We start from the raw sequence: 56,464 nt of genomic DNA on the forward strand, positions 1-56,464 counted from the left end.
CCTCGCGGTTGGCGCGGTGCGTGGCGGTGCGCTTAAAGCCGTGCAACTCGTAGAACTTCCACGAGCAGTTGGAGTCGGTGTACAGGTGTGCGCTGGTCGCCCCGCGCGAGGAAAGATACGAGACCGCGGCATCGAGCAAAACCGAGCCAACGCCCAGGCCATGGACGTCGCGATCCACGGCAAGCAGCGTTACCTCGTTGTCGTGCGGTAACGGGCTGCTCTCGAGCAGGCGGTTGTTGGTTCGGATGGTTGCGCGCACAAACGAGAGATACTCGGCGCACGCATCGGGCTCCAGCTCGCGCATCTGCGACAGCAGTGCACGCTCAGTATCCATCCAATGTTCGTTGATAGTGACGCCGGAGCTCTGTCCTGCGCGTGCAAGCGCAATGCCGCGCGCCTGACCGTCGATTACGGCAACCTGTGAAAACGTCGATGAAGAAAGGCAGTAGGCAAGATCGCACGCGGCTTCGAGGCGGTTGTACTCATCGTTATCCGAGTTGTTGTGCCAAAGCTGCTGCAAGATCAGCGCGATGGCGTCGAAATCTTCGGTATCAAACGGTCGGTAGAGAACCCGCGAGACCATGGTGCCTCTTTCTATTGCGGATGCATATCGAGCACAGTTCTACCACGCCGTTGGCATCTAATTATGGTGCCGCTGTGTTCCATGAACTCACCGCGCCCGGTGCCACGCCCATACCCCCGCTCGAAGCTTTTTCTGCACAGCCGTGCGTTGCGGGGTGCATCGTCGCGCTCGATGCGCTACATTGAATCAGTATTTTCAATGCCGCTGCGCGAGCGCTGCAGATCGACGTATCACCGACTCACAGAGCACGGCGGCGTACCAGACAGGAGGACTGCATGGGATCTGATGTGAAGATCGCACGCGCGTTGATCTCGGTTACCGATAAGACGGGCGTCGTCGATTTCGCACGGACGCTGGTTGACGACTTTGGCGTCGAGATCATCTCTACGGGCGGCACGGCTCGTGCCATCGAGGACGCGGGCGTTCCCGTAACCCCCATCGAGGAGTTCACGGGCTATCCCGAGATGATGGACGGCCGCGTCAAGACGCTGCACCCCAAGGTCCACGGCGCGCTGCTGGCCCGCCGCGATTCCGAGCAGCACATGCAGGAGGCCGCTCAGCACGGCATTAAGCTGATCGACCTGGTCGTCGTCAACCTGTACGAGTTCGAGAAGACCGTCGCCAACCCCGAGGTCACCTTCGCGGATGCCATCGAGCACATCGACATCGGTGGCCCCTCCATGCTGCGCTCTGCCGCTAAGAACGCCGCGAGCGTTACCGTCATTTCCGACCCGGCCGACTACGACGCCGTCCTGGCCGAGATGCGCGAGACCGGTGGCTGTACCACGCTCTCCACCCGTCGTCGCCTGCAGGTGAAGGTCTACCAGACCACCGCCGCCTACGACACGGCTATCTCCCGTTGGCTTGCTGCCCAGGCAAGCGACGTGGCGGACACCTCTGCCAAGCTCGAGATCTCGCTGGAGAAGGTCGACGACCTGCGCTATGGCGAGAATCCTCAGCAGAAGGCTACGGTCTACCGCTTTGCCGAGGGCTGCGAGAACACCGCGAGCTCGCAGTTCCCGCTCGTGGGCTCCGAGCAGATCCAGGGCAAGCCGCTCAGCTACAACAACTATCTGGACGCCGACGCCGCTTGGAACCTGGTCCGCGAGTTCGACGAGCCGGCCTGCGTGATCCTCAAGCACCAGAACCCCTGCGGCTCTGCCGTTGCCGAGGACATCACGGCCGCCTACGACCGCGCCTTCGCCTGCGATCCCAAGAGCGCCTTTGGCGGCATCATCGCCTGCAACCGCGAGGTTCCCTTTGATCTGGTTGAGCACTTCGCCGATCAGAACAAGCAGTTCGTCGAGGTCATCATCGCCCCGAGCTACACCGCCGAGGCACTCGAACGCATGGCTAAGCGCCCCAACCTGCGCGTGCTGGCTACCGGCGGCGTGGACCACGGCGCCCAGGTGGAGCTGCGCTCCGTCGACGGCGGCATGCTGGTGCAGGAAGTCGACCACGTGACCGAGGATCCCGCGACCTTTACATTCCCTACCGACCGCAAGCCCACCGACGCCGAGATGGCCGAGCTCGAGTTTGCCTGGAAGGTCTGCAAGGGCGTTAAGTCCAACGCCATCCTGGTCTCCAAGGGCAAGGCCGGCGTTGGCATGGGCCCGGGTCAGCCCAACCGCGTGGATTCTGCGCTGCTGGCCTGCGAACGTGCCGAAGACTTCTGCGAGCGCGAGGGTGTGGAGAAGGGCGGCTTTGCCTGCGCAAGCGACGCGTTCTTCCCGTTCCGCGACAACGTCGACGTGCTTGCCGCGCACGGCGTGACCTGCATCATCCAGCCCGGCGGCTCCAAGCGCGACGACGAGAGCATTCAGGCCTGCAATGAGCACAATATTGCTATGGTGTTTACGGGCGCCCGCCACTTCCGCCACTAAGCAAGGTGCGGTGGCTGGGCAAGCCTCGCCGACCTGTTAGGTTGACTGGGGAGGATGGGATGTTATCTCGTCCCTTGGACTGGCCTCGCTCCTAAAATAATCTTCGCAAAAGACGGCTGCTCCGTTTGGAGGGCCGTCTTTTTGGTATAAGAGGACGGAATGACTAACACGAAAGGTACAACCATGCCCCAGATTGATGATGACGAGCTGTTTGGCAATACCGAGGATCAGCGTGCGTACGAGGACTTTTGCGCCAATCAGGAGGCGGTCGAGAAGTTCACGCTCGACAAGCCCGCGCTCATCTGCCGTTGGCGCATGTCCAACAAAAAGGTGCCCATGCTCAACCGTCACATCCGCGCGCTGTCCGAGCGCCTGGTGCAGGGCGAGCCGCTTACCCATAACATGCTCAGCTGGGCAAAGCAGCACGTTGAGTGGTCACTTGCCGAGGGCGACTACACCGCACGCGACGGCGTGCTCATGCTGGTGATCGACGTTAACGGCAATGCCGCCATGACGGTGGGGGAGTACGAGCCGCTGGCCGACACGTCGGCCAAGGCGCTGCGTGCCCGTTCTGCCGAGGCTCGCTCCGAAGCCGACGAGACCGGCGTGGCGCCCGAGCTGCTCGCCGCCGTCAACAACGGCGAGCTTGCCTTTGTGGCGCCGGCGGACGAGTGCCTGTGCGGCACGGCAACGCTCATCGAACAATTGGCCCAGACCAAGGGCATCCCAGTCACGCGCGTAGACATTCCCGCGCAGCTCAAGGGTGCCTTGTTCCTGGTGAGCGACGAGCACGGCGTGGTCCCCGCAACCGAGACGGACGCCGCGGAGGCCGACGCCGCCACGGTCGCCTTCTTTGCCGACGGCTACGAAAAGCTCCGTGCCCGCCGCTAAATGATGTTTCTGGGACGGGGATTAAAAACTCATTTAATTCCCGTGCCCGTTGCGAGCGAGGGGCAAGCCCCTGCCGCTCGCGAACAGTTCTGTCACCTTGGTGACGCGCAAGGCGCGCACCTGCGGCTCCGCAGCCATAATGGTGGCAAGACAACCAAGGGGGGAGCGGAATCCATGGCGCTGATCTATATCGTTGAGGACGACGAGCCCATTCGTCGCGAGCTTGCCGATATCCTTGCCCGTGCGGGTTTTGAGGTCGAGGCATGCGAATCATTCGAGCACGTTTCGCGCGATATTCTCGCCGCCGCGCCCGACCTGGTGCTGCTCGACCTCACGCTTCCCGTTAAGGACGGCCAGCATATCTGCCACGAGGTTCGCCGCGAATCCGAGGTTCCCATCATCGTCCTCACGTCGCGCACGACCGAGATCGACGAGGTCATGGCCATGACGCTCGGCGCGGACGACTTTGTTCCCAAGCCCTACAGCGCCCGTGTGCTCGTGGCGCGCATCAATGCCTTGCTGCGTCGCACCGCGGCGGCAGGCGAGCGCAGCACGCTCGTCCACAAGGGGCTGGAGCTCGACCTCGCCCGCTCCATGGTCACCAATACGGCAACCGGCGACAGTACCGAGCTCACCAAAAACGAGCTGCGTATCCTCTCGCTGCTCTTGGGTCGCGCGGGCAAGATCGTCTCGCGTCCGGCCATCATGCAGGACCTGTGGGACTCCGATGCCTTCGTGGACGACAATACACTCACCGTCAACATCAACCGCCTGCGCACCACGCTCGAAAAAATCGGCATCAAGGGGTATTTGACGACGCACCGCGGCCAAGGCTATTCGGTCTAGGGGCCGGCTATGTCGTTTGCCAAGTTCTTTAAAGACGCGCTGCTTCCCGTCGCCGTGTGGACCTGCGGCGTGCTGCTGAGCTGCTTTGTGCTGACGGTCGCCGGCGCACCCGTTTCTATCGTGGCCGTGGCGGTCGGCGTGTCCTTTATCTTCGGTATGCTCGGCATCGTGATCGAGTACGCGCGTCGTCGTCGTTTTCTGCGCCAGCTGGAGCGTGCAGCAGAGGAGCTCGAGAGTCCCGCATGGGTGCAGGAGATGGTGCAATGCCCGACCTATGCCGAGGGCGAGCTCGAGTACGAGGTCTTGCGCCGGGTGGGCAAAGCTGCCTGCGACGAGGTTGCCGAAGGCCGTCGTCAGACCGATGACTATCGCGACTATATCGAGAGCTGGGTCCACGAGGCCAAACTGCCCCTGGCGGCGGCCCATCTAATTTTGGAAAACTTGGACGGCAGCGAAGACGACCTGTCGCGCGTGGATGACCTGGGCCGTGAGTTGGCTCGCGTGGAGCGCTATATCGACCAGGCGCTGTACTACGCGCGCTCGGAAGTCGTGGAGCGCGACTACCTGATTCGCCGCTGGGATCTTAAGACCTTGGTGACGGGCGCGATTAAGGCCAACGCGCGCGAGCTCATCGCGGCGCACGTGGCGCCGGTGTGCGAGAACCTCGACTTTGAGGTCTTTACCGACGAGAAGTGGCTCGAGTTTATTCTGGGCCAGCTCATTCAGAACAGCATTAAATATGCGCGTGAGGATGGCGCAAAGATCGTGTTTTCGGGCGCGTTGCTGGACGAGGGCCTGTCAAGCGAGCGCATCGAGCTTACCGTCGCGGACAACGGCTGCGGCGTGTGTGCGGCAGACCTGCCGCGCGTGTTCGAGAAGGGCTTTACCGGCGACAACGGCCGCACCACCAAGCGCGCAACAGGCATCGGCCTCTACCTGGTGGCGCGTCTGTGCTCCAAGATGGGCATCGACGTCACCGCAGCGTCCGAGCCCAGCGAAGGCTTCGTCGTCACGTTTGCCTTCTCAACCAACAAGTTCCAATACTTTGAGTAGTTAGCCCGTATGGCGTAGCCGTTCAGGATTTTCCCATTTAAGAAGAAATCAGGCTTTTCGGCAGCTATATTCCTGAACGGGAACATTGCTAATGTAGTCAACGCTATATTCCCGTACATGAACATATTGCTACAGGTTTATACTATGTTCACGAACAGGAATATAGCTGGAGGCGTCATGAGAACGGTGACAACGATTAAAAAGCTGGATGGGCGCATCAAGCTCAAACCGTCGGAAGTCGCTTTCTCGGAGCGCACGGTTTTCGATCCCGCCGAGATAGGGAAGGCCCTTAGGCTCAGAAGGCGTGAGCTCGGCTTGACTCAACGTGACGTCGCGACTATGACGGGTCGCAGCCTTCGTGTGATCGGTGATATCGAACGGGGGCGGACAACGGTCGGAATTGGTGTCATTTTCGATTACGCCTCCATCGTGGATATTGATTTTATTCTGAAGGTGAGGGGGAAGTAATGGATGGCACGCTGTTCGTTCACCGTGAGTTTAATGGGTCTTACCAGCTGGTTGGCATACGCACCGGCGAAGGTCGGTCTCTACCATACGGGCGATGACCCATGTGGCGGATGGTACCTGCCTCATGGAGCGGCCCCATCTACGCACATTCTCAAAGCGGGGTCGAAAACGTTCCCAGGCGAGACGGTGTGTGAAGCGATGTGCGTGAGAGCCGCCTCCCTGATGGACCTGTCGGCCGAAGAGTGTTTTCTTATCCGAGTTGAGGATGCCGAGCCAATTATCGCCGTGAGACGATTTGACCGAGTAACGCCTGATGCCGGATGCTCGGTTGACGGATTGCCAATTCCATACCGTTTGCACCAGGAAGATGTTTGTCAGGCCAAGGGCATTTCGCGTGAGCTTAAATATGAGCCCACGGGCGTCAATTACCTGGGGCTTATCGTCGATGCGGTGCGAAGGGCGTCGACGAATCAAATGGAGGACAGGTTCCTTGTCGGCTATAACCAGCTGTTCGACTATGCCGTAGGTAACTGCGATAACCATCTAAAGAACTGGTCGCTCGTATGGGGCGAAAGTTGGAAGCAGGTGAGGTTGGCGCCGCTCTATGACGTGCTGTGCACAACGGTTTACCCCAGTCTCGTTCGTGAGATGGGCGTCTCGTTTGGTGGGAGCCGCAAGATTAACGACGTAACGCGCGGGTCGGTGATGAGCCAAATGATTGGGGCGGGTTTGCCCGGGGGAATTGTCGCCGGAATGATTGCTGATACCTGCAATGAGGTTCCAGACGCGCTAAGAGACGCCGCGCGCGGTCTCAAAGAAGAGGGTTTTCCCGAGGCGGAGGTAATGTTCGAGAAGATCATTCCAGAAGTGCAAGCTCGTCTAAGCAGGATCGCCTTATAACAAAAACGTGCCGCCCCAAACAAAAACGTGCCGCCCCAACCGGGGCGGCACGCTATCTTTTATCAGCCAACTCGTTGAAGTACGGTGACGAAGGCGCAAGGCCGGGAGGGGTTATCTAAGCCGACATCCCGCAGCCGCGAAGCGGCGAGGACGTCGGCGTGATAACCCCGCAGGCCTTGCGCCGACGGGAAGGAACCTACTTCACGACCAGAATGTCGCAGTCCGTATTGCGCAGCAGGAACGTCGAAATCGAGCCCAGTAGCGCGTACTTAATTGAGGACAGGCCGCGTGCGCCGCAGAGCACCAGATCGGGCTTGACCACGTCGAGCATCTCATCCTTGAGCGTCTCACGAATGCGGCCGGTGCGAATCATGACCTCGACCTCGGGAATGTCGGGATTGGCCTTGGCCTCCTCGAGTTGCTTGGCGATGGAGTTGTTAAAGGCCTCCTCCAAGCCGTTGACCAGGTCGACCGGATAGGAACCGGCGCTCTCGAGCGCGGTGGAGTCGATAACGTGGCCGATGATCAGCTTAGCGCCGTTGTTCGCGGCGACCTTGATGGCGCGTGCGAGCACAAAATCCTGCTGCTCAGTACCGTCGAGTGAAACAAATACCTTGGTATAGCCCTCGTTCATGGTTTCCTCCTTGGTCTATCGCACGGGCGCGGGGCTCGTGCGTCGGGCGGGCGCGGGCGCGTTGGCCGCCGGACACTTTATCTTGTTGCAGTTATACCCAAGGATTTCGGTTTGACCGCTCGCAATTCTGTGAACGGGCGAGTTTTTTGGTAAGGGTAGGCACAGGCGTGCCGCCAACGGTTGATAATGGGACATCGCCCGCACCGTCCGCAGAACATCTACCGGCGGGTGTCTAATGAGGGGGTCCCTTTGGATATCATCGAGCTTCTAAAATCTGCCTTCATGGGCCTGGTCGAGGGCATCACCGAATGGCTGCCTGTTTCGTCGACCGGTCACATGATCTTGGTGGACGAGTTCGTCAAGATGAACGTGAGCGAGACGTTCTGGAATATGTTCCTGGTTGTGATTCAGCTTGGTGCCATTTTGGCCGTCTGCGTCCTGTTCTTCCATGAGCTCGACCCGTTCTCGCCCAGCAAGGGCAAGGAGGGCCGTCGCGACACCTGGGTGCTGTGGGGCAAGATTGTGCTCGGCTGCATTCCCGCCGCGGCGATCGGTCTGCCGCTCAACGACTGGATGGAGGAGCATTTCTACAATGCTCCCGTCGTGGCGCTGGCGCTCATTGTGTACGGCGTACTGTTTATCGTGATTGAGAACTGGCGCGCGAGCAAGCGCGAGGAAATGGCCGTTGCCGGTTCGTTTGGTTCGCGTGCTGTGGTGGCGGGCGGACGTCCCGCCGGTGCGCACTTTGCGGCGCCCGCCGCGGCTACCGCTGAGGATGAGGACGATGACGAGAATTTGGACTTTGGCTCCATCGCCACGCTCGAGGACCTGAGTTGGAAGACTGCGCTGGGTATCGGCTGCTTCCAGGTGCTTTCGCTGGTGCCTGGTACGTCTCGTTCCGGTTCTACCATCATCGGTGGCCTGCTTTTGGGCTGCACGCGTTCGGTGGCGTCCAAGTTTACGTTCTTCCTGGCCATCCCTGTCATGTTTGGCGCGAGTGCGCTCAAACTGGTCAAGTACTTCATCAAGGGCGGTACGTTCGGCGCCAACGAGGTCGCAATCTTGGGCGTGGGCTGTGTTGTGGCCTTTGTGGTTTCGCTCATCGCCATCAAGTGGCTCATGGGCTTCGTCCGTCGTCACGACTTTAAGTGCTTCGGTGTTTACCGCATCATCCTGGGCATCGTAGTGCTCGCGTACTTCTTTGTCCTGGAGCCGATGCTCGGCCTCTAACTTAGTAGTCGCTCTGGCAGCCGCTCGCTGTCGTATTCGAATACGCGATATCTATCGGAGTTGCGGTGAAATAGGGATTAAAAGGCCTTGTTGAAGGCTCCAACAGTCCCTATTTCACCGCAACTTTTTTGGTGCATTGGGGTCAAGTTACTTTGCACCAACTTGGTACAGACAAACCCGACCTCTTTGCACTTATTATTCGGCCACGGTGTGCTTGGGCTTGCGGTTAAAGACGAGCTTGTCTACTACGGCCTGTAGCGACATGCGACGGACGGTGTCGTAGGCTTCCTGCGTGCTGTAGGCGCAATGGGGTGTGACGATGCAGCGCGGATGCGCGATCAGGGCCTGGTTGGGCGCGGTCTCGTCGGCGAGTACGTCGAGCGCGGCGCCGCAGATGCCGCGCGTGCCACCGCTGGCGATGCCCTCGTTCAACGCGGCGACCAGGGCATCCTCATCCACGATGGGCCCGCGGGCCGTGTTAATCAAAAATGCCGTGGGCTTCATGAGTGCAAGCTCGCGCTTGCCGATGAGTTTTTCGGTCTCTGGAATCAGGGGACAGTGCAGACTGACGATATCCGATGTGCCGAGTAACTCATCGAGCGTTTGTGCTTTGGCACAGCCTGCCGCAGCGAGCTCTTCTGCACTCTTGGTCGGCGCCCACACCAGCACCTTCATGCCAAGCGCTTGTGCGATGGGCGCCACGGCACGCGCGATGCTGCCAAAAAAGACAAGCCCCAGTGTGCGACCCTGCGTGCGGTGCATGGTATAACCGGCAAGTGGATTCCAAACGCCGTCACGCACATCGCGGTTAAGAAACGTAACTTGGCGCATCAGGTCAAGCATCAAAGCGATGGTGTGTTGAGCGACGTCGTCTGAGCAGTACCCAGGGCAGTTGGTGACGGTGATGCCATGAGAGGCTAGGAGTTCGACGGCAACGTGGTTAAGGCCGATAGACATGTTCGAGACAATGCGCATCCCCGTGGCGGCCATGGCGTCGGCACATGCATCATCGACGGGGCCGAACTCGCCGACAAAGCCCTCGCAGCCTGCCAGCTGCTCGACGGTGGGGCAGACATTGGGCTCGTGCGCGCAGCCCACCAGCTCAATCTGATCGCCACCTTCGATTGTGCCGAGCGCCGCCTGACCCGCCTCGGTCGAACCATCGACCATGTAATAGAGCACCCTATGCTTCACGGCAACCCTCCTGCCATGTGGGGACGGGGTAGAAATGGTAGACATTCTATCCCTCCGAGCCAATCGAAGTTGCGGTGGAATAGTTCCTGTTTGGGGGCCAGAAGGCTGGTTTCAGGAACTATTTCACCGCAACTTATTTGGTGATGCTTGGGTGGTGGTGGCGCACGGAGTCGTGGTGTGATTTGCGTCGGTGTCCGCGCGGCTCGGTATACTGGTACGGCTCAAACTATGGCGCCGCCCGCAGGCGCGCCGTCCGTCAGATGAGGAGTCGCCCATGACCCAGCCCCTGCCCTGGGAAAAGAACGCCGCGGTGCCCGTGCCGCCCGCGCCGGAACCCGTGCCGCTCGATGCATATGTTGCCCCTGCAGTGCCGGAGCCCGAGCTCGTCCCGCTTGACATCTATGACGCTCCCGCGCCGGCACCCAAACCCGCCAAGCCGCTCGTCGACATCGACAGCCTTAATCCCGCCCAGCGCGAGGCGGTCCTGACCACCGAGGGCCCGCTGCTGGTGCTCGCCGGCGCCGGCTCGGGCAAGACCCGCGTCTTGACCTTCCGCATCGCCCATATGCTCGGCGACCTGGGCGTTAAGCCCTGGCAGATTCTTGCCATCACGTTTACCAACAAGGCCGCGGCCGAGATGCGTGAGCGTCTGGCGGCACTCATCCCCAGCGGTACCCGCGGCATGTGGGTGTGCACCTTCCATGCCATGTGCGTTCGCATGCTGCGCGAGGACGCCGACCTGCTGGGCTACACCGGTCAGTTCACCATCTACGATGACGATGACTCAAAGCGCATGGTGCGTGACATTATGCAGGCGCTCGGTATCGAGCAAAAGCAGTTCCCCATCAACATGATCCGCAGCAAGATCAGCTCGGCCAAAAACGCCATGATCGGCCCCGGGGACATGCTCAAATCCGCCGATAGCCCCAACGACAAAAAGGCCGCGCAGGTCTACCTGGAGCTGGAACGCCGCCTGCGCGCCGCCAACGCGATGGACTTCGACGACCTGCTCGTGCGCACGCTCGAGCTGCTGCGCACCCGCCCTGAGGTGCTCGATAAGTACCAAGAGCGTTTCCGCTACATTAGCGTCGACGAGTATCAGGACACCAACCACGTCCAGTACGAGATCGCCAATCTATTGGCCGCCAAGTACCAAAATCTCATGGTCGTAGGCGACGATGATCAGTCCATTTATAGCTGGCGCGGCGCCGACATCACCAACATCCTGGACTTTGAGAAGGACTTTAAAAACTGCAAGACCGTCAAGCTGGAGCAGAACTACCGCTCCACGGGCCATATCCTGAGCGCCGCCAACGCCGTGGTTCGCCACAACTCGCAGCGCAAGGATAAGCGCCTGTTTACGGCCGAGGGCGATGGCGAGAAGATCCAGGCCTTCCAGGCGAGCGACGAGCGCGACGAGGGCCGCTGGATTGCCGGCGAGATCGAGAAACTGCATGCCAAAGGCACGAGCTACGACGACATCGCCGTGTTCTATCGCACCAACGCCCAGTCGCGTATTCTCGAAGATATGTTCCTGCGTGCGGGCGTGCCCTACAAAATCGTGGGTGGCACGCGATTCTTCGACCGTGCCGAGATCCGCGATGTCATGGCCTACCTCAAGATGATCGTGAACCCGGCCGACGAGATGAGCGTCAAGCGCGTCATCAACACGCCGCGCCGCGGCATCGGCTCCACCTCGATTCAAAAGATTGAGCAGCTGGCACGCGACAACCGCTGCTCGTTCTTTCAGGCCTGCGAGATCGCAACAGCCGAGACAGGCATGTTTAGCGCCAAGGTGCGTAACGGCCTGTCGAGCTTTGTGTCGCTGGTGCGCGAGGGTCGTCGCATGGACGGCGAGCTCAAGGACGTCGTCGAGATGATTGTCGACAAGACGGGCCTGCTGCAGGCCTTCCGCGCCGAGGGCACCATGGAGTCCGAGAGCCGCGCCGAGAACATCCAGGAATTCCTGGGCGTCGCCGCCGAATTTGAGGAGACGCACGAGGATATCGAGGGTACGCTCGAGAGCCTAGAAGAGCTGCGCGCTGCCGGTGTTGCCGATGTGCCTGTCAGCGCCGAGCCCGAGCCCGTCGTGGTGAGTGCGCCCGCGCCCGAGCCGGGACCGTCCGCCCCGGCATCCTCGTTTGAGGCGCTGGTCGGCGCTCGCGACGCCGCTGGTTCCAACCCGCTCGATAGCCTAGCCGCTCCGGCGCTGTCTCCGCAGGATGCCCTGGCCGCCGCCATCGCGGGTAACGCCTATGCCGCGCCGACGGAGATGCCGGCGGGTGCCGTGCATGCCGACGAGATCGAGCGCACCTACGGTCCGCTTACCTGCAAGGCACTGCCGGCTCTCATGGAGTGGCTTGCCCTGCGCTCCGACTTGGATTCTTTGGCAGGCGAGACGCATGCCATCACCATGATGACCATCCACTCAGCCAAGGGCCTGGAGTTCCCGGCGGTGTTCGTGGCCGGCATGGAGGAGGGCATCTTCCCGCACGTGCACGACTTTGGCGGCAGCGATGATCCGGGCAAGCTCGAGGAGGAGCGTCGCCTGGCCTACGTCGCCATCACGCGCGCCCGTAAACGCCTGTTCTTGACCTATGCTGCCACGCGTCGCACCTACGGCTCGACTTCTGCCAACCCGCGCTCGCGCTTCCTCAACGAGATTCCGTTTGAGGATATCGAGTTTAGCGGCATCGGTTCTGCCGGTTTTGAGGGCACGGGCTGGGAGAAACGCGGCGACCGTCACGGCACCTTTGGCTCGGGTATGGGCTCGGATATGTACGGCGGCAAGGTGTTCGGTTCGCATACGCGCTCGACCGGCGGTTCCGGTTCGCGCGGCGGATCGAGCTTTGACGACTTCTTTGGTGGCAGCAGCTATGGGACCGAGCGCCATCGTGGAGTCTCGCCCGACGCCGGCCGTGTTGCCTCGACCTTTGGCTCGGGTGCGCCGCGAGCCAAAAAGCCGTCATCTAAGGTGTCGCCGACAGTGGAGCGCAAGGTCGATCGCGCTAGCGCGTCGCAGGACTTTGCCGCAGGCGATACCGTGAGCCACAAGACCTTTGGCACGGGCACCGTGATCTCGGTCGCCGGAGACATGATCGAGGTTCAATTTGAAAAGACCGGCCAGACCAAAAAGCTAATGAAAGGTTTTGCACCGATCGTCAAGCTGTCGTGATCCCGGCGGACCTGGGCGGGCGTATGGGGCAACATCGCCTGCTCGGGCAGTCCTGCGCAAGACGGAGAGCACATTAAGTGCTCTCCTTTGCGTGCGGAACTCGCGATCGATGTTGCCCCATACGCCCGCCCAGGTCCTTGGGTAACGTTGCTTGCGAACGTCGCTCTGCTCGTCCGCTTTTTTGATCTGGAGAGCCGGGTGGGCTGATATATATGGATAAGGGGCCCTCCGCTGGTGGACGGGGGAGCCCCTTGTTGCGTTTTGGTTGTTGTTGCGACCTAGAGGTGGCTGATGATCAGTTCCATCTTGCCTTCGAGGTCGATGGAGCTGACGGTGTTCGGGGCCAGCAGGTGGCTTCCCTTGTGGACGGGGTCGCCGCAGACGGTGCCTTCGCCGTCGATGACCGACAGGCACATGAAGGGCCAGCGCTGGTCGAGGGTCTTGCTGCCGTTGACGCGCACGCGATCGACGGTGTAGCAGGGGTTGGACTCGAGCTCGGTCACGCCGTCCACCTCGGGCGCGGTCACCGTGCCGTCGGTCGGAGCCTGAGCATCAAAGTCGATGCAGTCGAGGCTCTGCTCAATGTGCAGCGGGCGCAGCTTTCCGTCGGTGCCGGGACGGTCGTAGTCGTACAGGCGATACGTCACGTCGCTCGACTGCTGCGTCTCCAAAATGAGCGTGCCGGTCTTGATGGCATGCACGGTACCGGAGTCGATCTGGAAAAAGTCTCCCTTGTGAATCGGCAGCACGTTGAGCATCTCGTCCCAACGGCCCTCCTCGATCATCTGTGCAGCCTCGGCGCGGTCATGCGCGCGCTGGCCGACGATGATCGTGGCACCGGGCTCGCAGTCCAGTACATACCAGCACTCGGTTTTGCCCAGGCTGCCGTTCTCGTGCTCGGCGGCGTACTCGTCGTTGGGATGAATCTGGATTGAAAGGTCGTCCTTGGCATCCAGAATCTTAATGAGCAGCGGGAACTCCTTGCCCTCGCAATTGCCAAAGAGCTCGCGGTGCTCGGCCCACAGCCATGAAAGCGTGTGGCCTGCATACGGGCCCTCCGCAATCTGGCAGTCACCGTTGGGATGGGCCGAGATGGCCCAGCACTCACCGATGGGACCTTCGGGAATGTCGTAACCAAATACGGTTTCGAGCTGGCGGCCACCCCAGATTTTCTCGTGGAAGATCGGCGTCAGTTTAATCAAATCGGACATATTCATACCCCCATCATGTTGCGCGGGCGTTGCACAAAACAGCTCAAAACGAGCGCCCGCGTGACTACAAAAACCTATGCCAACGTTACGTTGTGCAGCTCAAAGCGGTCGCCAACGTTGCGCGAGACCGAATACTCAAAGGCGGCGCCGCTGTCCAAAAAACCAATCTGGGTGAGCTCGAGCAGGGGAGAGCCAAGTTTGGTGTCCAGACGCTCGGCTTCTTCCTCGGTTGCTGCCACGGCGCGAATGGTACGGTGGAAGCTCGAAATCTTTAGCCCGCATTGCTCGCGGATGAAGCGGTAGACCGATCCGTACAGGTCCTTCTTTTTAAGGCCTGGAATCAGCTCGAGGGGCATGTAGGTGTACTCGATAACGATGGGCTTCTCATCGGCCTGACGCACGCGCACGACGTGATAGGCAAAGTCATCCTCGGCAATTCCCAGCTGGGCTGCGATGTCCGCCGGTGGATTAACGATCGAGAAATCGTAGACCACCGAGGTCACCTTCTCCCCGCGATGCTCATACGAAAAACCCTGGGCACGGTCGTTTTTGCCCTGGAAAAACGCCTGGCCGGGAAGTCCCGCCGTGTCCTTAACGTAGGTACCCGATCCGCGTCGGCTGGTAATAAGACCTTCCTCGGTGATTTGTTCAATAGCTCGTTTGACGGTGATTTTTGAAACGCTATAGAGCTCGCAGAACTCAACGACGGTGGGAAGCTTGTCGCCCGGTTTAAGAGCGCCATCCCCAATACTTCGACGAATATCTGCAGCTATCGCCTCGTATTTGGGAATCAAGGAACCTCCTTTCCGACATATATCAATACGCAAGTAAGTATAACCCTTAACAAGGCACCCATATAACCTTTATCTAAGAAGCTCGAGAAAGAAAAAAGAAAAAGACGCTTTACTTTTAGAATTAGAGCGCTATAGTTTAAGCAACGAACGGAATCTTTCCGCAGAACAGGATCGACCGTTTGGGGACGGTTTTGTTTTGGCGGGTTGGATATCGGTATGACCGGTGCGCGCCCGCGCCGGATAACCTGCCAAAGCAAACCCGTCTCCAACCGGAAGCTCTAGAACACGAAAGCGAGGACTTTGATGGCACAGTATCAGCTGCCCAACGACTTCTTCTTTGGTGCTGCTATGTCCGGCCCGCAGACTGAGGGTCAGTGGAACCAGGGCGGCAAGCTCGAGAACCTGTGGGACACCTGGTCCATCCAGGATCTGGGCTCGTTCTACAACTGCGTTGGCTCTTACGCCGGCAATGACTTTATGGCCAAGTACCAGGAAGACCTTCGCATTTTGAAGGACTTGGGCCTGGATACCTATCGCACTTCCATCCAGTGGAGCCGTCTGCTCGATGCCGACGGCAACCTCAACGAGGAAGGCGCCGCGTGGTATCACGAGTTGTTCCGCGCCTCTCGCGAAGCCGGCCTGGAGCCGTTTGTCAACTTGTACCACTTTGACATGCCCACCTACCTTTTTAACCGTGGCGGCTGGGAGAGCCGTGAGGTTGTCGAGGCTTACGCACATTACGCCGACGTCGCCTTCCACGAGTTTGGCCAGGAGATTAAGTACTGGTTCACCTTTAACGAGCCCATCGTCGAGCCCGAGCAGCGCTATCAGGAGGGCGTGTGGTTCCCGCAGCTCCACGACTTCAACCGCGCCCGCACCGTGCAGTATCACATCTCGCTGGCGCACGCGCTGGCCGTGGCCAACTATCGTCGCGCCTATGACGAGGGCGCTATTCGCGCCGATGCCAAGATCGGCATGATCAACTGCTTTACCCCGGTCTACACCAAGGAGAACCCCAGCGAGGCGGACCTCGAGGCCGTGCGCATGACCAGCGGCATCAACAACCGCTGGTGGCTCGACCTCATCACCAAGGGCGAGCTTCCTGCCGACGTGCTCGACAGCCTGGCCGAGGGCGGCGTTAAGCTCCCGTTCCGCGCCGGCGACCAAGAGATCCTCAAGCAGGGTGTTGTCGACTGGCTCGGCTGCAACTACTACCACCCCACGCGTGTTCAGGCGCCGGCGAGCAAGGTCGACCAGTACGGCCTGCCGCACTTTGCCGACGAGTACGTATGGCCCGACGCCGTTATGAACGAGAGCCGCGGCTGGGAGATCTACCCGCAGGGCCTCTACGACTTTGGCATGGACTGCGCTAAGAACTACCCCGATCTTGAGTGGTTCGTTTCCGAGAACGGCATCGGCATCATGGACGAATACAAGAACCGTGACGCCGAAGGAACCATCCAGGATGACTACCGCGTCGACTTTGTACGTCAGCACCTGGAGTGGGTGGCCAAGGCCATCGACGAGGGCGCCAAGTGCCGGGGCTATCACTACTGGGCCGTCATCGATAACTGGTCTTGGGCCAATGCCTTTAAGAATCGTTACGGCTTTGTCGAGGTCGATCTCATGGACGGCTATAAGCGCCGTCTTAAGAAGTCGGCGGCCTGGCTCAAACAGGTCGCCACGACCCACGTGGTTGATTAGCGACCGGGCGAACGCCCAGACCGCGCGCCGCCGCGCGCAACACATGGCACATCTGGTGGCAGAGGGCGACAGACCACCGTGCGCATAGGAAAAGGCCGGATTTGAAAGTTAGGAGCAATCATGGCCAGTGACAACGGAAAGAGCTTCCTCGACAAGTTTGCCGAGGTCTCTGCGAAGGTGGGAAACCAGGTTCACCTGCGTTCCCTGCGTGACGCCTTCGCGACCATCACGCCGCTCTATATCCTTGCGGGTATCGCGGTTCTTATTAACAACGTCGTGTTCCCTCTGTTCCCGCTCGATGCGGCGGGCCTTGCCAACCTTCAGACGTGGGGCTCGGCAATTACGCTGGGCACCCTCAACGTCTCTGCCATTATCTTGGCCGGATTGATTGGCTACAGCCTCGCCAAGAACAAGCGTTTCGATAACCCGCTCGCTTGCGTGGTCGTCGCCATCTCTGCCTTCGTCATCATGATGCCGCAGCAGATCACCGCCTCGCTTGCCGCCACGAGCCCACTGCTCACCGACAAGATCACCTCCACCGAGGTCACGGGCGCCCTTTCGACTGCCAACACCGGCACCAACGGTCTGTTCTCGGCTATTATCATCGCCCTGCTTTCCGTCTCGCTCTTCATCAAGATTTCTGGCGTCGAGAAGCTCAAGGTTAAGCTGGGCGAGGGCGTGCCTCCCGCGGTCTCCAACTCCTTCAACGTCATGATTCCGATGCTGCTTAACCTCGCGGTCTTCGCTCTTGCCGCAGCCCTGCTCGCCGTGTGCGCCGGCACCGATCTGTGCACCATCATCTCCACGTGCATCTCCAACCCGCTCAAGAGCATCATGAACGCCGGTCCGTGGGCTGTTATCCTCATCTACACCCTTGCTAACCTGCTGTTCTGCGTCGGTATTCACCAGTCCACCATCTCTGGCGCTACCGTCGAGCCGATCCTGACCATGCTCATCGTCGACAACATGGCTACCTTTGCCGCCGGTGGCACCATCCAGCCCGATCACTACATGAACATGCAGATCGTTAACAGCTTCGCCCTCATCGGCGGCTCGGGCTGCACCCTCATGCTCCTGCTCGACACGCTCCTGTTCTCCAAGAACAAGGCTTCCGAGACCGTTTCCAAGATGGCTATCCTGCCTGGTCTGTTCAACATCAACGAGCCGGTTATCTACGGTTACCCCATCGTGTACAACCTGCCGCTCATGATCCCGTTCGTTCTTCTTCCCGATCTGTTCATCGGCATCACCTATGGCCTTACCTGCGCAGGCATCATCAGCCCCTGCATCGCCCAGGTGCCCTGGACCATGCCTCCCGTCATCAATGCCCTGCTCGCTACGGGCTTTGACTGGCGCGCCGGCGTGTGGCAGGCTATCGAGATTGTCATTGGCATGGCCGTCTACCTGCCCTTTATGAAGATTTCCGAGAAGGCAATCGCCAAGCAGGAGGCTTTCGCCGAGTAGAACGCCTAACGTTCGTCCCTTTCACCTTTGCGGGCGCCGGTACGCGGTGCCGGTGCCCGCAGCTCTCTCCCTTGTGTAAAGATGCAGGGGGGTGGGCACAATAGCCGCAAGGAATAAAACCAGTTGTCGTCTGCGCGCCGCGCAGTTATAAGGAGGAAACCATGAAGAAGATCATGCTCTGCTGCAATGCCGGTATGTCCACGAGCCTGCTGGTCCAGAAGATGCAGGCCGAGGTTGCAAACCGTGGTCTGGATATTGAGGTCGAGGCTCGTCCCATGAACGAGGCCCACGATCACCTGGACGAGTGCGACATGTTGCTGCTTGGTCCGCAGATCGGCTACACCAAGGGCGATTTTGAGAAGGAGGCCGCCGGCCGCTTCCCGGTCGAGGTTATCAACATGGTCGACTACGGCCGCATGAACGCTGCCGGCATCATCGACCACTGCGTCAGCGTGATGGGCTAGGTGCTCTGCATGGAGGATATGAACGAACTGCAGATGACCTGCTTTGAGATCATCAGCTACGTCGGTACCGCCAAGAGCATGTACATCAATGCCGTGCAAAAGGCCAAGGAGGGCGATTTTGACGCCGCCGAGGAGCTTATCAAGCAGGGCGACGAGGCCTATAACGGTGGCCACGATGTTCACATGGGGCTTCTGAAGAAGGAGGCCAACGGCGAGCGTAACGGCGAGGCCCCGTTGATTTTGCTGCATGCCGAGGACCAGATGGCCGGCACCGAGACCATGCGCGTCATGGCGACGGAGCTCATCGAGGTTCACAAGCAGCTGCAGGCACTTCAGGCCTAGTCGGCGTTATCGCCGCGACGGACCGTGCGGTCCAACAGACAACATAGTCCCTTTGACGGGCGCCGGGAGCCTCCGCCTCCCGGCGCCTTTATTTTTGGGGATGGTCTTGCGCGGCCTGTTGGGCAGCCAATTGCGTTACCCCAGATAAAACCTGCCAAAACAAACCTGTCTCTTTTTGGTAGGTTTTTGCCTTGGGAGCGGTACCATACAGGCAATGTTTAAACGAGAAAGGTGGGCTCTCATGGAACCTAAGCAGTACTACATCGGCATTGACGTCGGCGGCACTTCGGTTAAGGAGGGTCTGTTCGACGAGGACGGTAACCTGCTGGCCAAGGCCAGTGTGCCCACGCCTCCCATCGTTGACGCCGCAGGCTTTGCCGCGGTGACCGAGGCTATCGACCAGGTGGTCGCCAAGGCGCAGATTCCGCGCGCCTTTGTGGCAGGCATTGGCCTGGCCGTTCCGTGCCCCATCCCGGCGTCGGGCGATGCCAAAGTCAAGGCCAACATTGCCATTAACCTGCCCGAGCTGAGGATCGCCATTCAAAAGCACTGCCCCGATGCGGTCGTTAAGTATGAGAACGATGCCAACGCCGCTGCCATGGGCGAGGCCTGGCTCGGCTCTGCCAAGGGCGTACAGAACGTGGTGATGGTCACCATCGGTACCGGTGTGGGCGGCGGCGTTATCGTTAACGGCGACGTGGTATCGGGCGTTGTGGGTGCTGGCGGTGAGATTGGCCACATGTGCCTGAACCCGGCTGAGGAGCGCACCTGCGGCTGTGGCGGCCATGGCCATCTGGAGCAGTATTCCAGCGCCACTGGCGTGGTGAGCGACTACCTTGCTGAGTGCAAGAAGGCGGGCGTCGAGCCCATCGAGCTCACCGGGCCTTCTGATTCCAAGGACGTGTTCCAGGCCTGCCGCGAGGGTGACAAGCTCGCGCTGGCAGCTGCCGATACCATGGCCGACTATCTCGGCCGTGCCCTGGCGCTTATTGCTAACGTGGTTGACCCCGAGATGTTCCTGATCGGTGGCGGCGCGTCCGCTTCGGCCGATGTCTACCTCGACAAGGTCCGCGAGCACTTCCAGCGCTACGCGCTTTCCGCCTCGCGCGAGACGCCCATCAAGGTCGCTTCGCTCGGCAACGACGCCGGCATCATCGGCGCCGCCTACGTAGCCCTGCGCGCCGCCGGTAAATAGCTGGTGCAAGGGGGTCAGGTTACTTTGCACCAACACGGTGCAAAAGGGACAGTCTTGGCCCCCATGCCTGCCCCAAAATATGCCGTGACCCTTCCGTCTGCGAAGGCTCGGCATCGGCGTGCTACCATAGCTACGTCCAAGTACACATATCAAGTGGAGGATATCCATGGCAAACGTTCTTGTCTTTGGTCACCAGAACCCCGATAACGACGCCATCATGAGCGCCGTCGTCCTGTCCCAGCTGCTCAACCAGGTTGAGTATGCCGGCAACACCTACGAGGCCTGCGCCCTTGGTCAGCTTCCGGCCGAGTCCGCCAAGCTGCTCGCCGACGCCGGCATCGCCGAGCCCCGCGTGATCGAGTCCGTCGAGGCCGGTCAGCTCGTCGTCCTCACCGACCACAACGAGTCTGCCCAGTCCGTCGCCGGCCTTAAGGACGCCACGGTCTTTGGCGTTGTCGATCATCACCGCATCGGCGACTTCGAGACCGCCGGCCCGCTGCACTACATCTGCCTGCCCTGGGGCTCCAGCTGCACCATCGTCACCAAGCTCGCCGGCGTGCTCGGCGTTGAGCTTTCCGACGTCCAGGCTAAGCTGCTGCTCTCGGCCATGATGACCGACACGCTCATGCTCAAGAGCCCCACCACCACCGATGTCGACCGTGCCGTCGCCGCCAAGCTCGGCGAGCAGGTGGGCGTCGACCCGGTCAAGTTTGGCATGGAGGTCTTCCTCACCCGTCCGTCCGGCTCCTTCACCGCAGCCGAGATGGTCGGCAACGACATCAAGATGTTTGAGCCCGCCGGCAAGAAGCTGCTCATCGGCCAGTACGAGACCGTCGACAAGACCCGTGCGCTCGGCATGATCGACGAGATTCGCGAGGCCATGCGCGCCTACGCCGCCGAGAAGGGTGCCGACGGCATTGTCCTGTGCATCACCGACATCATGGAGGAGGGCTCGCAGGTCCTGCTCGAGGGCGAGACCGAGGCCGCTCAGAAGGGCCTGGGCATTGCCGACGAGCACGACGGCGTCTGGATGCCGGGCGTCCTCTCCCGTAAGAAGCAGGTCGCTGCCCCCATCATGGCCGCCTGCTAGGTTTAGTTGACCAAACGCCACGACCGGATCGCGGACGCCCCGCGCTCCGGTCGTTTTTTGTGCACGGCTCCGCGTCGTCTCTTGGACAGGCGTGCCCGCGCCGTTGAGCAAATAATGTTCAACCTGTGGTTCCGCTTTTCGGCCACGCCTGCGTGCTTGTCGTGCAGGGTAGGCTAGATGCAAGCGTAATACGTTAGAGCGCGGCGCCGCCACTTGGGCGGGCCGTGCTTTTTTAAGACGGGAACCTTCCCGTGAAAGGAGCCGCCCATGGCAGCACCCGAGCAGCTGTTCAACGTTCGTGAGCGCAAGCGTTTTGAGCGCCACGACATTTGGGAGCGCATCGCCGAGAACGGCACGATTTCCGCCGCCGTCATGGTCTTCGCCGCCATCGCCGCCGTCATTTGCGCCAACACCGATGCCTACGAGGCTATCCATCACTTTTTGGAGACCCCGCTGTATGTGGGTCTGGGCAACCTGACGGCCGGTCTCACCGTCGAGCTTTTCGTCAACGACTTCCTCATGGCGATCTTCTTTTTACTCGTGGGCATTGAGCTTAAGTACGAGATGACAGTTGGCGAGCTCAAGAACCCGCGCCAGGCCATGCTTCCCATGCTGGCGGCCGTGGGCGGCGTCGTCGTTCCCGCCTGCATCTACCTGATCTTTAACCATGCCGGCGCCCGCAACGGTTGGGCCATCCCCATGGCAACCGATATTGCCTTTGCGCTGGGCGTGCTGTCGCTTTTGGGCAATCGCGTGCCCAACGGCGTGCGCGTGTTCTTCTCGACGCTTGCCATCGCCGACGACCTCATCTCCATCGCCGCCATCGCCATTTTCTACGGTCAGAGCCCCAATCCGTTTTGGTTGGGCGCCGCCGCGCTTGTGACCTGCGCGCTCGTGTGGCTCAACAAGACGCAGCATTACCGCCTTGCCCCGTATTCGGTACTGGGCCTGCTGCTGTGGTTCTGCATGTTCAAGAGCGGCGTGCACGCTACGCTCGCCGGCGTCATCCTGGCCTTCACCATTCCGGCCAAGTGCGGCGTTAAGCTCGATAGCCTCACCGATTGGTTGGGCGAGTGCCTGCCGCTGCTCGATGACCGCTACGACGACGAGGCACACATCCTGGGCCAGCATGACTTTACCGTCTCGACCACCAAGGTCGAGCGCGTCATGCACCGCGTGACCCCGCCGCTCATCCGCATGGAGCGTCTGATCTCCACGCCGGTCAACTTTGTGATCCTGCCGATCTTTGCGTTCGTGAACGCGCAGGTTCGCCTAGTGGGCGTGGATATGAGCACGTTGCTCACCGACCCGGTGACGCTCGGCGTGTACTTTGGCATGCTGCTGGGCAAGCCGATCGGCATCTTTGGCATGACGTTTGCCCTGGTTAAGTTTAGGGTCTGTGAGCTGCCGCACAATGTCAACTGGCACATGATTGCCGGTGTGGGCATTCTGGGCGGTATCGGCTTTACCATGTCGATCCTCATCAGTGGCCTTGCCTTCCCGACGGCTCAGTTTGAGGTTCTGGCTGCCAAGGCCGCTATTCTTGCCGGTTCGGTCACCGCGGCCGTGCTCGGCATGATCTACATGAGCGTGGTCCGCAAGCATCCCGCGCCCAAGGGCGAGTAAAAGCACATACAAGTTTGAAAACGCCGCCTGTGAACACCATCGCAAGCGGCGTTTTAGTCATTGGGGACGTTCTTAAATGACTAGGGCTATTCCACGGTGCCGTAGACGGCGCCCCAGCCGTGGGCGGCCAAGGCGGAGTTGAGCTGGTCGCAAAGCGATTGGCGGTCGTAGTAGCCGGGCGGCAAAAGGTTGACGATTTCCATGAGGTCGGGCGCGAGGTCCAAGATCTCGGCCTGCACGATCAGATCCAGGCGGTCGATGGCGTGGCGGTCGTAAAATAGTCCGTCGACCAGGCGCTGCAGGTCGCCGAATTCTTCGGCCTGGAACGATCCGTACTCCATAGTGCCTCCTTGGGCGCCCCACGCCGGCATGCGCGGCGATTCGTAATTTATTGCGATGTACTTAATCTATCACGGCTTCATAACGTTGCGGCGGTGGCGGTCTATACTTAGACGAACTGCAACGTACCGCTTCGCGAAAGGTCGCACCCCATGCAGACGATCTACCAGAAGATGGAAACCACCGAACTCGATGCCGCCATCGAGGCGCTCAAAGCCGAGGTCGCCGAGGTCAAGGCCAAGGGCCTGGCGCTCGACATGGCGCGCGGCAAGCCGTCGCCCTCCCAGGTGGACATCTCGCGCCCCATGCTCGATATCCTCAATGCCGACGCCGATCTGCACGACGGCAACGTCGATTGTTCCAACTACGGCTGTTTTGAGGGCATTCCCTCGGCACGCAAGTTGGCAGGGGAGTTCCTGGGCTGTCCCGCCGAGCAGACGCTCGTACTGGGTTCGTCGAGCCTGCTGATTGAGCACGACATCGCCGGCATGTTCTGGCGTTGCGGCTCGTGCGGCAGCGAGCCTTGGGAGGCTTACGAGGCCGCGCACGACGGCAAGAAGGTCAAGTTCCTGTGTCCCGTTCCCGGCTACGATCGCCACTTTGGCATCACCGCCGACTTGGGCATCGAGAACGTCCCCGTCGCGATGACCGACAACGGCCCCGACATGGACGAGGTCGAGCGCCTCGTTGCCGCCGACGATTCCATCAAGGGTATCTGGTGCGTGCCCAAGTATTCCAACCCCACGGGCATCACCTTTAGCGAGGACACTGTGCGCCGTCTGGTCGAGATGCCCACGGCCGCGCCCGATTTCCGCATCTTCTGGGACAACGCCTACTGCGTGCACGACCTGTACGACGAGACCGACGAGCTCGCAAACATCTTTGACCTCGCTCGCGCGGCGGGCACCGAGGACCGCGTGGTGGCCTTTGCCTCGACGTCCAAGATCACCTTCCCGGGCGCCGGCATCGGCTTTATCGGTGCGAGCCCCGCGGTCATCGCCGAGTTCTCCAAGCGCCTGAAGGCCGGCCTCATCAGCGCCGACAAGCTCAACCAGCTGCGTCACGTGCGCTTCCTTCCCACCATCGAGGCGGTCAAGGAGCACATGAAAAAGCATGCCGAGTTCCTGCGTCCGCGCTTTGAGGCCGTCGAGCGCAAGCTCACCGAGGGCTTGGGCGACACGGGCTGTGCTACCTGGACGCACCCCCGCGGCGGCTACTTTGTAAGCTTCGATGGTCCCGAGGGCTCGGCCCAGAAGGTCGCCGCGCTTTGTGCCGACCTGGGCGTCAAGCTCACGCCGGCCGGTGCCACCTGGCCCTATGGCAAGGACCCGCGCGACACCAACATCCGCATCGCGCCGAGCTATCCCACGGTCGAGGACCTGGAGGCCGCGCTCGATGTGCTGGTGCTGGCCGTTAAGCTCGTCGCTGCCGAGCTTGCGCGTGCCGAGCGCGCCTAACGCGCGGCTTCCCGTACTATCCGCACTTTCGATACGTAAAGGAGCATATACATGGATTTGGGTATTTCCACCAACCCCACGCCAGAGCTCTACACCATTAAGGTAACCGGCGAGATCGATATCTCTAACGCCGATAGCCTGCGTAATGCTATCGACCTGGCGCTCGAGCAGCCCACCGAGGCCGTTGAGCTCGATTTTGCCCAGGTGAGCTACATTGATTCGACGGGCATTGGCGTGCTCGTGGGCGCCGCACACCACGCGGTCGACCACGGCAAGCGCTTTAGCTGCACCAATGTGCAGCCCCCGGTGATGCGCGTGGTTCAGCTGTTGGGTGTCGACCAGGAGATTTCGATCACCGCGGCATAGTCTTTGCTCCCAAAAGGGCGTGCCGTTTGGCATATGTTTGTGATGCGCTCGGACGTTTTGGCGTCCGGGCGCTATACTTGACCGAATGAATAGACGAGTTCCGGCCGAATGGCGCGGTGCGGGCTCGACTCACATCGAGCCTTGGAGGTATGTGTGTTTGGTATTGGAGAGGGTGAGCTCGCGATCATCGTGGTCTTCGGCTTTTTGCTGTTTGGCCCGGATAAGCTCCCGCAGATGGGCCGCACGATCGGCCGTGCCATCCGTCAGTTCCGCGAGACGCAGGAAAAGATGACGGCCGTTGTTCAGTCCGAGATTATCGATCCGGTGAGCGAGGCCGCGTCGGCTCCGGTCAAGCCCAAGAAGGCTGCCGTCGACGACGATTCCGATGCGGACGAGGATGCCGCCGAGACGGCAGCGCCCGCCAAGAAGGAGACCTTTGCCGAGCGTCGCGCCCGCCTTGCCGCCGAGAAGGCTGCAAGCGAGGGTGCTGCTGAGGGCGAGGGCGCCGAGCCTGCCGCTGCTGCCGATACCGCCGTCGAGCCCGAGCCCGAGCCTGCTGCAGAGCCCGAGCCGGAGCCGGCAGAGCCCACGACGGCTGATCTCTATGCCCGTCGCCCCCGCAAGCGCAAGGCCGTCGTCGACCAGCTCGCCCGCGAGCTCGAGGCCGAGGACGACGCCGCTGCCGCCGCTGCCCCGAAGGGAGGCGATGAGTAATGCCTATCGGACCTGCGCGTATGCCGCTCTTCGATCACCTGGGAGAGCTCCGTCGCCGCCTGACCATCGTGGTCGTCTCGGTGTTTGCCGCAGCTATCGTGTTGTATTTCGCCACGCCCGTGGTGCTCGACATCCTGGAAGACCCCATCCGCTCCTTTGTGCCGGATGGCAAGTTCTACATCACCACCACACTCGGCGGCTTTGGCTTGCGCTTCTCGCTGGCCATCAAGATGGCCGTGGTCATGTGCACGCCCATGATTATCTGGCAGATTCTGGCGTTTTTCCTGCCGGCGCTTCGCCCCAACGAGCGCAAGTGGGTCGTGCCCACGGTGCTCGCCTCGACGGTGCTGTTCTTCCTGGGCGCAATCTTTTGCTACTTCATCATCATTCCCGCGGGCTTTGAGTGGCTCATCGGCGAGACCTCGGCCGTCGCTACGGCGCTGCCCGACCTGGAGAACTACGTCAACATGGAGCTGCTCTTTATGATCGGCTTTGGTGTGGCGTTTGAGCTGCCGCTCATCATCTTCTACCTGTCCGTTTTCCACATCGTGTCCTACGCGGCCTTCCGCAGCGCCTGGCGCTACGTGTACGTAGGCCTGCTCGTGGGTTCGGCTGTGATCACGCCCGACGGCTCGCCCGTCACCCTGGGCCTTATGTACGGCGCCCTGCTCTCGCTCTACGAGATTTCGCTTGCCATTGCCCGTGTGGTCATTACCGCGCGCGAGGGCAAGGAGGGCCTGTTTGTGAGCCGTCTGGACCTGTTCTCGGACGATGAGGACGACGAGGAGTAAATCGGTATGCACGAGGTTGGCATTGTCAACGGCATACTCGATACAGTGATTCGCGCGGCGCGTGGGGCGGGGGCCTCGCGCGCCGTTTTGGTAACGCTGCGTATCGGGGATATGACCGAGGTCGTGCGCGAGGCGCTCGACTTTGCCTGGGAGACGTTTCGCGACGAGGACCCGCTCACGCGCGGCTGCGAGCTTGCCGTGGAGGAGGTCCATCCACAAAGCGAGTGCCTGGACTGCGGCGAGGTCTTTGATCACGACCGTTTCCATTGTCGCTGTCCCCAGTGTGGCGGCTCCAACGTGCGTCTGCTGCACGGCCGCGAACTCGACATCGCAAGTATCGAGATCGAGACCCCCGACGATTAGCCCGCCAGCAACCTGGGGACGGGGTATAAATGGTAGAAGTAAGGAGCGCCGAGTATGGCCGAGAAAACGATTGATATCGCGTCGCCGATCCTGTCGCGCAACGAGCGCCTGGCAGATCAGCTGCGTCAGCGATTTAATGAGACAAACACCTACGTGATCAACGTCTTGTCGAGCCCCGGCTCGGGTAAGACAACAACGATTCTGGGCACCAACGAGCGCCTGCGCGACAAGGCCGGCTTGCGCTGCGCCGTCATCGAGGGCGACATCGCCTCGGACGTCGACGCCATCACCATGAAGGAAGCCGGCATGCCTGCCATCCAGATCAACACGGACGGCCTGTGCCACCTCGAGGGCAACATGATCATGGAGGCCGTTGACGCGTTCGACCAGGCCGTGGGTCTGGAAAACATCGACGTCATCTTTATCGAAAACGTGGGTAACCTGGTCTGCCCAGTCGACTTTGACCTGGGCGAAAACCTGTCCATCATGATTCTCTCGGTGCCCGAGGGCGACGACAAGCCCATCAAGTACCCGGGCATCTTTCAGCACGCCGGCGCGCAGCTGCTCAACAAGGTCGATGTGGCCCCGGCTTTCGATTTTGACATGGATAGGTATACTAAGACACTCGATGACCTCAATCCGCAGGCGCCGCGGTTTGCCGTGAGCGCGCGCAAGGGCGAGGGCATGGATGCCTGGTGCGATTGGCTCATCGGGCAGATTGAGCAAGCAAGGGCGTAAGTCGGCCGCCATACGGGCGGGCGTAGCCGCAGAGATACGAGATAGGAGCCTCTTTTGAAGCTCATCATCGCCGAGAAAAACGACGCCGCGCGTCAGATTGCCGAGCGTCTGTCCACGGGCAAGCCCAAAAAGGACAAGGTGTACAACACCGCCATCTACCGTTTTGAGTGGAAGGGCGAGGAGTGCGTGACCATCGGCCTTGCCGGTCACATCCTAGCGCCCGATTTTTGCGACAGCGTGCTGTTCGATAAAAAGCTGGGCTGGTATTCGGTCACCGAGGACGGCGAGATGCTGCCGGCCGACATACCCGATGGCCTGGCGCGTCCGCCCTACGACACCAAGCGCAAGCCGTTTCTTGCCGATGGCATCTCAATCAAGGGCTGGAAACTCGAGAGCCTGCCTTACCTCACCTGGGCGCCCGTCATTAAGCTACCGGCCGAGAAGGAACTCATTCGTTCGCTCAAGAACCTCGCCAAGAAGTCCGACAGTGTCATCATCGCCACGGACTTCGATCGCGAGGGCGAGCTGATCGGTTCGGACGCCCTCAACAAGGTGCGCGAGGTTGCGCCCGACCTGCCGGTCGCCCGCGCCCAGTATTCTTCGTTTACCAAGGCCGAGATCACGCAGGCCTTCGATAATCTCGTCTCGCTCGACCAGAATCTGGCCGACGCCGGCGAGAGCCGCCAGCACATCGACCTCATTTGGGGTGCGGTGCTCACGCGCTACCTGACGCTCGCCAAGTTTGGCGGCTTTGGTAACGTGCGCTCTGCCGGCCGTGTGCAGACGCCGACGCTTGCCCTGGTGGTCGAGCGCGAGCGCGAGCGCATGGCGTTTGTGCCCGAGGACTATTGGCAGATCCGCGGCATGGGCGCCGCACAGGGTGCTGCCGAGGACGACCGCTTTAAGATTGCGCACAAGACGGCGCGCTTTACCGACAAGGATGCTGCTGAGGCGGCGTACGGCCACGTTGACGGCGTTGCGACGGCAACCGTCGCCGCGGTGACCAAGCGTTCGCGCAAGCAGCAGCCGCCCACGCCGTTTGCGACCACCTCGCTGCAGGCTGCCGCCGCAGCCGAGGGCATCTCACCTGCGCGTACCATGCGCATCGCCGAGTCCCTCTACATGGCCGGTCTCATCAGCTACCCGCGTGTCGACAATACCGTGTACCCTGCGACGCTCGATCTGGGCGCCGTGGTGAGCGACCTTGCAAAGATCAACCCGGCGCTGGCGCCCGTGTGCAAAAAGGTGCTCGCCGGCCCCATGAAGCCCACGCGCGGCAAAGTCGAAACCACCGACCACCCGCCTATCTATCCCACGGGCGAGGGCGATCCGTCCGCGCTCGACGGTGGCCAGCGCAAGCTCTACGACCTCATCGCTCGTCGCTTCCTGGCAACGCTCATGGGTCCCGCGACCATCGAGAACACCAAGCTCGAGCTCGACGTCAATGGTGAGCCGTTCGTGGCTTCGGGCGATGTGCTCGTGACCCCGGGTTTCCGTGAGGCGTATCCGTATGGACTCAAGCGCGACGAGCAGATGCCGCCGCTGGAGCAGGGCGATGCGGTCGACGTGTTCGACATTAAGCTCGAGGCCAAGCAGACCGAGCCGCCCGCACGCTACAGCCAGGGCAAGCTCGTGCAGGAGATGGAAAAGCGCGGCCTGGGCACCAAGTCCACGCGCGCGAGCATCATCGAGCGCCTGTACGCCGTGCGCTATCTCAAAAACGATCCCGTGGAGCCGAGCCAGCTGGGCATCGCCATCATCGATGCACTGTCGCAGTTTGCCCCGCGCATCACGAGCCCCGATATGACCAGCGAGCTCGACGGCGACATGACCCGCGTGGAGCGCGGCGAGGACACCGAAGAGCATGTCGTGACGCACTCGCGCGCGCTGCTGGCCGGTGTGCTCGACGAGCTGCTCAAGCATACGCAGGAACTGGGCGATGCTATCAGCGACGCCGTCACGGCCGATGCGCGCGTGGGCGCCTGCCCCAAGTGCGGCAAGGACTTGGTTATGAAGACGAGCGCCAAGACCCGCGGCAGCTTTATCGGCTGCATGGGCTGGCCCGACTGCGATGTGACCTATCCGGTGCCGAGCGGCGTCAAGGTGAGCCCGCTCGAGGGCGAGGCTGCTGTGTGCCCCGAATGCGGTGCGCCGCGCATTAAGTGCCAGCCGTTCCGCCAAAAGGCTTTCGAGATTTGCGTGAACCCCACATGCCCCACCAACTACGAGCCCGACCTTAAGGTGGGCGAGTGCAAGGTGTGCGCCGAGGCAGGACGCCATGGCGACCTGATCGCACACAAGAGCGAGAAGAGCGGCAAGCGCTTTATCCGCTGCACCAACTATGACGACTGCGGCGTGAGCTATCCGCTGCCGGCGCGTGGCAAGCTCGAGGCGACGGGCGAGACCTGCCCCGAGTGCGGCGCCCCCATCGTGGTGGTCAACACCGCGCGCGGCCCGTGGCGCATCTGCGTGAACATGGACTGCCCGACCAAGGAGAAGAAGCCCGCCCGCGGCCGCAAGACTACGACCAAGGCGAGCACGGCCAAGAAGGCGACGGCGGCCAAGAAGACGACGGCCAAGAAAGCAACTGCCGCCAAGAAGACGACCGCGAAGAAGTCGACTACCAAGAAAGCAGCCGCCGACAAGTAACGGCGCAGTCGAAACATTGCCCAAAAAAACGAGCGAGGACCCCACGATCCTCGCTCGTTTTTTGACCGGCAGTTAGGGACGTTCCTTTTCTGCCGGCAGTTTAGGAACGTCCCTAACTGCCGGCTCGGGAACGACAAAGCGCTAGTTCACTTCGACGGGTTTGGCGCCGGGATAGCGCTCCTCAAAGTCTAGGCGGTACTTATTGTCATTGGTGCCCGCCACGTTGTCGCGCGACAGCGGCGCCACGATCTCATTCTTGTGGTCCGCAGGCTTGGCGTATTTCAGGCTGATCTCCCAAGCATCACAGATTGCGTCAATGCGGTGATCCAGGTCGTCATACAGGGCAACGATGTCTTTCCAGGAACTGTAGTTCTTAGAGCTCGTCGGGACGTCCAGGTCCTCGACGATGTCGTAATACTGCTCGATGGTGTCCTCTGTGCGCTCGGCGACGTCGGCGAGATTTTGACGGGTGGTGCGATCTTCTTCCAGATAGCTGCCGTTGAAGTTCTGCGCGCAGCCACGGACGTAGTTGTCGAGGTCTTCGAGCAAGTCGTAGTATTCGCTCAGTCGGCGGTAGAGGTTCTGCTCGGAGAGCGTTGCTTCGCCGCCATCCTCGTCGTCATCGTCATCATCGTCGTACAGGCTGTTGGGATCGCCGAGAGGCTTTAGGTCATCTTCGTCGACGTCATGGTGCAGCTTAGCTACCTCGGCAGCCGTCTGCGTGGCGGCGTTGTCGAAAGGTCTGATTGCAAAGAAGATGACCAGGGCGATGATGATCGCCACCAGCACAACGATAACGGCGATAAGCGGCCCGGTGCCGCTCTTTTTGGGAGCGGGGGTCTGTGGCGAAGCGGGCGCGTATGCGGGAGCCGGCTGCTGTTGGGGCGAGCCGCTCGCGACGGGTATGCGCTGCGTGGTCTCGACGGCCGCGGGGCTTGCGGCGGGGTCGGGTCGATAGGCGAGGGGGTCGTCCGCCTTGGCTTGCGGCGTATCGAGGGAACCGGTCTGCTCAAAAGCGGGCTGGCTATCGCTCGCGACTGTTTGCTCAACGGGTGCACCGCACGAGGTGCAGAACTTGGCATTATCTGCAAGAAGCTTGCCGCACGAGGCGCAATACCGAGACATTGCCACTCCTTTCACCGCAACTTTGGAAAGGCACCTTTAGCCATTGGGGACGCACCGAGCACTGGGGTATCATGGCTTGGTTGATATATCTGCATTTACGCGCCTTGTAGGAAGGGGCTGCGCCCATGGCTTTTGAGCCCGCTCAACATAGCTTTATCACGCTCGAGGGCGTCGACGGCGCCGGCAAGTCCACGCAGGCGCGCCTGCTTGCCCGTGCGCTCGAGCTCGCTGGCTACCAGGTTGTGAGCCTGCGCGAGCCGGGCGGCACTGCCATCAGCGAAAAGATTCGTGCCCTGCTGCTCGACCCCGCCAATACGGCGATGGGCGACACCTGCGAGCTGCTGCTCTACGAGGCCGCGCGTGCCCAGCTGGTGCACGAGGTCATAGCTCCCGCCCTCGCTGCCGGCAAGGTGGTTCTGTGCGACCGTTTCTACGATTCCACGACCTGCTACCAGGCGTTTGCCGACGGCCTCGACCGCCAGATGGTGCGCGATGCCAACAACCTGGCTGTCGCCGGTACGCATCCGGCGCTCACGCTCGTCTATCACATCACGCCCGAGCAGGCGGCGCTGCGCATGGCGGCCCGCGGTGCGGCCGATCGTATGGAGGCAAAGGGCATGGCCTTCCAGGAGCGCGTTTATCAGGGATTTTGTGCCATTGCTGCCGAGGAGCCAGACCGCGTAAAGCTCGTCGACGCCACCGCGACCATCGAGGAAGTCTTCGCGCAGACGGTCGAGCTGGTTCGTGAGTACGGTCTCGACATCCCCCAGGATGCCGTCGCCGCCGCGCTTGCCCAGGAGGCCGAGTAGCATGGCCCCCGCTCAGGCAAGTCTGCTGGCCAAGCTAGACACCCAACAGCGCGTGCGCGACTTTTTGACCAATGCCGTCACCAGCGGTCGCGCATCGCACGCCTACCTGTTTTTGGGCGCGCCCGGCGCCGGTAAGCTCGACGCCGCATGGGCGCTTGCCCAGGCATTCCTGTGCGAGCAGGACGGCTGTGGCTCGTGCGACAGCTGCGTACGCGTCGCCCGCCATACGCATCCCGACGTGCACTATTACACGCCCGAGAGCGCTACGGGCTACCTCATCGCGCAGACCCGCGAGCTGCTCGACGACGTGCCCCTGGCCCCCATCCGCGCCAAGGCAAAGGTCTACATCATCGACCGTGCCGAGCAGCTGCGCGCCAACACCGCCAACGCGCTGCTCAAAACGCTCGAGGAACCGCCCGAGGGCGTCATGTTCATTCTGTTGGGCACCTCGGCCGACGTGATGCTGCCCACCATCGTGAGCCGCTGTCAGTGCGTACCGTTTCGGCTGGTTTCGCCCACTGTGGCTGCGCAGGCCGTGAGCCGCGCCACCGGTCAGGACCCTGCGCGTTGCCGCATGGCCGTCGCTGTGGCGGGAAGCCCCACGCGTGGCATCGAGTTTCTCAAGAGCGCCGAGCGCCAGGACGCCCGTCGCCAGATGGTCCGTGCCATCGACTCGCTCATCGCCGCCGACGAGGCCGATGTGCTCAGTCGCGCCAAGTCGCTCATCGTCGCCGTCAAGGCGCCGCTCGCCGAGGTCAAGTCCACGCAGGAAAAGGTGCTCGAGCAAAACGCCGACTACCTGTCGCGTGGAGCATTGAAGCAGCTTGAGGACCGCAACAAGCGCGAACTCAACGCGCGCGAGCGTTCGGGTATTATGGAAGCGCTGGCGAGCGCGCGGACGCTCATGCGCGACGTGCTGCTGACACTTCAGGATGAGGCGGCAGACGTTGTGAACGAGGACGTGCGCGACACGATCGGGCGGCTTGCCGCGGCGACGAATGTTGCGGGTGCCACCCGGGCGCTTGAGGCAGTCGCGACCGCTGAGCGCAACATCGCCAGAAACGTTACTCCCCAGCTGGCCATCGAGGTCATGCTGTTCGATATCAGGAAGGCACTGAAATGCCGTTAGTCGTACCCGTTAAGTTTACCTACGCCTCGCGCGACCTGTGGTTCGACCCGCAGGATCTGGATATCCTCGAGGCCGATTATGCCATTTGCTCCACCGAGCGCGGAACCGAGATCGGCCTGGTCACGGCCGATCCCTTCGAGGTGCCGCAAGACGAGATTGGCCAGCCGCTCAAGCCCGTGTTGCGCGTAGCGAGCGACATCGACCTGCAGCTTGCCGACGACCTGGCTATCCAGGGTGACGAGGCCATGGTCGACTTCCGCCGTCTGGTCAAGGAGCTCGACCTCGAGATGAAGCCGGTCGGCGTCGAGTACCTGTTTGGCGGCGAGAAAGCTGTGTTCTACTTTGCTGCCGAGGAGCGCGTCGATTTCCGTCAGCTCGTCAAGGACCTGTCCTCGACGCTGCACATTCGCGTCGACATGCGCCAGATCGGCGTGCGTGACGAGACCCGCCTGGTGGGCGGCTATGCCCAGTGCGGCCAGGAGCTCTGCTGCACGCGCTTTGGCGGACAGTTTGAGCCGGTTTCGATTCGCATGGCAAAAGAGCAGGACCTGCCGCTCAACTCGTCCAAGATTAGCGGCGTCTGCGGCCGCTTGATGTGCTGCCTGCGCTACGAGTTCGAGGCGTACAAGGACTTTAAGAGCCGCGCGCCCAAAAAGAAGACGCTTATCGATACGCCGCTTGGCAAGGCGCGTATCCAGGAATATGACACGCCGCGTGAGCAGCTGGTGTTGCGCCTGGAGAACGGCAAAGTCTTTAAGGTCAACTTGGCCGACATGACCTGCTCCGAGGGCTGCAAAAAGAAGGCCGCCGAGCAGGGCTGCAACTGCCGCCCCGACTGCGTGACGCGCGATGTGCTCGAGCGTATCGAGTCGCCCGAGATGCGCCTGGCGCTTATGGAGCTCGACCGCGAGAACGGCGTCGACGTGGGCGATGGCCTGTCGAGCGCCGACCGTCTGGCCGGCACGTCGATGCCCAAGCGCCGCCGTCGCGATGCGGACGCCGATACCCGTGCCGGTCAGAGCCAGGGCGAGGGTCGCGGCCGCGGTAAGGGTCGCGGCAAGGCCGAGGCACCCGAGGCCGAGGAGGCTGCCGGTGGACGTCGTCGCCGCAAGCGCTCGGGTTCGGGCGATGCCGGCGAGGCCGCTCCCGCAGGCAAGAATTCCCCCCGCGAGCGCGAGGCTCAGCAGCCCCAACAGCAAAACCGCGGCGGTGGCATGAATCCCACGCGCCGTCGCCGCCGCCATTTGTCGAGCGAGGAGCGCGAGGACGCCTTCCGCGCCGCAGCCGCTCGCGAAGCCGGTGCCGGCCCCAAGGGTGGTTCGGGTTCCGATGCGCCTGCCGACAAGGGTGGCAAGCAGCGCAACGATGACGAGCGCACCCCGCGTCCGCGTCGTCGCCATTCCTCGGGCACGCAGCAAAAGCCCTCGGTGCCCTCCGTGGCCGATCAGGTCTCGGATGGCGAGGTCAAGGTCACACGTCGTCGCCCCGGAGATGGCGGAGGGGCAGCTGCCAAGGCCGTGCGCGGTGCTGCTCGTGACGAACGCGAGTCGCGCGAAGATCGTGGTGGCGAGGGTTCGGCCGACCAGGGCCAGAAGCGCCGTCGCCGTCGCCGTTCCCGCAAGCCGCGCCAGGACGGTGGCGAGGGCTCGACCCAAAACTCGTCCGCACCGCAACCGCCCACCGGCGAATAGCGCCCGCAAACGGATTTAACCTGCCTGACCCCAAACGCGTCGGGGTACCATAGCGCTGAATCAACGACCCTCCCTGCGACCGAGCGTAGGGAGGGTTGTGTCGTGAAGAGACATTTGAATGTGTTGGGATGCCTGCAAGGTGCCGGCATCCTACCGTTTGCGGACGAATTGCTACCGTTTGCCGAGCGGGCGGCGCACGAGGCGCTTGAGGCGTTGTCGCCCACGCGATGCGCCGGCTGCGAGCGCGCCGGTGCGCTTATTTGCCAAGACTGCTTGGCGGCGCTCGCGCTCATCGACCCGCGGCATAGCTGCACTCGATGCGGCGCCCCGTTTGGAGACTTGCTGTGCACCGAGTGCTCGGTCGAGGGCTCGTCCTCGGCGATGGCCGAAGCATTCGACCGGTGCCTGGCATGTGCCGTTTACACGCATCCGCTGCCGCGGATCATTAAGGCGTACAAAGACGCGGGCGAGCGACGCCTGGCGCCGTATCTGGCAGAGCTGCTATACGACACCGCCTTGCATGCCCAGGCCGCGGCGCCCGATCGCTTAGGCGGTGTGTTGTCCGGCGCCGATGCCGTGGTGTTTGTGCCCGCGACGGCGGCGGCGTTTCGGCGACGCGGCTTCGATCATATGGAAGCCATCGCGCGCCCATTTTGCGAGCTGTCGGGTGTTCCGCTGCTCGACGCCCTCGTTAAGTACGGCCATGGCGACCAGCGTGAACTCGGTCGTGAAGAACGCCGTGAACGCGCCCGAGGCATGTACGAGACCGTTGAGGACGTGCGGGGCCGCCGCCTGCTGCTTATCGACGACGTTATCACCACGGGTGCGACGATGGCAGCGGCTTCGGCGGAACTCAAGCGCGCCGGTGCCGCGGCCGTTGATGGCCTTGCTATCGCGCGCGTTTGGTAGGGGTGATTCGTGTGGCGGTAACAATCAGGCAGTGTGACAAACCGACAAAAGAGCAGCTAGCGGCTTCCGTTATCCTGACGGGCGCCTCGGCGTTGCGTATGATTCGAGCCGAGCGCCGGCAGATGGGCTACATCGGCTGGAAGGACCTTGAGCCCGAGGAGGAGCGCCGCGTGCTGTGTACGTCATCGCCTTCGGCTGAGGATATCTGTCTTTCCGACCTGGTTCGAATTGGAGCCAAAAGCGGAGAGGTGCAAGAAGATCTGTGCTTGCTGGTGGGATCTGCGGCGCAGCGCCGCCGCATGCCTGGCGTGGGCTGGTCCGTGTGTTCCGGGTTGCCTGCCGGCTCGATTCTAGAGGTGGAATCGGGGGTGTACAGCCTATCTCCCGAGGCCCTTTGTGTTGCCGTCGCCCGCGAGGTCGGCTGTATCCAGGCGTTTGCTCTGGCCCAGGAACTGTGTTCCAAGATTTCACTGAGCGATCGCGGGAAGTATCTACCTCCCTACACCTCGCCTGTTGCGAATAGACTTGCAAAGGATAAGGACCAACCGGCAGACGTGGGCTACTTTGAAGTCGAGCCGGTGCTGACGCCCGATCGCCTGGCAGATTACCTTGCGGCATGCAAGGGGAGTGCGGCCAAACAACTGCTACGCCTGTGTCCCTATCTGTCGGAAAACCTGCGCTCACCCATGGAGTGCATCATGCTTGCCATGTTTTCGCTTCCGTTTTCCTATGGCGGATTTGCCTGCGGTCCCTTTAAGACCGACTACAAGATCGAGTTCGATGACCGCGCGCAGGCAATCTCGGGGATGCCGCATGCAGTTTGCGATGCGTATCAGGAGGCAGCGCGGTTTGACCTGGAATACAACGGTGAGCTGGGCCATTCCTCCCGGAAGGGACGTATCCATGATGAAAAACGCAACACGGGCTTGATTACTATGGGAATCGAGGTCGCGACGGTCAACAACGAAATGCTCTGTGACATGGAAGCGATGGAAGCGCTCGCATGGCGCATCCACCAGCGTATGCGAAAGCGGTACCGGAATCGTGTCGATGTCCGCAGAAAGAAGCAAGAGGCGTTGCTTAACACGCTGCGGGCGTGTTTTGGGCTTAAACCCGCCTAACAATGCTCTGAAACAGGGGGTTGGATATATGCTCTGGCCAAAATATAGCAAATATGAGTACTGCTACAAATTCAGTAACAGCAAAATCAGAGATTTTGGGACTGGAAGATGGCGTAAATTAGAAAGATATTAAACAAATGTGGAATATCCTGGCATCAATCTGATGTTATAGAGCGCGAAAACTGCTTGCAGATCCAAAAACTCCTGCTACTAAATTGGTAACAGTACTCATATTTGCTATTTTTTGGCCACGGCACCCTGAGACGGGTGCCCCGGAGCTCCCCGTAGGGGAGCTCCGAGCTTCATGGGGGCACGAATGGTCCGCTCCGACCTGCAAAATCTGTGCTCACGGTGCGAATGACGCCCCTAACCTTAAACTTTAGCTTGAACTTAGCTATAATGCGCTACGTTCCTGCCAGGCTGTGGTTGCGGACGGACGAAATGTCCATCCTAGTCCAAGACAGACGCGGTCAAAGGGATCCACGTAAGCGACCGCGTGCGCGCGGCGCGATCATGGCGCGTCCTAGATGTAAGCCGCACCGTCCGTTCTACTTTCTTTGGGGCAATACCGCCTCGCGGGCGAGCGGGCCAGTCGTGAAGGTGGCTGCGGCCTCCCGAGCAAACACCCCGGTGCGCAAGTGTGGGGTCAAATACCAGGTCAGCTGGTGGGAACAACCTGATATTCCGCGCAACGCACGGATCGTATACGACACAGAAGGCAGGGTAGTGGACATGGTGAGGGGCAGCTTGATGCACGCGGCTCGGTTAGGTGCTGGGACCGCAGCGGTCATCGCCGTTTTGGGCCTGAGCGGATGCGCGTTCAACCCGCTGTCTACGTTCACGACTCCCACGATCGACCAGATCGAGTACGAGACCGTCACGCCGGCGGTGTCGGACGATGCCCTGGTCACTCCCGGAACCCTGACGGTCGCCCTCGATACTTCCGATGCGCCGCAGGCCATGCAGGGCGCCGACGGCGAGCTCACGGGGTATGCGGTTGACGCCGCCCGCGCCCTCGCAAGCCGCATGGGCCTTAAGGTCGCCTTCGTCGATGCGTCCTCGGCAGGTTCCGCGCTCGGCGACAAAAAGGCCGATATCTTTATCGGCGAGATTAACTCCACGGACGGGGACATTAGCTCGCTCGGCACCTGCCTGTACGATGCCACTTCCGTGTTCGGTAAAACTAGCGATGGTGGGTCGCTAAGCGTTTCCACCGATACCCTTAACACGTCCACCCTGGGCGTTCAGGCGTCCTCGGCCTCGCAGGAGGCGCTTGCTAAGCAGAGCATCACCGCCAACCAAAAGACCTACTCCAACATCAACGAGTGCTTTGAGGCGCTTGAGTCCGGCGAGGTCGACTATGTGATCTGCGACTCCACGGCCGGCGGCTACCTTGCACGCCTGATGAGCGAGGTCTCCTATGTCGGTTCGCTCGAGGCGCCCTCGACGCTTGGTGTTGCGGGCCTCTCATCCAATGACGAACTGTGTCGTGCTGTGAGCGATGCCCTCGACGACATCACGGTCGACGGTACACTCGAGGCAGTCCACTGCGTCTGGTATGGCAGGATGCCCTACGACCTCACCACTAAGACGGTTTCGGGCGCTAACGTGCAGCCGGGCGACTCTGAGTCCGGTGAGACCACGTCCTCCGGCAGCGAGTCCTCCGATTCCAACAATGAGACCGCATCCTCCGAGGACAAATCGTCCAGCCAGGAAGGCGCCATCACCGACGACGACATTAACAAACTCAATAGCTAGTTATTGCTAGGGGTGGTGTCTCCTATACGTTGGAAAGGACACCTCTTCACGGTTTCAACACGCACTGCCGGGCTTCCCCAATAGGGGAGCCCGGCTTTTTCATCCCTATAAAACCAGCAGGTCAAAGCTAATTTTCGGGACCAAATACAAAGCCGCCGACGTCCTCCCATAGCGCACTTTGCCACGGAAAAGTGCGAGACTTCGGTATGCGGTATCAAGCAATCGTTATTCGGGTCTTTGGGAATTCGCGTGATTAAATGCACGGCAATGGGTACATAGCCAGTACAGTAAGTCCCCGAGGCAGATTGGAGCCACGTATGGATATCAAGGTTTCTGGACGCAAGACGACGGTAACCGATGCTCTGCGTGCGCATGTGGATGAGAAGATCGGCGAGGCGCTCAAGGTTTTCGATATCGAGCCCATGACGGTCGACGTTGTACTTCGCTATGAGAAGAACCCCTCGAACCCCAACCCGGCAATCGTCGAGGTTACGGTTCGTGCCCGCGGTTCGGTGATTCGCGTTGCCGAGCACGGTGCAGATATGTACGCCGCCATCGACCTCTCCGCCGATAAGGTCACCCGCCAGCTGCGCAAGTTCAAGACCAAGGTCGTGGACAACCGCCAGGGCGGTGCCAGCGCGGCGGATGTCGCACCGGTCGAGCGCGTCGAGGATCTGGCCGACCTGCTGCTGCCCGAGGAGGAGGACGACCTGCTCGTCCGCGAGAAGGTCATCGATGTCACCCCGATGACTGAGGAGCAGGCGCTGGTGCAGACCGATCTGCTGGGCCACGACTTCTACGTGTTCGAGAACGCGACGACTGGCCTTATCAATGTGGTGTATCACCGTAAGAATGGTGGATATGGCATCATCAAGCCCCGCATCGAAACACTTGACGAGTAAAATACGTTAACTTGCATGAGTTAACGGCCGGCGGCCATCCCATGCGGATGGCCGCCTTTTTACGTAAGGAGTCGCTTTGATGGACAAGGCTGCATCTACCGGCCATTCGGACCGTTGCCGCATCGTCGTCGATACCTGCTGCGACTTTAGCCCCGAGGTCGCCGCGAACCTCGATGTCGATATCTTGGGCTTCCCCTTCATTATCGATGGCGAGGAGCGCACGGATGACATCTGGTCGAGCATCACACCCAAGGAGTTCTACGACCGCATGCGCGCCGGCGCTCGCGTGTCTACCTCGGCCGTGTCGCTCGGTCGCTATATCGAGTTCTTTACCGAGTGCGCCAAAGAGGGCACGCCCACGGTCTACCTGTGCTTTACCTCGGCGCTGTCGTCGAGCTACAACTCCGCGTGCCAGGCGGCAGATGCCGTGCGCGCCGAGTATCCTAACTTTGAGCTCTACGTGGTCGACAATGCTCTGCCCTGCGCGACCGGCGCGCTCTTGGCGCTCGAGGCCGTGCGCCAGCGTTCGGCGGGACTGACCGCCAAGCAGCTGGTCGATTGGGCAAACGAGGCAAAGACCTATGTCCACGGCTACTTTACGCTCGAGAGCTTTGACGCGCTGGCTGCCGGCGGCCGCATTCCGCCCGCGGCGGCACAGCTCACGGCAAAGCTCGACGTCAAACCCGAGCTGTCCTACGACCTGGCCGGCTCGCTGTCGCTGATCGGCGTCAACCGCGGCCGCAAGAAGGCGCTCAAGTCCATCCTCAAGTCGTTCCGCGAGAACTACGTGCCCGATCGCACCATGCCCATCGCCATCATGACGGCCGATGCCGAGAAGGACGGTGATTGGCTCGAGGCCGCCATCCGCAAGGAGGAAGGCTGCGCCGACGTCACCATCATCCGCGGCTCCGTGGGTCCTACCATCGGCTCGCACGTGGGCCCCGGCATGGTGGCCTGCGCGTTTTGGGGCAAGAATCGTGCCGAGAAAGCCTCGTTTTCCGACCGCATCGCGCGCCGTGTGCGCGGTGAGTAGGTAGGCGCCACGATCACAGGCGTCCCGCAGCCCAAGCGCTGGCACTGAGTATTCACCCTGGTAACAACACCCAACCCAAAAGGAAAGGTTTCATGGCAAATAAGCTCTCCGTCGCATTTATCGGCACCGGAATCATGGGTGCTCCTATCGCCGGCCACATCCTGGATGCCGGCTATCCCGTCACGGTCAACAACCGCACCAAGTCCAAGGCCGCCGCGCTTATCGAGCGCGGTGCCGCCTGGGCCGATACGCCGGCCGATGCCGCGGCGAACGCCGACGTCGTCTTTACCATGGTGGGCTATCCCTCCGAGGTCGAGGAGCTCTACCTGGCGGGCGACGGCCTGCTCGCGTGCACCAAGCCGGGCGCGGTCTTGATCGACCTCACCACGAGCTCGCCCGAGCTCGCCCGTGACATTGCCGAGGCCGCCCAGGTTTCTGGCCGCATGGCGTTTGACTGCCCCGTCACCGGCGGCGAGTCGGGCGCTATCGCCGGTACGCTCACGGCTATCGTGGGTGCTACCGAGAACGACATCGCGCCGGTCCGCGACATCCTTGCCACCTTTGCGGCCAACATCTGCTGCTTCGATGGCGCCGGTAAGGGCCAGGCTGCCAAACTCGCCAACCAGGTGTCGCTGGGCGCCTGCATGGTCGGCATGGCAGACGCCATGGCATTTGCCGAGCTGAGCGGCCTTGACCTGGAGAAGACCCGCCAGATGATCCTGGGCGGTACCGGCAAGTCCGGCGCCATGGAGAGCCTGGCGCCCAAGGCGCTCGACGGCGACTACAAGCCCGGCTTTATGGTTGAGCACTTCATTAAGGACCTGCGCTTGGCACTCGCCTATGCCGACGACCGCGAGCTTGCGCTGCCCGGCGCCGACGTGGCCTTTACGCTCTACGACATGCTCGACGCCATCGGTGGTGCCAAGCTGGGCACCCAGGCCATCACGGTCCTCTATAAGGAGGAGGCCGACGCCATCGCCGCCGGTCTGGACTGGTCGCAGTATCGTCCCGAGGAGCATGGCGCTCACGAGGACGGCTGCGGTTGCGGCGAGCACGGCGACGACCATGAGTGCGGTTGTGGCCACCACCATGGCGAGGACCACGAGTGCTGCGGCGGCCACGGCCATGACGACGGCCATGAGTGCTGCTGCGGCCACCATCACGGGGAGTAGCGCCCATGAGCTGGACGTTCGTGGTACTAGCGCTGGTGCTCTTTCTCTTTGCGATCTACATTGGCTTTTTGTGCGGCCAGTGGGCGTGCGAAAAGCGCGTGATCACCAAGCGCGACTACTGGATTGCCAATTTTGCAGGAGCGGCGGCAGTCGTCCTACTGACCTGGGTGTTCTCGCTGTTCCCGCTGGTGCAGTTTGCGCCGATCGGCTGGCTCGGCGGCTTTATCGCCGGTCTTAAGATGAGCTTTGGCGAGTCCGTCGGTCCGTGGCGCAAGCACGACGAGGTCTTTAACGTCAACAAGGCTCATCGCGCCGCCGCCGACGCGGGCGACGCTGAGGAACGCCGCCGTGCGCGTCGCAATGGCGCGGCCGACCGACAGCTCATCTCGGTCACCGATGACAGCAAGGGTGCTGGCAAGCACGCTAAGAAATAGTAAGAAGAGGTAACTATGGCAGAAAACAAAGACGAACAGCTCACCGACGAGGAGCTGGCACAGCTTCAGCTGGCAGAGGAGAACGAGAACGCCGTCGACCGTCTGGTCAAGGAGCTCGGCTGCCCCACGCGCCGCATCCGCCAGTTTGCCGCCCGCGTGCTGCACCTGCTTGCCGAGCGCGATCCGCAGCGCGCCGTGCCCTGCGTGCCCGCGCTGATCGAGGCGCTCGACCGCCCCGAGGCGCAGACCCGCTGGGAGGCCCTCGATGCCCTGACGGCGCTCGCTACCACCTGCCCCGAGCAGCTGGGCGATGCCTTTGAGGGCGCCGAGACTGCGCTGTTCGACGAGATCTCCTCCACGCTGCGCTATGCCGCCTTCCGCCTGCTGTGCGTGTGGGGTGCCACGAGCGTCGAGCGTTCGCGCGAGGCTTGGCCCATCCTGGACGAGGCCATCCAGTGCTACCACGGCGACCTCGAGTATCGCGACATGCTCGGTTGCCTGTACGAGTTTTGCCAGGGCGAGATCGACGCCGAGGTTGCCGAGAAGCTCGCGCTGCGCCTTAAGTTCGATGCCGAGAACGGCAAGGGCAGCTATCTCAAGGCCCGTTCGAGCGAGATTTGCGAAATGCTTGTTAAACGTTTTGGCCTGGATCTCTCCAAAAAGAAGAAGCGTGCTAGCGTTAAAAAATCTGATGACGCCGAAGACGAGGAGTAACAGATTATGGCGCACGATGTAGTCCTGATTCCCGGTGACGGTATCGGTCCCGAGATTACGCAGGCCATGCGCCGCGTGGTCGAGGCTGCCGGTGTCCAGATCAATTGGAACGTCCAGGAGGCCGGTGCCGGCGTCATGGACGAGTTTGGCACGCCGCTGCCCCAGCACGTGCTCGATGCGGTCGCCGAGACCAAGGTTGCCATCAAGGGCCCCATCACCACGCCGGTCGGCACGGGTTTCCGCAGCGTCAACGTGGCCCTGCGCAAGCACTTTGACCTGTACGCCTGCGTGCGCCCTTGCCTGTCGCAGCCGGGCGACGGCTCTCGTTTCCGCGGTGTCGACCTGGTTATCGTGCGCGAGAACACCGAGGACCTCTACGCCGGCATCGAGTTCGATGAGGGCGCTGCCGAGGTCGAGGAGCTCTCGCAGCTCGTCGAGCGCTCGGGCCAGAAGACCTTCGCCGCTGATTCCGCCATTTCAATTAAGCCGATTTCCATCGCCAAGAGCCGCCGCATTGTGGAGTATGCCTTTGAGTATGCCCGCCGCTGCGGCCGCAAAAAGGTGACGGCCGTGCACAAGGCCAACATCATGAAGGCGACCGACGGCCTGTTCCTGCGCGTGGCGCGCGAGGTGGCCGCCAACTATTCCGATATCGAGTTCAACGACAAGATCGTCGACGCCACCTGCATGGGCCTGGTCCAGAACCCCAACGACTTCGATGTCCTGGTGCTGCCCAACCTGTACGGCGACATCGTGAGCGACCTGTGCGCCGGCCTGGTGGGCGGTCTGGGCATGGCCCCCGGCTCCAACATCGGTGCCGACTGCGCAATCTTTGAGGCTACGCATGGCTCCGCGCCCGATATCGCTGGCCAGGATATTGCCAACCCCACGGCCGAGATTCTGTCCGCTGCGATGATGCTCGACCACCTGGGCGAGAACGATGCGGCCAATCGTATCCGCGCTGCGGTGTCTGCCACGCTCGACGAGGGCGAGCAGGTTACCGGTGACGTGCGTCGTGCCCAGACCGGCTCCGTCGAGGGCGCCGTGGGCACGCAGGCCTTTGCCGATGCCGTTATCGCGCACCTGGCCTAAGGCATGCACGCTGCAAACGCCTAAATAGTACTTAAGTGTTTGCGTATAACCTAAGAATCAATACGCCCGGCGCTCTGTCGGGCGTATTCTATTGAAGACTATGTTTCCTAACAAGGAGTAACCGATATGGGTCTGATTCAAAAGAAGGACGAGAAGGACGAGATCGACGGCATTCAGATCATCGAGCGCGGCGAAGGCCCCGACGGTGATGAGGACGAGAAGATCGACCTGGTCACCGGTACGTCTGCCGAGCACATTGCTGCCGGTACGACGGCCGAGGAGGAGGACGCCCGACTGGAGGCTCAGATTGCCGCGGATGCCGCTGACGAGAACCTCATGCCCGAGGCACAGGACGAGGACGACGATATCCTGGGTTCCGACGAGGACGACCACGCATCCAAGCACAAGAAGACGATGATCGCCGCCTTTGTGGTTGCCGTCGTGATTGCTGCCGTGGTCGGCTTCTTTATCGGCAACGGTGGCTTTGGCGGCAAGGGCATTGGCTCGTCGACCCTGACCGAGGACCAGCTCGACTCGACCGTGGCAAGCTATAGCTACAACGGCAAGAAGAGCGATATCACCGCGCGCGAGGCCATCGAGAGCCAGTACAGCCTCGATACCGTCAAGGATAGCGATGGCAACTACACTGCCCCTTCCGCCGATGTCATCCTTTCCTACGTGCGTAACAAAATCCTGCTCGACGCCGCCGAGGACGAGGGCATTACCGTCTCTTCCAAGGAGATGAAGAAGTACGCCGAGGATTCCATCGGCACTTCGGACTACAAGACCATGGCCACGCAGTATGGCGTGTCCAAGGACCAGGCCAAGCAGATCGTCCGCCAGTCCGCGACGCTGCAGAAGCTCTACAAGAAGAAGGTCGGCGACAGCTCCGCAAGCATGCCGACCGCTCCGACCGAGCCTTCTGACGGCAACGAGGATACCGCGAGCAAGGATTACGCCGACTACATCATCAAACTTGCCGGCGACGAGTGGGATAGCGAAAAGGGCACCTGGAAGGACGCCGATAGCACCTACGCTAAGGCCTTCGCCGACGATGCCTTTACGGCCGATAGCGCTACCTATAAGCAGGCCATGACCGCCTATTACACCGCCTACCAGCAGTATTCCTCGCAGGCTTCGAGCGCTAGCTCCAAGTGGACCGAGTATGCTAACGGCCTCTACGCCAAGGCCAACATCAGCATCTACGGCCTGTTTGCGTAAGGTTTGCCTGCACTACTGCGCGCTAACCGATCTACCTGATTGAGCCCGCTAGAACGGACAACGTTCTAGCGGGCTTTTTGTTGCCGAAATCAATAGGATAGGCCTCGCGCCCGCACAAGCGCTCCATCGGGTTCCCCTAATTCATCTGGGAAAACAACTGCAAACGATTGCAAGTGACCGGTGAACGGTCGAAAACTACCGTTCACCGATAATCTCAAAACTGGTTCTAACTGGTATTAAGTCAAAAAGACCAATTCACATATCTTCACAATGACCTGCAATTTTTCTACACGCTATTTTTAGCCGCCCTGTGTTGTTTAGACACAGGAAAAGATCCGATTTTTTGCCAAAGCATTTCGAAACGGTTTCAAAACCGCAGGTAGAAGTGTTAACGACCGGTAAACGGTCGATTTATCACCGTGAGCGGTGCAAAAACGTTTTACCGTATGAATCAACGAAAGCGACCTCTTCTGGGGTGATATAGTGACAACAACACGTCACGTGGTTACTACCAGTTTAGAAACCAATGGTCTTCAAAGAACGCTTTCTAAGAAGCTTTAAGGGCGAGTGCCCGCTGGCTTCCGAAAATCATCGGACTCAGATTGTACACACCTTCGGAAGGGAAATTTGAATGGTTGGCTTTATTCTTACCGGTCATGGACAGTTCGCACCCGGCCTTGCAAGCGCTATCGCTATGGTCGCCGGCGACCAGCCTGCTTTTACCGTCGTTCCTTTTGAGGGCGACCAGGCCGCATCCTACGGTGAGGATCTCCGCGCCGCTATTACCGCCATGCGCGAGGAGTGCGATGGCGTGCTCGTCTTTACCGACCTGCTTGGCGGCACCCCGTTCAACCAGTCGATGATGATTGCCCAGGATGTCGACAACGTCGAGGTTCTGACTGGCACCAACCTTCCCATGGTTATTGAGCTTCTGTTCCTCCGCGGCAATGCCACGCTCGCCGAGCTTGGCGAGCAGGCCGTGACCGTTGGCCAGACGGGCGTCACCGCCCAGACGGTCGCATCCGTTGCCGGCTCCGAGGAAGAGGATATCTTCGGCGACGAGGACGGCATCTAATGGCCGATTTCGGAGCCAGCGTCCTGAGCTCCTCGGTCGCCCTTTTAGGCCTGCTTGTCATCATGGGCTTGATTTACACCATCTGGTCGCAAATCAACATGAAGAAGAAGCAGAAGTACTTCAAGGAGCTGCACACCGAGCTCAAGCCGGGTCAGGAGGTTCTTTTCGCCGGCGGTATCTACGGAACCGTCAAAGGCATCGAAGGCGAGAAGGTCCAGATCAAAGTCCGATCCGGAGCCGTCGTAGATGTTTCGCGTTACGCGATTCAGGAGATCAAGTAACTGTCGTCAGCAAATATCGAAAGGAAGCTGATCAACATGGCAGAACCCAACATTCTTCTTACCCGCATCGATAACCGACTGGTTCATGGTCAGGTTGCCACCCAGTGGAACTCCACTCTGGGCTCCAACCTCATCCTCGTCGCCAACGACGACGTGGCGTCCAACACCATGCGCCAGAACCTCATGAAGATGGCCGCTCCCGCCGGCGTCGCTACGCGTTTCTTCTCCCTGCAGAAGACCATCGACGTCATTGGCAAGGCGAGCCCGCGCCAGAAGATCTTCATCGTGGCCGAAACACCGGAAGACGTGCTTACGCTCGTCAAGGGCGGTGTGCCTATAAAGAAGGTAAACATCGGCAACATGCACATGTCGGAAGGAAAGCGCCAAGTCGCCACCTCCGTCGCAGTTAACGACGAGGATGTCGCTGCGTTTAAAGAGCTGCAGGAATTGGGGGTGGAGTTGGAGATCAGGCGCGTTCCGAGCACGCCTGTTGAGGACACGAGCAAGCTCTTCTCGTAATCCTCGTGATCCACGTTGTCAGGAGTGAAACCCTGACGTTCTGTACGTGATATCCAAAGTGCGTACATTCATTTTGAAAGGAGGAGCAAGATGGAATACTCGATCATCCAGATCGCTCTGGTCTTCGTCGTCACGTTCATCGCGGCAATCGACCAGTTTGACTTCCTCGAGTCTCTCTATCAGCCCATCGTCACCGGCGCCGTCATCGGTCTTATCCTTGGCGACCTCAACACCGGTCTTCTCGTGGGTGGTACCTATCAGCTCATGACGATCGGCAACATGCCGATCGGAGGCGCTCAGCCGCCTAACGCCGTCATCGGCGGCATCATGGCAGCCATTCTCGCTATCGCCACGGGCCTCGAGCCCAACGCGGCAGTCGGCCTCGCCATTCCGTTCGCTCTGCTTGGCCAGCTTGGCGTTACCCTGGTCTTCACGCTTATGTCCCCGCTTATGTCCACGGCCGATAACATGGCTCACAACGCGGACACCAAGGGCATCGAGCGCCTGAACTACTTCGCCATGGCTCTGCTTGGCCTGATCTTCGCTGTCGTCGTCACCCTGTTCTTCATCGCTGGCGCTACCATCGGTCAGACCATCGCTTCTGCCATCCCGACTTGGCTGCAGACCGGTCTGTCCGCTGCAGGCGGCATGATGCGCTTCGTCGGCTTCGCCGTCCTGCTCAAGGTTATGATGAACCGCGATATGTGGGGCTTCTTCCTCATGGGCTTTGGCCTCGCGCTCATCACCGTTGCCAACGATTCGCTGGCAACCCCTGCTCTGCTCATCCTCGCTCTCATCGGCTTCGGCATCGCTTTCTGGGACTTCCAGCAGCAGACCGAGCTGAAGGGTGCAGCTGTTTCTGACGGAGGTGACTTCGAAGATGGCATCTAATGAGTATGTGATCCCGGAGCACTACGAGGATCTCACTCCTGCTCCGCAGCTCGACCAGAAGACCCTCAACAAGATGGCTTGGCGCTCCTGCTTCCTGCAGGCCTCGTTCAACTACGAGCGTATGCAGGCCGCTGGCTGGCTCTACTCCATCATCCCCGGTCTGGAGAAGATCCACACCAACAAGAACGACCTCGCGGCTTCCATGAGCCACAACCTGGAGTTCTTCAACACCCACCCGTTCCTCGTCACCTTTGTTATGGGTATCGTGCTTTCGCTCGAGCAGAACAAGGTTGACATCCCCACGATCCGCGCCGTCCGCGTCGCCGCAATGGGCCCGCTCGGTGGTATCGGTGACGCCCTGTTCTGGCTGACGCTCGTGCCTATCACGGCCGGCATCACCTCCAACATGGCCATCAACGGCAACGCCGCTGCGCCGATCATCTTCCTGGTGATCTTCAACGTCGTCCAGTTCGCTCTGCGCTTCTGGCTCATGAATTGGTCCTACAAGCTCGGCACCAGCGCTATTGACGCTCTGACTGCTAACATGCAGGCCTTCACGCGTGCCGCTTCCATCATGGGCGTCTTCGTCGTCGGTTGCCTGGTCGTCACCATGGGTGGCACCCAGATCAACCTCCAGATCCCCAACGGCACCACCCGTGGCCTCTCCGCCAATACCGTGATCGTCTCCGAGAAGGAGGCCGAGAACTTCACCGGTATGGAGGGCATCGATACCGAGACCGCTGAGGCCGGTACCATGGCTATGACCGATGAGGACGGCAACGCCCTCACCGCCACCGATGCCGACGGCAACGCTGTCGAGTGCGGCGTCACCGATCTGGGCAACGGCATGGAGTCCGTTACCTACGGCACCGTCACCGAGGATCCGGTCAACTTCTCTGTTGCCGACACCCTCAACACCATCGTCCCGAAGCTCGTCCCGCTTATGCTTACGCTGCTGCTTTACTACATGTTCGCTAAGCACAGCTGGACCCCGACCAAGGGCATTCTCCTGCTCTTCGTCCTTGGCATCCTGGGCGCTGGCCCGCTTGGTCTCTGGCCGAGCATCTGGTAAGGCTCTAGCTTGAGGGGTGTGTCCCTACGCGGCTCACACCCCGACCCCTTAAGCCATGTGTATGTTAAAAGCCGCGTGCTCGAAAGAGCGCGCGGCTTTTGTTTTCTTGATGATTCGGGTGTGGCGGACAGATAATGCTAAACACCCTAGGTAGTTAGCCGAATTCGAGCAAAAGGGAGGATAGGATGGCAATCGGAGCGCGCAAACAGCCCCTTTACGATCAGCTGGTCGATATTCTGACCGAAAAGATTGACCATGAATATCATGCCGGTGACATGATTCCTTCCGAGCGCGAACTTTCGGAGCGCTATGGTCTCTCGCGCACCACGGTGCGCCTTGCTTTGCAGGAGTTGGAGCGTTTAGGACTGGTGGTTCGGCAGCACGGTCGCGGCACCTTTGTGACCGACCGTTCGGCAAAGGCAACCAATCTTATGCAGTCCTACAGCTTTACCGAGCAGATGCGCGCGATGGGTCGCGACCCCGAGACCACGATTCTCGAGTTTTGCGAGATGGAGGCCGATAAGAATCTGGCCGAGCATATGGGATTGCGTATCGGTGATCGCATTTTTAAGCTCAAGCGTCTTCGTTCTGCCGACAACATGCCCATGATGGTCGAACGCAGCTATCTACCGGTTCGTCAATTTCTGTCCCTAAAGCGACCGCTGCTGGAGCGTAAGCCGCTTTACGATGTGATTGAGCAGGACTTTCAGCAAAAGATTCGCGTGGCCGAAGAGGAGTTCTATGCGAGCATAGCCCGTCCTACCGATGCCCACCTTTTGGGAATTGTCGAGGGCTCGCCTGTGCTCGATTTGGTCAGGACTACGTATAACGAGTCAAACGAGGTTGTGGAGTATACGCTCTCGGTTGCTCGTGCCGATCAGTTTAAATACAAGGTTTACCACCAGCGTAGCGATTAGTGTCCGCATCGTCTCCATATGATGATTCTTTGCATTTAACTGGTTACTACCAGATAACCAACTGAAGTGTATAATTGCACGTCAGAGGATTACTTCTAGAGAGAGGTATTAAAAATGTTCGAGAAGAGTGTCGAGGAGCTCACCGAGCTCGGCGCCCAGATTACCACGGCCGAGATTGCTCAGCAGCCCGAGCTTTGGCGTGATACGCTCAACATCTATCGCGAGAACAAGGAGGCCATCGAGGCCTTCCTGGCCGAGGCTCGCGCTATGGGCGAGGGCCGTCTGTCCGTTGTCTTCACCGGTGCCGGTACGTCCGACTATGTTGGCGATACCTGCGCCCCGTACCTGCGTCACGCTGGCAACACTGATCTCTACGACTTTAAGCCCATCGCCACGACCGACATCGTGAGCGCCCCGCGCGACTTCCTGCGCGCCGAGGATCCCACGCTCGTGGTTTCCTTTGCCCGCTCTGGCAACAGCCCCGAGAGCCTTGCCGCCGTTGCCGTTGCCAAGGAGCTCGTCCACAACGTCAAGTTCCTCAACATCACCTGCGCTCCCGAGGGCAAGCTCGCCGTCGAGTCTGCCGATGATCCCAACGCGCTGACGCTGCTCATTCCGCGCGCCAACGACAAGGGCTTCGCCATGACCGGTTCTTATTCCTGCATGACCCTGCTCTCCACCCTTATTTTCGACACTGCCTCTGACGAGCAGAAGGCCGAGTGGGTCGAGACCATCGCCAAGATGGGCGAGGAGGTCATCTCCCGTGAGCCCGAGATCGCCGATTACCTGGCTGGCGACTTCAACCGCGTGACCTACTTGGGTTCTGGCTCCTTCGGTGGCCTTGCCCAGGAGAGCCAGCTCAAGATCCTCGAGCTCGCTCACGGTCTGGTCGCTACTTCCTACGACACCTCCATGGGCTATCGTCACGGACCTAAGTCCTTCGTCGACGATAAGACGCTCGTCTTCGTGTTCGTCAACAACGACGCCTACACCCGTCAGTACGACATCGACATCCTCAACGAGATCGGTGGCGACGAGATCGCTCAGCACACCATCGCCGTTCAGCAGGAAGGTGCCACCGTCTATGAGGGTGAGTCCTTCACCTTTAAGGGCTACGAGGCACTTCCCGAGGGCTACCTTGCTCTGCCGTTCGTGATGTTTGCCCAGGCTATCAGCCTGCTCAACTCCGTGCGCGTGGGCAACACGCCCGATACGCCGAGCCCCACCGGCACGGTCAACCGCGTGGTTAAGGGCGTGACGATTCACCCCTTCACCGCTTAATCGCGTCCCCCTGTAAGGGCGCCCGTCCGCTCATAACGGCGGGCGGGCGCTTTTTGTTTTTACATGGACCGGGTATAAGTATCACCACGGTCAACTGCTTCAAGAAGCAAGGAGTGCATATGAGCACATACGCAATTAAGGCTGACAAGTTCTTCTTGCCGGCAGGCCCGCAACTGGGCGGCTATCTTATGGTCGAGGACGGCGTCTTTGGCGCCTGGCAGGCCGACGAGCCCTCTTGCGAGATTAAGGACTACACGGGATCGTGGATCGCACCGGGTATGGTCGATACTCACATCCATGGCTTCTACAACCACTCAACTACCGATAACGATCCCGAGGGCATCGATATCAGCTCAACCGAGCTCGCCCGTCGCGGTACCACCAGCTGGCTGCCCACGACGTTCACCGATGGCGTCGAGCAGATCAAGGACGCCTGCGCCGCTATCGCCAAGGCGGACGAGGGCCGCGGCCCCGACTTCTGCGGTGCTCGCATTCAGGGCATCTACCTGGAGGGCCCCTTCTTTACCATGAAGCACGTGGGCGCGCAGAACCCCGCTTATCTTATCGATCCCTCCGAGGAGGTCTTCGATCAGTGGCAGGAGGCTGCGGGTGGTCGCATCGTTAAGAGCGCCATGGCGGCCGAGCGCGACGGAGCTGCCGCCTATGCTGCCGCCCTCAATGCGAAGGGCGTGGTGACCAGCATCGGTCACTCCGACGCCACCTATGATGAGTGCATCGCCGCCATCAACGCCGGTGCCAGCTGCTTTACGCATACCTATAACGGCCAGCGCGGACTGCATCACCGCGAGCCCGGTGTCGTGGGTGCTGCCATGTCCACGCCCGAGACCTACGCCGAGATCATCTGTGACGGCAAGCACGTAAACCCTGCCGCCATCAAGGCGCTGCTGCAGGCAAAGGGCTGGCAGCACACGGTGCTCATCACCGACTGCCTGGGTTGCGGTGGCATGCCCGAGGGCAGCTACACCAGTGGTGGTATGGACGTCATCATGAAGGACAACCTGTGCTGGCTCGCCGACGGCAAGAGCATTGCCGGCTCGGTGCTCACGCTTGCCCAGGGCGTCAAGAACATCGTCGACTGGGGCATCGCCAGCGCCGATATCGCCATTCGCATGGCAACCGAGGTGCCGGCACGCTCCGCGCACATCGAGGGTAAGTGCGGCAGCATCATGCCGGGTCGCGACGCCGACTTTGTCGTGTTCGACCATGAGCTCACCCTCGTCGAGACGTATGTTGGCGGCCAGAGCGTCGGCAACGCCTTTACCGAGTAACGATAGAAAAAGACGGCGGGCCCGAATCTGCTCGGACCCGCCGTATGGGTTAAACGCTCAAAAGCACCTTAACAGTTACAGCTTGTTAGCGATCTTCTTTGCCGTGCGCTTGACGCCGGCCACCAGGCCTCCCGCAGGATGCTCCTTCTCGTAGGCTAGGCGCTTCTCGCGCTTGGCGTACTCTTCGACGATGATGTCGCCATACTCGTCTTCGATCTTGTCGAAGAAGTCGACGGCGCCCTTAATTTCCTCAGCGGTCGGGTGTCCCTTTTGGACACCGCCGGCGAGTTTGAACGGCCCCCACGTATCAAAGCCGGGACAGCCGTAGACGCCCATAAAGATGGCCTGCCTCATGCGGCAGATGCCATCGATATCCTTGCCGTACCACTTGTTTTTGCCACCGTAGGTCATAAGGCCAAACACCTTGTCCTGCGGCTGCAGCACGTTAGTGAGCACGCGTGCCATGTCCTTGTCGATCTCGGAGTAATAGATGCCCGTGGCGACACCGATCAGATGGTATTCGTGCAGGTTGGGATACTCGTTTTTACCGAGCGCCTTGACGTCGAGGGTATCGATCTCGGGATGTGCCTCGACGATGGCGTCCACGAGCTTTTTCGTATTGCCGTGGTGGCGTGAGGCATAAAGGATGATGGTTCGCATAAGAAGGCCTTTCAGCTGTAATTGCATCAATGTCTGTATGGTACCCCGTTGCATGGCTGGGATACCGGACGCATCGATGAACGTGCGGGTTTGTCCTTTGGTCAGGGCCGAGACGGGTTCTTGCGAGCAAAAAGCAGTTGTTCGAAAGGATGGGCAATGGAATACGCTCTTTCCAACGATTCGATTTCTATTAAGGTTTCCACAGCCGGTGGCTCATTCACCTCAATCGAGGCCGACGGTCGCGAGTATCTGTGGCAGGGCGATCCTGCCGTGTGGTCCGGCCAGGCGCCGATCTGCTTCCCGATTTGCGGTGGTCTGCGCGATGGCAATGCCATGACGTTCGCCGGACATCATGTGAAGCTCGCTCGCCACGGGTTTGCGCGCAAGCAGGAGTGGAAGCTGCTGAGCCAGAGCGAGAACGAACTGGCGATGTGCCTGGCTTCGGAGGATAACGCCGCATTGCTGAGCGATTATCCGTATCCGTTTAAGCTCGTTGCCCGCTATACGCTCGAGGGCGCTGCCGTGCGCGTCTCCTACGAGGTGACCAACGAGGGCACCGAAGACATGCCGTTCTTTATTGGCGGACATCCCGGCTTTAGGTGCCCGCTCGACGAGGGTGAGGCCTATACGGACTACGAGCTGCGTTTTGAGAAGGACGAGGCCGCGGAGCTTTGCACCGCCGTTCCCTCGACCGGTTTGATCGACGTGGCCAACCGCTCTAAGAACCCCATGGTGGGAAAGACCCTGCCGCTGTCACATGAGCTCTTCGATTTTGCGGAGACCATCTTTGACGTGCTCGAGAGCCGCCAGGTTACCCTTTCCAAGAAGGGCGAGGACAAGGGCGTTCGCCTGAGCTTTGAGGGCTTCCCGTACCTCATTGTGTGGAGCAAGCCCGAGGGCGATTTTGTGGCGGTTGAGCCTTGGGGCGGCCTTTCGACCTGCTCTGATGAGGATGACGTGCTTGAACATAAGCGCGGCTGCCTTGTCGCCAAGCCCAAGGAGACCGTCGTGCGTTCGTTCACGATTGAGATCCTGTAATTCCGTTTTGTCGACTCGTATCGCGAGGCACAAGGAGCCTGCGAGATAAGGAGCTAAAAATGATCCTCACCGTTACGATGAACCCGTCCGTCGATACGCGCTATCAGCTCGATGAGCTCGTCATCGACGACGTCAACCGCGTAACGCCCGAAAAGACCGCCGGCGGCAAGGGCCTCAACGTGGCTCGTGTCCTGGGCCAGCTGGGCGACGACGTGGTGGCCACCGGCCTGCTCGGCGGCCACATGGGCGCCTACATGGCAGAGCTCATGGATGCCAACGGCATCAAGAACGACTTTGTGCCTATCAAGGACGAGACCCGTATTTGCCTCAACATCCTCCACGCCGGCAACCAGACCGAGCTGCTCGAGAGCGGCCCGACGATTGCCCCCGAGGAGCTCGATGCCTTTACCGCCAAGTTTACCGAGCTTGCGGGCAAAGCCGATGTCGTCACCATCTCGGGTTCGCTGCCCCGCGGCGTCGAGGCGGACTACTATGCCAAGATCACGGGCATTGCCGAGAACGCCGGCGCCAAGGTGCTGCTCGATACCTCGGGTGCTTCGCTCGAGGCCGCCCTCAAGTCTGAGGTCAAGCCCGAGCTGGTCAAGCCTAACCTGACCGAGATCAACGGCCTTCTGGGCACGAGCTTTACCACCGACGATGTGGATGAGCTCCGCGCGGCGCTTGCCTCCGACGCCCGCTTCTCCGATATCCCCTGGGTCGTCGTGTCCATGGGCGCTGCCGGTTCCGTGGGCTTCCACAACGGCCGTGCGTTCCGCGCCAAGACGCCCGATATCCCGGCTGTTAACGCCACGGGTTCCGGTGACTCCACCATCGCCGGCTTTGCGCATGCCATCGCTGCCGGTGCAGACGACGAGACGGTGCTGCGTACCGCCAACACCTGCGGCAAGCTCAATGCCATGGATCCAATGACCGGCCATTTGGTCATGGACCGTTGGGACGAGGTCTACAACGGTGTTGTCGTAACCGAGCTGTAAGAGTTTGGGTTGCGCCTCGGTATTGCTCGCTCCTTGTTTGTCCGTGTGGACGACAAGTGCGGTAGCATTATGCCGGGGCGCGACGCCGACTTTGTCGTGTTCAATCCCGACCTTACCCTGGTCGAGACGTATGTGGGCGGCAACAGCGTCGGTAACGCGTTTACCGAGTAGCCGCCAAAGAAGCGATCCGAAAGGGGATTTAGATGATTTACGGTGCACTGGGCGATATCGAGGAATACCGCGGTATGCTCAAGGGTCTCGACGTGCTGATCGATTGGCTCAAGGAGAACGACCCGGCGGAGCTCGAGGTCGGCAGCCATCCGATTCTGGGCGACAAGGTCTTTGCGAACGTCATGGCTCCCACGACGCGTCCCGAGGCCGAGGCTCACTACGAGACGCATCAGCGCTATCACGACCTGCAGATCGACGTCGAGGGTCGCGAGGCCTTTAAGGTTGCCACGGGCAGCCTGACGCTGGTCCAGGAGTTTGACGAGAAGGACGACTACGATCTGGTCGATTCCGACGCCTCGATCGCCGGCGATCTGGCCGACGACAAGTTCGCCCTGTTCGTTGCCGGCGAGCCTCACATGCCCACGCTCGAGTTCCCGGGCGATGGCGCACAGCCGGTCAAGAAGATCTGCTTTAAGCTGCTTGCAGATGCTTACTGGGAAGAGTAACGCGCTGCTCGGCTGAGCTGTTCGTCTGATGGCGTGATTCCCCTAGGGATATCACGCTAGGACCCCGCCAAACGTGTTTCCCTAGGGGAATCACGTTTGGCGGGGTTTTCTGTTTTTGAATAGGGAAGCTGTTTATTTGCGAAGAACATCGGCTAGCCGCAGGATTGAAATCATCGACCGATAAGTGAGTTCCACCTTTTCGCCCGCAAGCAGTCGTTTCGAGCCAATCTCATCTAGCCCCACAAGCCGAGAGAACAGCGGGCCGCTCATCGTGCCCTCGTCAATTGATTCCCTTATGGTCTTCAAAACGTCCGTATCATGAAGCGATGCCGAGCTGTAGGGGGCAACACGAGCGGAACTCTCAATTAACGACGAGACAAAAGGATGGAGATGCTTTGGACATAGTCCATCAAACACCACATCCCCATTGTCATCCGAGCCGACCAGGCGCCAAGTATAATGATCGACCCAGTCATCTCCGTCATATATGGCGTC

Annotated in this window: 56 protein-coding genes (2 of these 56 only partly in view); 47 read left to right on the forward strand and 9 right to left on the reverse strand. The window is 60.7% G+C overall.

Going from position 1 to position 56,464, the window contains the following annotated elements:
• Positions 1-583 carry the 5' portion of a GNAT family N-acetyltransferase gene (locus AB5Z20_RS03130; protein WP_368145676.1) on the reverse strand. Its footprint begins 59 nt before the window's first position, so the window shows 583 of its 642 coding nt (coding positions 1-583); its start codon is at positions 581-583; the stop codon falls past the left edge of the window.
• A 275-nt stretch (positions 584-858) separates the two neighbouring features.
• Between AB5Z20_RS03130 and purH the strand changes: the two genes are divergently transcribed.
• The 6 genes from purH to AB5Z20_RS03160 all read left to right on the forward strand — a co-directional run bounded on the left by purH (position 859) and on the right by AB5Z20_RS03160 (position 6,624).
• Positions 859-2,466 carry a bifunctional phosphoribosylaminoimidazolecarboxamide formyltransferase/IMP cyclohydrolase gene (gene purH / locus AB5Z20_RS03135; RefSeq protein ID WP_368156207.1) on the forward strand — a complete coding sequence of 536 codons (1,608 nt, stop codon included), beginning with the start codon at positions 859-861 and terminating at the stop codon, positions 2,464-2,466.
• Positions 2,467-2,649: 183 nt separating this feature from the next.
• Positions 2,650-3,357, forward strand: a complete 708-nt coding sequence (locus AB5Z20_RS03140; protein WP_368156209.1) for a hypothetical protein — start codon at positions 2,650-2,652, stop codon at positions 3,355-3,357.
• 174 nt (positions 3,358-3,531) lie between these two features.
• Positions 3,532-4,203: a response regulator transcription factor gene (locus AB5Z20_RS03145; RefSeq protein WP_195193355.1), complete on the forward strand. Its 672-nt coding sequence runs from the start codon at positions 3,532-3,534 to the stop codon at positions 4,201-4,203.
• Between the two features lie 9 nt (positions 4,204-4,212).
• Positions 4,213-5,256 carry a sensor histidine kinase gene (locus tag AB5Z20_RS03150; protein ID WP_368156211.1) on the forward strand — a complete coding sequence of 348 codons (1,044 nt, stop codon included), beginning with the start codon at positions 4,213-4,215 and terminating at the stop codon, positions 5,254-5,256.
• A 177-nt stretch (positions 5,257-5,433) separates the two neighbouring features.
• The gene (locus AB5Z20_RS03155; RefSeq protein ID WP_368156212.1) at positions 5,434-5,724 is read left to right on the forward strand and encodes a helix-turn-helix domain-containing protein; all 291 of its coding nucleotides are present in this window, start codon (positions 5,434-5,436) and stop codon (positions 5,722-5,724) included.
• Between the two features lie 33 nt (positions 5,725-5,757).
• Positions 5,758-6,624 carry a HipA domain-containing protein gene (locus tag AB5Z20_RS03160; protein WP_368156240.1) on the forward strand — a complete coding sequence of 289 codons (867 nt, stop codon included), beginning with the start codon at positions 5,758-5,760 and terminating at the stop codon, positions 6,622-6,624.
• Positions 6,625-6,820: 196 nt separating this feature from the next.
• Here the strand turns inward: AB5Z20_RS03160 and AB5Z20_RS03165 are convergent, their stop codons facing one another.
• The gene (locus tag AB5Z20_RS03165; RefSeq protein ID WP_055285548.1) at positions 6,821-7,258 is read right to left on the reverse strand and encodes a universal stress protein; all 438 of its coding nucleotides are present in this window, start codon (positions 7,256-7,258) and stop codon (positions 6,821-6,823) included.
• Between the two features lie 249 nt (positions 7,259-7,507).
• Here AB5Z20_RS03165 and AB5Z20_RS03170 point away from each other — a divergent pair, with 249 nt between their 5' ends.
• Positions 7,508-8,488 (forward strand): undecaprenyl-diphosphate phosphatase, encoded by a 981-nt coding sequence (locus AB5Z20_RS03170; protein ID WP_368149191.1) that lies wholly within the window; start codon positions 7,508-7,510, stop codon positions 8,486-8,488.
• A gap of 195 nt (positions 8,489-8,683) precedes the next feature.
• On the opposite strand, the gene AB5Z20_RS03175 is transcribed toward AB5Z20_RS03170, so the two are convergent.
• On the reverse strand, positions 8,684-9,682 hold the full coding sequence (locus AB5Z20_RS03175; RefSeq protein WP_368149189.1) for a C-terminal binding protein: 999 nt from the start codon (positions 9,680-9,682) through the stop codon (positions 8,684-8,686).
• A 274-nt stretch (positions 9,683-9,956) separates the two neighbouring features.
• Here AB5Z20_RS03175 and AB5Z20_RS03180 point away from each other — a divergent pair, with 274 nt between their 5' ends.
• Entirely contained in the window at positions 9,957-12,857 is a 2,901-nt protein-coding gene (locus AB5Z20_RS03180; protein ID WP_368130816.1) for an ATP-dependent helicase, read from the forward strand.
• Between the two features lie 278 nt (positions 12,858-13,135).
• Here the strand turns inward: AB5Z20_RS03180 and manA are convergent, their stop codons facing one another.
• Both manA and AB5Z20_RS03190 read right to left on the reverse strand, forming a co-directional pair.
• On the reverse strand, positions 13,136-14,074 hold the full coding sequence (manA, locus tag AB5Z20_RS03185) for a mannose-6-phosphate isomerase, class I (RefSeq protein WP_368130815.1): 939 nt from the start codon (positions 14,072-14,074) through the stop codon (positions 13,136-13,138).
• A gap of 68 nt (positions 14,075-14,142) precedes the next feature.
• Positions 14,143-14,862, reverse strand: a complete 720-nt coding sequence (locus AB5Z20_RS03190; protein WP_368130814.1) for a GntR family transcriptional regulator — start codon at positions 14,860-14,862, stop codon at positions 14,143-14,145.
• 303 nt (positions 14,863-15,165) lie between these two features.
• Here AB5Z20_RS03190 and AB5Z20_RS03195 point away from each other — a divergent pair, with 303 nt between their 5' ends.
• The 7 genes from AB5Z20_RS03195 to nhaA all read left to right on the forward strand — a co-directional run bounded on the left by AB5Z20_RS03195 (position 15,166) and on the right by nhaA (position 22,747).
• On the forward strand, positions 15,166-16,566 hold the full coding sequence (locus AB5Z20_RS03195; protein WP_368130813.1) for a glycoside hydrolase family 1 protein: 1,401 nt from the start codon (positions 15,166-15,168) through the stop codon (positions 16,564-16,566).
• A gap of 120 nt (positions 16,567-16,686) precedes the next feature.
• A complete protein-coding gene (locus AB5Z20_RS03200) occupies positions 16,687-18,030 on the forward strand; it encodes a PTS sugar transporter subunit IIC (protein ID WP_270224979.1) in 1,344 nt (447 codons plus the stop codon).
• Positions 18,031-18,191: 161 nt separating this feature from the next.
• Complete coding sequence (locus AB5Z20_RS03205) at positions 18,192-18,494, forward strand: PTS sugar transporter subunit IIB (RefSeq protein ID WP_035137700.1); 303 nt, start codon at positions 18,192-18,194, stop codon at positions 18,492-18,494.
• A 9-nt stretch (positions 18,495-18,503) separates the two neighbouring features.
• Positions 18,504-18,836 carry a PTS lactose/cellobiose transporter subunit IIA gene (locus tag AB5Z20_RS03210; protein WP_197736861.1) on the forward strand — a complete coding sequence of 111 codons (333 nt, stop codon included), beginning with the start codon at positions 18,504-18,506 and terminating at the stop codon, positions 18,834-18,836.
• Positions 18,837-19,077: 241 nt separating this feature from the next.
• Entirely contained in the window at positions 19,078-20,031 is a 954-nt protein-coding gene (locus AB5Z20_RS03215; RefSeq protein WP_368130811.1) for an ROK family protein, read from the forward strand.
• A 166-nt stretch (positions 20,032-20,197) separates the two neighbouring features.
• Positions 20,198-21,121 carry a manganese-dependent inorganic pyrophosphatase gene (locus AB5Z20_RS03220; protein ID WP_118226883.1) on the forward strand — a complete coding sequence of 308 codons (924 nt, stop codon included), beginning with the start codon at positions 20,198-20,200 and terminating at the stop codon, positions 21,119-21,121.
• A gap of 267 nt (positions 21,122-21,388) precedes the next feature.
• Entirely contained in the window at positions 21,389-22,747 is a 1,359-nt protein-coding gene (nhaA, locus tag AB5Z20_RS03225; RefSeq protein ID WP_368130810.1) for a Na+/H+ antiporter NhaA, read from the forward strand.
• Positions 22,748-22,833: 86 nt separating this feature from the next.
• Here the strand turns inward: nhaA and AB5Z20_RS03230 are convergent, their stop codons facing one another.
• Positions 22,834-23,088 (reverse strand): hypothetical protein, encoded by a 255-nt coding sequence (locus tag AB5Z20_RS03230; RefSeq protein WP_022093864.1) that lies wholly within the window; start codon positions 23,086-23,088, stop codon positions 22,834-22,836.
• A 150-nt stretch (positions 23,089-23,238) separates the two neighbouring features.
• On the opposite strand from AB5Z20_RS03230, the gene AB5Z20_RS03235 reads away from it, so the two are divergent.
• The 7 genes from AB5Z20_RS03235 (at position 23,239) to AB5Z20_RS03265 (ending at position 30,164) form a co-directional block, all read left to right on the forward strand.
• Positions 23,239-24,543, forward strand: a complete 1,305-nt coding sequence (locus AB5Z20_RS03235; protein ID WP_022093863.1) for an aminotransferase class I/II-fold pyridoxal phosphate-dependent enzyme — start codon at positions 23,239-23,241, stop codon at positions 24,541-24,543.
• 51 nt (positions 24,544-24,594) lie between these two features.
• A complete protein-coding gene (locus AB5Z20_RS03240) occupies positions 24,595-24,909 on the forward strand; it encodes an STAS domain-containing protein (RefSeq protein ID WP_035137695.1) in 315 nt (104 codons plus the stop codon).
• 153 nt (positions 24,910-25,062) lie between these two features.
• Positions 25,063-25,623, forward strand: coding sequence for a twin-arginine translocase TatA/TatE family subunit (locus tag AB5Z20_RS03245; protein WP_368149188.1), 561 nt, complete (start codon positions 25,063-25,065; stop codon positions 25,621-25,623).
• The gene (gene tatC / locus AB5Z20_RS03250; RefSeq protein ID WP_055285525.1) at positions 25,623-26,414 is read left to right on the forward strand and encodes a twin-arginine translocase subunit TatC; all 792 of its coding nucleotides are present in this window, start codon (positions 25,623-25,625) and stop codon (positions 26,412-26,414) included. Before AB5Z20_RS03245 ends, tatC begins: the two co-directional genes overlap by 1 nt.
• 6 nt (positions 26,415-26,420) lie before the next feature.
• A complete protein-coding gene (hypA, locus tag AB5Z20_RS03255) occupies positions 26,421-26,777 on the forward strand; it encodes a hydrogenase maturation nickel metallochaperone HypA (RefSeq protein WP_117769919.1) in 357 nt (118 codons plus the stop codon).
• Positions 26,778-26,831: 54 nt separating this feature from the next.
• Positions 26,832-27,515 carry a hydrogenase nickel incorporation protein HypB gene (gene hypB, locus AB5Z20_RS03260; RefSeq protein ID WP_368156213.1) on the forward strand — a complete coding sequence of 228 codons (684 nt, stop codon included), beginning with the start codon at positions 26,832-26,834 and terminating at the stop codon, positions 27,513-27,515.
• Positions 27,516-27,569: 54 nt separating this feature from the next.
• The gene (locus AB5Z20_RS03265) at positions 27,570-30,164 is read left to right on the forward strand and encodes a DNA topoisomerase I (RefSeq protein ID WP_368156214.1); all 2,595 of its coding nucleotides are present in this window, start codon (positions 27,570-27,572) and stop codon (positions 30,162-30,164) included.
• A gap of 141 nt (positions 30,165-30,305) precedes the next feature.
• On the opposite strand, the gene AB5Z20_RS03270 is transcribed toward AB5Z20_RS03265, so the two are convergent.
• Positions 30,306-31,289: a zinc-ribbon domain-containing protein gene (locus AB5Z20_RS03270; protein WP_368156216.1), complete on the reverse strand. Its 984-nt coding sequence runs from the start codon at positions 31,287-31,289 to the stop codon at positions 30,306-30,308.
• Positions 31,290-31,414: 125 nt separating this feature from the next.
• Between AB5Z20_RS03270 and tmk the strand changes: the two genes are divergently transcribed.
• The 21 genes from tmk (at position 31,415) to nagA (ending at position 52,599) form a co-directional block, all read left to right on the forward strand.
• The gene (gene tmk / locus AB5Z20_RS03275; protein WP_368156217.1) at positions 31,415-32,098 is read left to right on the forward strand and encodes a dTMP kinase; all 684 of its coding nucleotides are present in this window, start codon (positions 31,415-31,417) and stop codon (positions 32,096-32,098) included.
• A 1-nt stretch (position 32,099) separates the two neighbouring features.
• Positions 32,100-33,227: an ATP-binding protein gene (locus AB5Z20_RS03280; RefSeq protein WP_368156219.1), complete on the forward strand. Its 1,128-nt coding sequence runs from the start codon at positions 32,100-32,102 to the stop codon at positions 33,225-33,227.
• The gene (gene ricT, locus AB5Z20_RS03285) at positions 33,218-34,918 is read left to right on the forward strand and encodes a regulatory iron-sulfur-containing complex subunit RicT (RefSeq protein WP_368156220.1); all 1,701 of its coding nucleotides are present in this window, start codon (positions 33,218-33,220) and stop codon (positions 34,916-34,918) included. The genes AB5Z20_RS03280 and ricT overlap by 10 nt, the downstream gene beginning before the upstream one ends.
• 102 nt (positions 34,919-35,020) lie before the next feature.
• On the forward strand, positions 35,021-35,827 hold the full coding sequence (locus AB5Z20_RS03290) for a ComF family protein (protein ID WP_368130797.1): 807 nt from the start codon (positions 35,021-35,023) through the stop codon (positions 35,825-35,827).
• Between the two features lie 11 nt (positions 35,828-35,838).
• The gene (locus tag AB5Z20_RS03295; RefSeq protein WP_368149185.1) at positions 35,839-36,948 is read left to right on the forward strand and encodes a hypothetical protein; all 1,110 of its coding nucleotides are present in this window, start codon (positions 35,839-35,841) and stop codon (positions 36,946-36,948) included.
• Positions 36,949-37,698: 750 nt separating this feature from the next.
• Positions 37,699-38,706: a substrate-binding periplasmic protein gene (locus AB5Z20_RS03300; protein WP_368156221.1), complete on the forward strand. Its 1,008-nt coding sequence runs from the start codon at positions 37,699-37,701 to the stop codon at positions 38,704-38,706.
• A 317-nt stretch (positions 38,707-39,023) separates the two neighbouring features.
• Entirely contained in the window at positions 39,024-39,608 is a 585-nt protein-coding gene (gene hpf / locus AB5Z20_RS03305) for a ribosome hibernation-promoting factor, HPF/YfiA family (protein WP_035137685.1), read from the forward strand.
• A 79-nt stretch (positions 39,609-39,687) separates the two neighbouring features.
• Positions 39,688-40,641: a DegV family protein gene (locus tag AB5Z20_RS03310; RefSeq protein WP_368130793.1), complete on the forward strand. Its 954-nt coding sequence runs from the start codon at positions 39,688-39,690 to the stop codon at positions 40,639-40,641.
• Between the two features lie 92 nt (positions 40,642-40,733).
• Positions 40,734-41,813 (forward strand): NAD(P)-dependent oxidoreductase, encoded by a 1,080-nt coding sequence (locus tag AB5Z20_RS03315; protein ID WP_368130792.1) that lies wholly within the window; start codon positions 40,734-40,736, stop codon positions 41,811-41,813.
• 5 nt (positions 41,814-41,818) lie between these two features.
• Complete coding sequence (locus tag AB5Z20_RS03320) at positions 41,819-42,247, forward strand: hypothetical protein (protein WP_055310425.1); 429 nt, start codon at positions 41,819-41,821, stop codon at positions 42,245-42,247.
• Positions 42,248-42,262: 15 nt separating this feature from the next.
• Positions 42,263-42,961 (forward strand): HEAT repeat domain-containing protein, encoded by a 699-nt coding sequence (locus AB5Z20_RS03325; RefSeq protein ID WP_368156222.1) that lies wholly within the window; start codon positions 42,263-42,265, stop codon positions 42,959-42,961.
• 6 nt (positions 42,962-42,967) lie between these two features.
• Positions 42,968-44,053, forward strand: coding sequence for an isocitrate/isopropylmalate dehydrogenase family protein (locus tag AB5Z20_RS03330; protein ID WP_368156224.1), 1,086 nt, complete (start codon positions 42,968-42,970; stop codon positions 44,051-44,053).
• 126 nt (positions 44,054-44,179) lie between these two features.
• Positions 44,180-45,274 carry a hypothetical protein gene (locus tag AB5Z20_RS03335; protein ID WP_368156225.1) on the forward strand — a complete coding sequence of 365 codons (1,095 nt, stop codon included), beginning with the start codon at positions 44,180-44,182 and terminating at the stop codon, positions 45,272-45,274.
• Positions 45,275-45,905: 631 nt separating this feature from the next.
• A complete protein-coding gene (locus AB5Z20_RS03340) occupies positions 45,906-46,349 on the forward strand; it encodes a PTS sugar transporter subunit IIA (RefSeq protein WP_035137680.1) in 444 nt (147 codons plus the stop codon).
• Positions 46,349-46,630, forward strand: coding sequence for a preprotein translocase subunit YajC (gene yajC / locus AB5Z20_RS03345; protein ID WP_117583566.1), 282 nt, complete (start codon positions 46,349-46,351; stop codon positions 46,628-46,630). The genes AB5Z20_RS03340 and yajC overlap by 1 nt, the downstream gene beginning before the upstream one ends.
• A gap of 36 nt (positions 46,631-46,666) precedes the next feature.
• Complete coding sequence (gene agaV, locus AB5Z20_RS03350) at positions 46,667-47,149, forward strand: PTS N-acetylgalactosamine transporter subunit IIB (RefSeq protein ID WP_022094611.1); 483 nt, start codon at positions 46,667-46,669, stop codon at positions 47,147-47,149.
• A gap of 90 nt (positions 47,150-47,239) precedes the next feature.
• Entirely contained in the window at positions 47,240-48,040 is an 801-nt protein-coding gene (locus AB5Z20_RS03355; protein WP_022094610.1) for a PTS mannose/fructose/sorbose/N-acetylgalactosamine transporter subunit IIC, read from the forward strand.
• Entirely contained in the window at positions 48,030-49,112 is a 1,083-nt protein-coding gene (locus AB5Z20_RS03360) for a PTS system mannose/fructose/sorbose family transporter subunit IID (protein WP_271758725.1), read from the forward strand. The genes AB5Z20_RS03355 and AB5Z20_RS03360 overlap by 11 nt, the downstream gene beginning before the upstream one ends.
• Positions 49,113-49,297: 185 nt before the next feature.
• A complete protein-coding gene (locus AB5Z20_RS03365; RefSeq protein ID WP_368156227.1) occupies positions 49,298-50,029 on the forward strand; it encodes a GntR family transcriptional regulator in 732 nt (243 codons plus the stop codon).
• 114 nt (positions 50,030-50,143) lie between these two features.
• Positions 50,144-51,310, forward strand: coding sequence for an SIS domain-containing protein (gene agaS, locus AB5Z20_RS03370; RefSeq protein ID WP_035137674.1), 1,167 nt, complete (start codon positions 50,144-50,146; stop codon positions 51,308-51,310).
• Positions 51,311-51,429: 119 nt separating this feature from the next.
• Positions 51,430-52,599, forward strand: coding sequence for an N-acetylglucosamine-6-phosphate deacetylase (gene nagA / locus AB5Z20_RS03375; RefSeq protein WP_368156228.1), 1,170 nt, complete (start codon positions 51,430-51,432; stop codon positions 52,597-52,599).
• A gap of 75 nt (positions 52,600-52,674) precedes the next feature.
• Here nagA and AB5Z20_RS03380 read toward each other — a convergent pair whose 3' ends face one another.
• Complete coding sequence (locus tag AB5Z20_RS03380; protein WP_233543636.1) at positions 52,675-53,259, reverse strand: flavodoxin domain-containing protein; 585 nt, start codon at positions 53,257-53,259, stop codon at positions 52,675-52,677.
• Between the two features lie 156 nt (positions 53,260-53,415).
• On the opposite strand from AB5Z20_RS03380, the gene AB5Z20_RS03385 reads away from it, so the two are divergent.
• From AB5Z20_RS03385 to AB5Z20_RS03400, 4 genes are read left to right on the forward strand one after another with little or no spacing between them, the layout of a single operon-like run.
• Positions 53,416-54,297, forward strand: coding sequence for an aldose 1-epimerase family protein (locus AB5Z20_RS03385; protein WP_368156229.1), 882 nt, complete (start codon positions 53,416-53,418; stop codon positions 54,295-54,297).
• A gap of 59 nt (positions 54,298-54,356) precedes the next feature.
• Positions 54,357-55,292 carry a hexose kinase gene (locus AB5Z20_RS03390; RefSeq protein WP_368156230.1) on the forward strand — a complete coding sequence of 312 codons (936 nt, stop codon included), beginning with the start codon at positions 54,357-54,359 and terminating at the stop codon, positions 55,290-55,292.
• A gap of 9 nt (positions 55,293-55,301) precedes the next feature.
• Positions 55,302-55,463, forward strand: coding sequence for a hypothetical protein (locus AB5Z20_RS03395; RefSeq protein WP_368156232.1), 162 nt, complete (start codon positions 55,302-55,304; stop codon positions 55,461-55,463).
• Positions 55,464-55,495: 32 nt separating this feature from the next.
• Positions 55,496-55,969: a YhcH/YjgK/YiaL family protein gene (locus AB5Z20_RS03400; protein WP_368156233.1), complete on the forward strand. Its 474-nt coding sequence runs from the start codon at positions 55,496-55,498 to the stop codon at positions 55,967-55,969.
• A gap of 132 nt (positions 55,970-56,101) precedes the next feature.
• Here the strand turns inward: AB5Z20_RS03400 and AB5Z20_RS03405 are convergent, their stop codons facing one another.
• A protein-coding gene (locus AB5Z20_RS03405; RefSeq protein ID WP_138374234.1) for a hypothetical protein crosses the window boundary here: on the reverse strand, positions 56,102-56,464 show its 3' portion. Its footprint extends 3 nt past the window's final position; the window shows 363 of its 366 coding nt (coding positions 4-366); its start codon lies beyond the right edge, outside the window — the gene reads right to left on this strand; the stop codon is at positions 56,102-56,104.

Source organism: Collinsella aerofaciens, assembly GCF_040910245.1.
Classification (GTDB): domain Bacteria; phylum Actinomycetota; class Coriobacteriia; order Coriobacteriales; family Coriobacteriaceae; genus Collinsella.

Bases quoted from the DNA above. Each gene is read 5' to 3' on its own strand.
- purH (WP_368156207.1), top strand. From the start codon at position 859: ATGGGATCTGATGTGAAGATCGCACGCGCGTTGATCTCGGTTACCGAT.
- AB5Z20_RS03140 (WP_368156209.1), top strand. From the start codon at position 2,650: ATGCCCCAGATTGATGATGACGAGCTGTTTGGCAATACCGAGGATCAG.
- AB5Z20_RS03145 (WP_195193355.1), top strand. From the start codon at position 3,532: ATGGCGCTGATCTATATCGTTGAGGACGACGAGCCCATTCGTCGCGAG.
- AB5Z20_RS03150 (WP_368156211.1), top strand. From the start codon at position 4,213: ATGTCGTTTGCCAAGTTCTTTAAAGACGCGCTGCTTCCCGTCGCCGTG.
- AB5Z20_RS03155 (WP_368156212.1), top strand. From the start codon at position 5,434: ATGAGAACGGTGACAACGATTAAAAAGCTGGATGGGCGCATCAAGCTC.
- AB5Z20_RS03160 (WP_368156240.1), top strand. From the start codon at position 5,758: ATGGGTCTTACCAGCTGGTTGGCATACGCACCGGCGAAGGTCGGTCTC.
- AB5Z20_RS03165 (WP_055285548.1), bottom strand. From the start codon at position 7,258: ATGAACGAGGGCTATACCAAGGTATTTGTTTCACTCGACGGTACTGAG.
- AB5Z20_RS03180 (WP_368130816.1), top strand. From the start codon at position 9,957: ATGACCCAGCCCCTGCCCTGGGAAAAGAACGCCGCGGTGCCCGTGCCG.
- manA (WP_368130815.1), bottom strand. From the start codon at position 14,074: ATGAATATGTCCGATTTGATTAAACTGACGCCGATCTTCCACGAGAAA.
- AB5Z20_RS03195 (WP_368130813.1), top strand. From the start codon at position 15,166: ATGGCACAGTATCAGCTGCCCAACGACTTCTTCTTTGGTGCTGCTATG.
- AB5Z20_RS03200 (WP_270224979.1), top strand. From the start codon at position 16,687: ATGGCCAGTGACAACGGAAAGAGCTTCCTCGACAAGTTTGCCGAGGTC.
- AB5Z20_RS03205 (WP_035137700.1), top strand. From the start codon at position 18,192: ATGAAGAAGATCATGCTCTGCTGCAATGCCGGTATGTCCACGAGCCTG.
- AB5Z20_RS03210 (WP_197736861.1), top strand. From the start codon at position 18,504: ATGGAGGATATGAACGAACTGCAGATGACCTGCTTTGAGATCATCAGC.
- AB5Z20_RS03215 (WP_368130811.1), top strand. From the start codon at position 19,078: ATGGAACCTAAGCAGTACTACATCGGCATTGACGTCGGCGGCACTTCG.
- AB5Z20_RS03220 (WP_118226883.1), top strand. From the start codon at position 20,198: ATGGCAAACGTTCTTGTCTTTGGTCACCAGAACCCCGATAACGACGCC.
- nhaA (WP_368130810.1), top strand. From the start codon at position 21,389: ATGGCAGCACCCGAGCAGCTGTTCAACGTTCGTGAGCGCAAGCGTTTT.
- AB5Z20_RS03230 (WP_022093864.1), bottom strand. From the start codon at position 23,088: ATGGAGTACGGATCGTTCCAGGCCGAAGAATTCGGCGACCTGCAGCGC.
- AB5Z20_RS03235 (WP_022093863.1), top strand. From the start codon at position 23,239: ATGCAGACGATCTACCAGAAGATGGAAACCACCGAACTCGATGCCGCC.
- AB5Z20_RS03240 (WP_035137695.1), top strand. From the start codon at position 24,595: ATGGATTTGGGTATTTCCACCAACCCCACGCCAGAGCTCTACACCATT.
- tatC (WP_055285525.1), top strand. From the start codon at position 25,623: ATGCCTATCGGACCTGCGCGTATGCCGCTCTTCGATCACCTGGGAGAG.
- hypA (WP_117769919.1), top strand. From the start codon at position 26,421: ATGCACGAGGTTGGCATTGTCAACGGCATACTCGATACAGTGATTCGC.
- hypB (WP_368156213.1), top strand. From the start codon at position 26,832: ATGGCCGAGAAAACGATTGATATCGCGTCGCCGATCCTGTCGCGCAAC.
- AB5Z20_RS03270 (WP_368156216.1), bottom strand. From the start codon at position 31,289: ATGTCTCGGTATTGCGCCTCGTGCGGCAAGCTTCTTGCAGATAATGCC.
- tmk (WP_368156217.1), top strand. From the start codon at position 31,415: ATGGCTTTTGAGCCCGCTCAACATAGCTTTATCACGCTCGAGGGCGTC.
- AB5Z20_RS03280 (WP_368156219.1), top strand. From the start codon at position 32,100: ATGGCCCCCGCTCAGGCAAGTCTGCTGGCCAAGCTAGACACCCAACAG.
- ricT (WP_368156220.1), top strand. From the start codon at position 33,218: ATGCCGTTAGTCGTACCCGTTAAGTTTACCTACGCCTCGCGCGACCTG.
- AB5Z20_RS03300 (WP_368156221.1), top strand. From the start codon at position 37,699: ATGCACGCGGCTCGGTTAGGTGCTGGGACCGCAGCGGTCATCGCCGTT.
- hpf (WP_035137685.1), top strand. From the start codon at position 39,024: ATGGATATCAAGGTTTCTGGACGCAAGACGACGGTAACCGATGCTCTG.
- AB5Z20_RS03310 (WP_368130793.1), top strand. From the start codon at position 39,688: ATGGACAAGGCTGCATCTACCGGCCATTCGGACCGTTGCCGCATCGTC.
- AB5Z20_RS03315 (WP_368130792.1), top strand. From the start codon at position 40,734: ATGGCAAATAAGCTCTCCGTCGCATTTATCGGCACCGGAATCATGGGT.
- AB5Z20_RS03320 (WP_055310425.1), top strand. From the start codon at position 41,819: ATGAGCTGGACGTTCGTGGTACTAGCGCTGGTGCTCTTTCTCTTTGCG.
- AB5Z20_RS03325 (WP_368156222.1), top strand. From the start codon at position 42,263: ATGGCAGAAAACAAAGACGAACAGCTCACCGACGAGGAGCTGGCACAG.
- AB5Z20_RS03330 (WP_368156224.1), top strand. From the start codon at position 42,968: ATGGCGCACGATGTAGTCCTGATTCCCGGTGACGGTATCGGTCCCGAG.
- AB5Z20_RS03335 (WP_368156225.1), top strand. From the start codon at position 44,180: ATGGGTCTGATTCAAAAGAAGGACGAGAAGGACGAGATCGACGGCATT.
- AB5Z20_RS03340 (WP_035137680.1), top strand. From the start codon at position 45,906: ATGGTTGGCTTTATTCTTACCGGTCATGGACAGTTCGCACCCGGCCTT.
- yajC (WP_117583566.1), top strand. From the start codon at position 46,349: ATGGCCGATTTCGGAGCCAGCGTCCTGAGCTCCTCGGTCGCCCTTTTA.
- agaV (WP_022094611.1), top strand. From the start codon at position 46,667: ATGGCAGAACCCAACATTCTTCTTACCCGCATCGATAACCGACTGGTT.
- AB5Z20_RS03355 (WP_022094610.1), top strand. From the start codon at position 47,240: ATGGAATACTCGATCATCCAGATCGCTCTGGTCTTCGTCGTCACGTTC.
- AB5Z20_RS03360 (WP_271758725.1), top strand. From the start codon at position 48,030: ATGGCATCTAATGAGTATGTGATCCCGGAGCACTACGAGGATCTCACT.
- AB5Z20_RS03365 (WP_368156227.1), top strand. From the start codon at position 49,298: ATGGCAATCGGAGCGCGCAAACAGCCCCTTTACGATCAGCTGGTCGAT.
- agaS (WP_035137674.1), top strand. From the start codon at position 50,144: ATGTTCGAGAAGAGTGTCGAGGAGCTCACCGAGCTCGGCGCCCAGATT.
- nagA (WP_368156228.1), top strand. From the start codon at position 51,430: ATGAGCACATACGCAATTAAGGCTGACAAGTTCTTCTTGCCGGCAGGC.
- AB5Z20_RS03380 (WP_233543636.1), bottom strand. From the start codon at position 53,259: ATGCGAACCATCATCCTTTATGCCTCACGCCACCACGGCAATACGAAA.
- AB5Z20_RS03385 (WP_368156229.1), top strand. From the start codon at position 53,416: ATGGAATACGCTCTTTCCAACGATTCGATTTCTATTAAGGTTTCCACA.
- AB5Z20_RS03390 (WP_368156230.1), top strand. From the start codon at position 54,357: ATGATCCTCACCGTTACGATGAACCCGTCCGTCGATACGCGCTATCAG.
- AB5Z20_RS03400 (WP_368156233.1), top strand. From the start codon at position 55,496: ATGATTTACGGTGCACTGGGCGATATCGAGGAATACCGCGGTATGCTC.